At 63.1% G+C, this 56,839-nt stretch carries 55 protein-coding genes (1 of these 55 cut by a window edge); 22 read left to right on the plus strand and 33 right to left on the minus strand.

Going from position 1 to position 56,839, the window contains the following annotated elements; translation table 11 throughout:
- From A2I95_RS14350 to A2I95_RS14430, 17 genes are all read right to left on the minus strand, one after another.
- Nucleotides 1–511 (minus strand): extracellular solute-binding protein (locus A2I95_RS14350; protein ID WP_291730537.1); only part of this gene is annotated, 511 nt, incomplete at its 3' end.
- Between the two features lie 20 nt (nt 512–531).
- Nucleotides 532–1,341: an ABC transporter permease gene (locus tag A2I95_RS14355; RefSeq protein ID WP_291730539.1), complete on the minus strand. Its 810-nt coding sequence runs from the start codon at nt 1,339–1,341 to the stop codon at nt 532–534.
- 3 nt (nt 1,342–1,344) lie between these two features.
- On the minus strand, nt 1,345–2,274 hold the full coding sequence (locus tag A2I95_RS14360) for an ABC transporter permease (RefSeq protein ID WP_291730540.1): 930 nt from the start codon (nt 2,272–2,274) through the stop codon (nt 1,345–1,347).
- Entirely contained in the window at nt 2,274–3,365 is a 1,092-nt protein-coding gene (locus tag A2I95_RS14365; RefSeq protein WP_291730542.1) for an ABC transporter ATP-binding protein, read from the minus strand. Before A2I95_RS14365 ends, A2I95_RS14360 begins: the two co-directional genes overlap by 1 nt.
- Nucleotides 3,366–3,532: 167 nt before the next feature.
- Nucleotides 3,533–4,681: an acetylornithine deacetylase gene (argE, locus tag A2I95_RS14370; RefSeq protein WP_291730543.1), complete on the minus strand. Its 1,149-nt coding sequence runs from the start codon at nt 4,679–4,681 to the stop codon at nt 3,533–3,535.
- Nucleotides 4,674–4,880, minus strand: a complete 207-nt coding sequence (locus A2I95_RS14375; RefSeq protein ID WP_291730545.1) for a dodecin — start codon at nt 4,878–4,880, stop codon at nt 4,674–4,676. The genes argE and A2I95_RS14375 overlap by 8 nt, the downstream gene beginning before the upstream one ends.
- Nucleotides 4,881–4,891: 11 nt before the next feature.
- Complete coding sequence (locus A2I95_RS14380) at nt 4,892–6,961, minus strand: FAD-dependent oxidoreductase (RefSeq protein ID WP_291730547.1); 2,070 nt, start codon at nt 6,959–6,961, stop codon at nt 4,892–4,894.
- Nucleotides 6,962–7,065: 104 nt separating this feature from the next.
- Entirely contained in the window at nt 7,066–8,004 is a 939-nt protein-coding gene (locus A2I95_RS14385; protein ID WP_291730549.1) for a LysR substrate-binding domain-containing protein, read from the minus strand.
- A 25-nt stretch (nt 8,005–8,029) separates the two neighbouring features.
- Nucleotides 8,030–9,526: an aldehyde dehydrogenase gene (locus tag A2I95_RS14390; RefSeq protein WP_291730550.1), complete on the minus strand. Its 1,497-nt coding sequence runs from the start codon at nt 9,524–9,526 to the stop codon at nt 8,030–8,032.
- Between the two features lie 26 nt (nt 9,527–9,552).
- Complete coding sequence (locus A2I95_RS14395) at nt 9,553–10,227, minus strand: DUF1028 domain-containing protein (RefSeq protein ID WP_291730551.1); 675 nt, start codon at nt 10,225–10,227, stop codon at nt 9,553–9,555.
- Between the two features lie 84 nt (nt 10,228–10,311).
- The gene (locus tag A2I95_RS14400; RefSeq protein ID WP_291730552.1) at nt 10,312–10,728 is read right to left on the minus strand and encodes a RidA family protein; all 417 of its coding nucleotides are present in this window, start codon (nt 10,726–10,728) and stop codon (nt 10,312–10,314) included.
- Between the two features lie 59 nt (nt 10,729–10,787).
- Nucleotides 10,788–12,062, minus strand: a complete 1,275-nt coding sequence (locus A2I95_RS14405; RefSeq protein WP_291730553.1) for an NAD(P)/FAD-dependent oxidoreductase — start codon at nt 12,060–12,062, stop codon at nt 10,788–10,790.
- A 248-nt stretch (nt 12,063–12,310) separates the two neighbouring features.
- The gene (locus tag A2I95_RS14410) at nt 12,311–13,774 is read right to left on the minus strand and encodes an aldehyde dehydrogenase (protein WP_291730554.1); all 1,464 of its coding nucleotides are present in this window, start codon (nt 13,772–13,774) and stop codon (nt 12,311–12,313) included.
- A 151-nt stretch (nt 13,775–13,925) separates the two neighbouring features.
- On the minus strand, nt 13,926–14,963 hold the full coding sequence (locus A2I95_RS14415; protein ID WP_291730556.1) for an LLM class flavin-dependent oxidoreductase: 1,038 nt from the start codon (nt 14,961–14,963) through the stop codon (nt 13,926–13,928).
- Entirely contained in the window at nt 14,960–15,886 is a 927-nt protein-coding gene (locus tag A2I95_RS14420) for a flavin reductase (protein WP_291730557.1), read from the minus strand. The genes A2I95_RS14415 and A2I95_RS14420 overlap by 4 nt, the downstream gene beginning before the upstream one ends.
- Nucleotides 15,883–16,692 (minus strand): alpha/beta fold hydrolase, encoded by an 810-nt coding sequence (locus tag A2I95_RS14425; RefSeq protein WP_291730559.1) that lies wholly within the window; start codon nt 16,690–16,692, stop codon nt 15,883–15,885. Before A2I95_RS14425 ends, A2I95_RS14420 begins: the two co-directional genes overlap by 4 nt.
- Nucleotides 16,664–17,266 carry an amino acid synthesis family protein gene (locus A2I95_RS14430; protein ID WP_291730560.1) on the minus strand — a complete coding sequence of 201 codons (603 nt, stop codon included), beginning with the start codon at nt 17,264–17,266 and terminating at the stop codon, nt 16,664–16,666. The genes A2I95_RS14425 and A2I95_RS14430 overlap by 29 nt, the downstream gene beginning before the upstream one ends.
- 108 nt (nt 17,267–17,374) lie before the next feature.
- Here A2I95_RS14430 and A2I95_RS14435 point away from each other — a divergent pair, with 108 nt between their 5' ends.
- Nucleotides 17,375–18,061: a GntR family transcriptional regulator gene (locus A2I95_RS14435; RefSeq protein WP_291730561.1), complete on the plus strand. Its 687-nt coding sequence runs from the start codon at nt 17,375–17,377 to the stop codon at nt 18,059–18,061.
- On the opposite strand, the gene A2I95_RS14440 is transcribed toward A2I95_RS14435, so the two are convergent.
- On the minus strand, nt 18,058–18,810 hold the full coding sequence (locus A2I95_RS14440; protein ID WP_291730562.1) for a creatininase family protein: 753 nt from the start codon (nt 18,808–18,810) through the stop codon (nt 18,058–18,060). The two genes, A2I95_RS14435 and A2I95_RS14440, sit on opposite strands and share 4 nt — an antisense overlap.
- A 66-nt stretch (nt 18,811–18,876) precedes the next feature.
- Between A2I95_RS14440 and A2I95_RS14445 the strand changes: the two genes are divergently transcribed.
- Nucleotides 18,877–19,485 carry an XRE family transcriptional regulator gene (locus A2I95_RS14445; protein ID WP_291730563.1) on the plus strand — a complete coding sequence of 203 codons (609 nt, stop codon included), beginning with the start codon at nt 18,877–18,879 and terminating at the stop codon, nt 19,483–19,485.
- Nucleotides 19,486–19,521: 36 nt separating this feature from the next.
- Here A2I95_RS14445 and A2I95_RS14450 read toward each other — a convergent pair whose 3' ends face one another.
- Entirely contained in the window at nt 19,522–20,304 is a 783-nt protein-coding gene (locus A2I95_RS14450) for a transporter substrate-binding domain-containing protein (protein WP_291730564.1), read from the minus strand.
- Nucleotides 20,305–20,420: 116 nt separating this feature from the next.
- Between A2I95_RS14450 and A2I95_RS14455 the strand changes: the two genes are divergently transcribed.
- The 4 genes from A2I95_RS14455 to A2I95_RS14470 are packed head-to-tail and all read left to right on the plus strand — an operon-like array spanning nt 20,421 to nt 23,367.
- Entirely contained in the window at nt 20,421–21,182 is a 762-nt protein-coding gene (locus A2I95_RS14455; RefSeq protein ID WP_291730565.1) for an amino acid ABC transporter ATP-binding protein, read from the plus strand.
- A 16-nt stretch (nt 21,183–21,198) separates the two neighbouring features.
- Nucleotides 21,199–21,960 (plus strand): amino acid ABC transporter permease, encoded by a 762-nt coding sequence (locus tag A2I95_RS14460; protein ID WP_291730567.1) that lies wholly within the window; start codon nt 21,199–21,201, stop codon nt 21,958–21,960.
- A gap of 12 nt (nt 21,961–21,972) precedes the next feature.
- Nucleotides 21,973–22,308 carry a carboxymuconolactone decarboxylase family protein gene (locus A2I95_RS14465; RefSeq protein WP_291730569.1) on the plus strand — a complete coding sequence of 112 codons (336 nt, stop codon included), beginning with the start codon at nt 21,973–21,975 and terminating at the stop codon, nt 22,306–22,308.
- Nucleotides 22,309–22,317: 9 nt separating this feature from the next.
- On the plus strand, nt 22,318–23,367 hold the full coding sequence (locus tag A2I95_RS14470; protein WP_291730570.1) for an aromatic ring-hydroxylating dioxygenase subunit alpha: 1,050 nt from the start codon (nt 22,318–22,320) through the stop codon (nt 23,365–23,367).
- A 74-nt stretch (nt 23,368–23,441) separates the two neighbouring features.
- Here A2I95_RS14470 and A2I95_RS14475 read toward each other — a convergent pair whose 3' ends face one another.
- Nucleotides 23,442–24,545, minus strand: a complete 1,104-nt coding sequence (locus tag A2I95_RS14475; RefSeq protein ID WP_291730571.1) for a hypothetical protein — start codon at nt 24,543–24,545, stop codon at nt 23,442–23,444.
- 147 nt (nt 24,546–24,692) lie between these two features.
- Here A2I95_RS14475 and A2I95_RS14480 point away from each other — a divergent pair, with 147 nt between their 5' ends.
- Nucleotides 24,693–25,274, plus strand: a complete 582-nt coding sequence (locus A2I95_RS14480; protein WP_291730572.1) for a carboxymuconolactone decarboxylase family protein — start codon at nt 24,693–24,695, stop codon at nt 25,272–25,274.
- A gap of 3 nt (nt 25,275–25,277) precedes the next feature.
- Here the strand turns inward: A2I95_RS14480 and A2I95_RS14485 are convergent, their stop codons facing one another.
- On the minus strand, nt 25,278–26,192 hold the full coding sequence (locus A2I95_RS14485) for a LysR substrate-binding domain-containing protein (protein ID WP_291730573.1): 915 nt from the start codon (nt 26,190–26,192) through the stop codon (nt 25,278–25,280).
- A 139-nt stretch (nt 26,193–26,331) separates the two neighbouring features.
- Between A2I95_RS14485 and ugpB the strand changes: the two genes are divergently transcribed.
- The 5 genes from ugpB to A2I95_RS14510 all read left to right on the plus strand — a co-directional run bounded on the left by ugpB (nt 26,332) and on the right by A2I95_RS14510 (nt 31,459).
- Nucleotides 26,332–27,639: a sn-glycerol-3-phosphate ABC transporter substrate-binding protein UgpB gene (gene ugpB, locus A2I95_RS14490; RefSeq protein ID WP_291730574.1), complete on the plus strand. Its 1,308-nt coding sequence runs from the start codon at nt 26,332–26,334 to the stop codon at nt 27,637–27,639.
- A 72-nt stretch (nt 27,640–27,711) separates the two neighbouring features.
- A complete protein-coding gene (gene ugpA, locus A2I95_RS14495; protein ID WP_291730575.1) occupies nt 27,712–28,593 on the plus strand; it encodes a sn-glycerol-3-phosphate ABC transporter permease UgpA in 882 nt (293 codons plus the stop codon).
- Nucleotides 28,593–29,444 (plus strand): sn-glycerol-3-phosphate ABC transporter permease UgpE, encoded by an 852-nt coding sequence (gene ugpE, locus A2I95_RS14500; RefSeq protein ID WP_291730576.1) that lies wholly within the window; start codon nt 28,593–28,595, stop codon nt 29,442–29,444. Before ugpA ends, ugpE begins: the two co-directional genes overlap by 1 nt.
- 12 nt (nt 29,445–29,456) lie before the next feature.
- On the plus strand, nt 29,457–30,512 hold the full coding sequence (locus A2I95_RS14505) for a sn-glycerol-3-phosphate import ATP-binding protein UgpC (RefSeq protein ID WP_291730577.1): 1,056 nt from the start codon (nt 29,457–29,459) through the stop codon (nt 30,510–30,512).
- Nucleotides 30,512–31,459: a glycerophosphodiester phosphodiesterase family protein gene (locus A2I95_RS14510; protein ID WP_291730578.1), complete on the plus strand. Its 948-nt coding sequence runs from the start codon at nt 30,512–30,514 to the stop codon at nt 31,457–31,459. Before A2I95_RS14505 ends, A2I95_RS14510 begins: the two co-directional genes overlap by 1 nt.
- Nucleotides 31,460–31,546: 87 nt before the next feature.
- Here the strand turns inward: A2I95_RS14510 and hutU are convergent, their stop codons facing one another.
- The 8 genes from hutU to repA form a co-directional block, all read right to left on the minus strand.
- Nucleotides 31,547–33,229 (minus strand): urocanate hydratase, encoded by a 1,683-nt coding sequence (gene hutU / locus A2I95_RS14515; RefSeq protein WP_291730579.1) that lies wholly within the window; start codon nt 33,227–33,229, stop codon nt 31,547–31,549.
- Entirely contained in the window at nt 33,226–34,011 is a 786-nt protein-coding gene (gene hutG, locus A2I95_RS14520; protein WP_291730580.1) for an N-formylglutamate deformylase, read from the minus strand. The genes hutU and hutG overlap by 4 nt, the downstream gene beginning before the upstream one ends.
- Complete coding sequence (gene hutH / locus A2I95_RS14525; RefSeq protein WP_291730631.1) at nt 34,008–35,531, minus strand: histidine ammonia-lyase; 1,524 nt, start codon at nt 35,529–35,531, stop codon at nt 34,008–34,010. The genes hutG and hutH overlap by 4 nt, the downstream gene beginning before the upstream one ends.
- A 5-nt stretch (nt 35,532–35,536) precedes the next feature.
- A complete protein-coding gene (gene hutI / locus A2I95_RS14530; protein ID WP_291730581.1) occupies nt 35,537–36,745 on the minus strand; it encodes an imidazolonepropionase in 1,209 nt (402 codons plus the stop codon).
- A gap of 91 nt (nt 36,746–36,836) precedes the next feature.
- Nucleotides 36,837–38,162 carry an MFS transporter gene (locus A2I95_RS14535; RefSeq protein ID WP_291730582.1) on the minus strand — a complete coding sequence of 442 codons (1,326 nt, stop codon included), beginning with the start codon at nt 38,160–38,162 and terminating at the stop codon, nt 36,837–36,839.
- 381 nt (nt 38,163–38,543) lie between these two features.
- Nucleotides 38,544–39,686, minus strand: a complete 1,143-nt coding sequence (repC, locus tag A2I95_RS14540) for a plasmid replication protein RepC (RefSeq protein WP_291730583.1) — start codon at nt 39,684–39,686, stop codon at nt 38,544–38,546.
- Between the two features lie 182 nt (nt 39,687–39,868).
- Complete coding sequence (repB, locus tag A2I95_RS14545; protein ID WP_291730584.1) at nt 39,869–40,843, minus strand: plasmid partitioning protein RepB; 975 nt, start codon at nt 40,841–40,843, stop codon at nt 39,869–39,871.
- A complete protein-coding gene (gene repA / locus A2I95_RS14550) occupies nt 40,843–42,018 on the minus strand; it encodes a plasmid partitioning protein RepA (protein WP_129373086.1) in 1,176 nt (391 codons plus the stop codon). The genes repB and repA overlap by 1 nt, the downstream gene beginning before the upstream one ends.
- 510 nt (nt 42,019–42,528) lie before the next feature.
- Here repA and A2I95_RS14555 point away from each other — a divergent pair.
- The 4 genes from A2I95_RS14555 (at nt 42,529) to A2I95_RS14570 (ending at nt 46,735) form a co-directional block, all read left to right on the plus strand.
- Nucleotides 42,529–44,085, plus strand: coding sequence for a trimethylamine methyltransferase family protein (locus A2I95_RS14555; RefSeq protein ID WP_291730585.1), 1,557 nt, complete (start codon nt 42,529–42,531; stop codon nt 44,083–44,085).
- 66 nt (nt 44,086–44,151) lie between these two features.
- Nucleotides 44,152–45,255, plus strand: coding sequence for a mandelate racemase/muconate lactonizing enzyme family protein (locus A2I95_RS14560; RefSeq protein ID WP_291730586.1), 1,104 nt, complete (start codon nt 44,152–44,154; stop codon nt 45,253–45,255).
- Nucleotides 45,256–45,269: 14 nt separating this feature from the next.
- Nucleotides 45,270–46,004, plus strand: coding sequence for an SDR family oxidoreductase (locus A2I95_RS14565; RefSeq protein ID WP_291730587.1), 735 nt, complete (start codon nt 45,270–45,272; stop codon nt 46,002–46,004).
- Entirely contained in the window at nt 46,001–46,735 is a 735-nt protein-coding gene (locus A2I95_RS14570) for an SDR family oxidoreductase (protein ID WP_291730589.1), read from the plus strand. The genes A2I95_RS14565 and A2I95_RS14570 overlap by 4 nt, the downstream gene beginning before the upstream one ends.
- A gap of 83 nt (nt 46,736–46,818) precedes the next feature.
- Here A2I95_RS14570 and A2I95_RS14575 read toward each other — a convergent pair whose 3' ends face one another.
- From A2I95_RS14575 to A2I95_RS14590, 4 genes are read right to left on the minus strand one after another with little or no spacing between them, the layout of a single operon-like run.
- Nucleotides 46,819–48,159, minus strand: coding sequence for an FAD-binding oxidoreductase (locus A2I95_RS14575; protein WP_291730590.1), 1,341 nt, complete (start codon nt 48,157–48,159; stop codon nt 46,819–46,821).
- Nucleotides 48,156–49,655, minus strand: a complete 1,500-nt coding sequence (locus A2I95_RS14580; protein WP_291730591.1) for an aldehyde dehydrogenase — start codon at nt 49,653–49,655, stop codon at nt 48,156–48,158. Before A2I95_RS14580 ends, A2I95_RS14575 begins: the two co-directional genes overlap by 4 nt.
- 3 nt (nt 49,656–49,658) lie before the next feature.
- A complete protein-coding gene (locus A2I95_RS14585) occupies nt 49,659–50,576 on the minus strand; it encodes a dihydrodipicolinate synthase family protein (RefSeq protein WP_291730593.1) in 918 nt (305 codons plus the stop codon).
- A gap of 10 nt (nt 50,577–50,586) precedes the next feature.
- Nucleotides 50,587–51,297 carry a GntR family transcriptional regulator gene (locus A2I95_RS14590; RefSeq protein WP_291730594.1) on the minus strand — a complete coding sequence of 237 codons (711 nt, stop codon included), beginning with the start codon at nt 51,295–51,297 and terminating at the stop codon, nt 50,587–50,589.
- Between the two features lie 247 nt (nt 51,298–51,544).
- Here A2I95_RS14590 and A2I95_RS14595 point away from each other — a divergent pair, with 247 nt between their 5' ends.
- From A2I95_RS14595 to A2I95_RS14620, 6 genes are all read left to right on the plus strand, one after another.
- On the plus strand, nt 51,545–52,495 hold the full coding sequence (locus A2I95_RS14595; protein WP_291730595.1) for a GlxA family transcriptional regulator: 951 nt from the start codon (nt 51,545–51,547) through the stop codon (nt 52,493–52,495).
- 108 nt (nt 52,496–52,603) lie between these two features.
- Nucleotides 52,604–53,518, plus strand: coding sequence for a LysR substrate-binding domain-containing protein (locus tag A2I95_RS14600; RefSeq protein ID WP_291730597.1), 915 nt, complete (start codon nt 52,604–52,606; stop codon nt 53,516–53,518).
- Between the two features lie 95 nt (nt 53,519–53,613).
- Entirely contained in the window at nt 53,614–54,768 is a 1,155-nt protein-coding gene (locus A2I95_RS14605) for an aromatic ring-hydroxylating dioxygenase subunit alpha (protein ID WP_291730598.1), read from the plus strand.
- On the plus strand, nt 54,765–56,216 hold the full coding sequence (locus A2I95_RS14610) for an aldehyde dehydrogenase family protein (RefSeq protein ID WP_291730599.1): 1,452 nt from the start codon (nt 54,765–54,767) through the stop codon (nt 56,214–56,216). The genes A2I95_RS14605 and A2I95_RS14610 overlap by 4 nt, the downstream gene beginning before the upstream one ends.
- A gap of 3 nt (nt 56,217–56,219) precedes the next feature.
- The gene (locus tag A2I95_RS14615; protein ID WP_291730600.1) at nt 56,220–56,459 is read left to right on the plus strand and encodes a hypothetical protein; all 240 of its coding nucleotides are present in this window, start codon (nt 56,220–56,222) and stop codon (nt 56,457–56,459) included.
- 92 nt (nt 56,460–56,551) lie between these two features.
- On the plus strand, nt 56,552–56,839 hold the start of the coding sequence (locus A2I95_RS14620) for an alcohol dehydrogenase family protein (protein WP_291730601.1). It continues 807 nt past the right edge of the window; 288 of the gene's 1,095 nt are visible here — the first part of the coding sequence; it begins with the start codon at nt 56,552–56,554; its stop codon lies off the right edge, out of view.

Consider the following 56,839-nt stretch of genomic DNA (forward strand, 5'->3'; position numbering starts at 1 on the left):
CCTCGCCCTGGCTGTCCAGCATGTTGATCTTGCCCGACAATTCCGCCGGGGGCTCAAACAGGATACTAGTGGTCTGGATGTCACCGCCATAGGCATCGCGGTTCACCGCAAAGGAAGTCGAGCCCCACTGATACGGGATCGAGGACGCCCGGCCCGGGTCAAAACTGGGATCGGCCCATTCCGGCGCGATGTTGCCTTTGTTGGCCAGCTCGCCGTCGGCGATGGTGTCCAGCAGCCCCTCGCCCGCCATGATGCTGACCATGTAATCGCCCGGCACCGCCAGGTCATAGGTGCCCATGCCGCCGGCCTTCAGGGTGGCCAGCATGGATTCATTGGAATCGTAGGTGTCCATCGTCACCTCGATGCCGGTCTCGGCGGCGAATTTCTCCAGCAGCTCCTGCGGCATGTATTCGAACCAATGATACAGGACGAGCTTGCCCTCGGCTGGGGCGGCATTGGCTGCAACGCTCAGCGCAAGCGCGGCGGCGCTGGATTTCAGAAGTCTTTTCATGTGGTTTCTCCCGGGTTGGATTATTTTGTGTTGTCGGATTTGCTGACGAAGTAGCTGATGGTGACCATCACGACCGACACGCTCAGCAGCATGGTCGAGATCGCCATGATGTTGGGTTTGATGCCCTGTTTGACGGAGCCGAAGATGGCCGTCGGCAGGGTCTCGACCCCCGCGCCCTTGACGAAATTGGTGATGATGAAGTCATCCAGAGAGACGATGAACGCCAGCAGGAAGCCCGAGATGATGCCTGGCGCCATCAGCGGCATCAGGATCCGGGCAAAGGCCTGCCGCCGGGTGGCGTATAGATCCATCGCCGCCTGCTCGAAACTGTCCTCGATCCCCTGCATCCGGGCCGAGATCGGCAGGTAGGCAAAGGGGATGCAAAAGGCGATGTGGGCGACCAGAATGGTCAGGTAGCCACGGGTGAATCCGATGGCGTTGAAGAAGATCAGCGTCGCCACCGCGGTGACGATTTCCGGCACCATCAGCGGCAGGCTGATCAGGCCAAAGGAAACGGTGCGCAGTTTGAAATTGCCCCCGCGCACCATCGCCGTCGCTGCCAGCGTGGCAATTGCGGTGCTGGCGGTGGCCGCCATGATGGCGATGGTGAAGCTGTTGAAGGCCGCGGTCTTGAACTTGGCGCTTTCCGGGCCGGTGAACACATCGGCGTACCAGCGGAAACTGACCCCCTCCCAGTTGGTGATCGATTGGGAGGCGTTGAAGCTGTAAATGGTAACGATCACCAAGGGGGCATAGAGCACCACCAGGCACAACAGAGTGATGGCGCGAAAACCCTTGTAGGTTTTGATATCGTTATTCACATGCGCCATGGCTCAGCCCCCTGCCTTGTCTGCTTTGGCCTGCTGGCGGGCCGAGAACATCAGGATGATCAGCACCATGGTCAGCAGCACCATTGATGCGGCAGCGCCGAACGGCCAGTTGCCGGCGTTGCCCTTGAACTGTTCCTCGATCAGCGAGCCAATCATGAAATTCTTGGCTCCGCCCAGAAGGTCCGGCGCCAGGAACGACCCCATCGAGGGCACAAACACCAGGATGCAGCCCGCCACCACGCCCGGCTTCACCGCGGGCAGCACAATGCGGCGCAGGGTGGTCCATTTGCTGGCGTAAAGATCCGCCGCTGCCTCAGACAGCGAAAAGTTGTAGCGCTCCACCGCGGCATAGACCGGCAGCACCATGAACGGCAGGTAGGAGTAGAACAGCCCCAGCTGCACCGCAAAGTTGGTGTTGACGATATGGATCGGCGTATCGATCAGCCCGGTGCCGATCAGGAAATCATTCAGCGGGCCTTGGTCCCGCAGCAGGAACTTCATCGAAACGGTGCGGATCAGCAGATTCACCCAATAGGGGATGGTGATCAGGAACACCCAGACGGGGCGCACGTGCTCAGGCCGGGTGGCAATGAAATAGGCGGTGGGAAAGCCAATCACCAGGCTGAGGAGCGTCGCCGCCCCGGCCTGCCAGATCGAACGCCAGAAGATGGTGATGTAGGTCCATTCCAGCTTGGGTGGCTCATCCCCGAACAACCCGCGGTCAAAGAAGAACTGGTCATAAGCCGAAAGGCTGAACTCCCAGATCACCCCGCCGCGGAATTCCTTGGTGAGGAAGGAATAGATCAGCATCATGCAGACGGGACCCAGCACAAAGATGCCAAGCACCGCCCAGGACGGCAGCAGCAGCCAGCCGCGGGCGTCCTTATATGTGTCTGCGCGGGCTGAGCCGCCGCTTGCTGCGCCTGCTGCCATCAGTCCATCAGGAGGCGCCCGGCCCCCAGCTCCATGTTGACGAATATCTCGCTGCCCGGCTCAAAGATCCGCTTGTTGCCGCGCTCGGAATTGGAGGTGCGCACGATGAACTGCGGCCCCTCGGCCAGATCGACCAGCGTGCTGATGTCGGTGCCCACGAATATGTTCTCGGCCACCCGGCCCTTGAGGCTTTCGGCCTCCACCGGCGTGTCGGACATGAACAGGCGTTCGGGGCGCACCGACATATGCACTTTGGCGCCGGTCCCGATGCCTTCGACCGAATTGCAGGTCAGCGCCTGGCCGCCGCCCAGATGGCAGGTCGCGCGGCCGTTCATGACCTGATCCACCGAAACCTCCAGCAGGTTGGTTTCGCCGATGAAATCCGCCACGAACATATTGCGCGGCTGTTCATAGATCTCGGTCGGACTGCCAAGCTGCTGCATCTCGCCCGCCGACATCACCGCGATGCGGTCGGACATGGTCAGCGCTTCCTCCTGATCGTGGGTGACAAAGATAAAGGTGATCCCGGTTTCCCTCTGCAGATGCTTCAGTTCCAGCTGCATCTGCTTCCTGAGCTTCAGGTCCAGCGCCGACAGCGGCTCGTCCAGCAGCAGGACTTTGGGTTGCGGCGCCAGCGCACGCGCCAGCGCCACACGCTGCTGCTGGCCGCCTGAGAGCTGAGACGGCTTGCGGGCAGCGAACTGCGACAGTTGCACCAGTTCCAGCATTTCGCCGGCGCGGGTGCGGGCCTCGGCCTTGGACTTGCCGCGCATTTCCAGGCCAAAGGCGACGTTTTCCAGGATCGTCATATGCGGAAACAAGGCATAATTCTGGAACACCGTGTTCACCGGCCGCTGATGCGGCGGCAGCTTTGCAATCGCTTCGCCAAACAGCAGGATCTCGCCTTCGGTCACATCCTCGAACCCGGCGATCATCCGCAACAGCGTGGTCTTGCCGCAGCCCGACGGCCCCAGAAGGGTGAAGAACTCATTGTCCTCGATGGTCAGCGAGATGCGCTTGAGGGCGGTGAAGTCCCCGTAACGCTTGACCGCACTGCGCACATCAATCGCATTTGTCGTGTTACCGGGCACTTGCGCCTCCCCCTCTGCCGCGTGTCGTTTAATCCAGCATAGGCAGCGGCGGGGGCTTGCTTAAGAATTGACTCCCTCAGCAAATGTTAGTCTTTGCCTAACCTTTGAAATTCATTTGTTTTCAGATAGTTGCAGAAGATCTTTCCTGATCTGTCAGGATCTGATCCTTAAGCGGTCAGATCGTCCAGCAAGCGGTCCATCATCGCGTCGCATTGGCTAAGCTGACGCAGCTCCAGGTATTCGTCGGGCTTGTGCCCCTGCCCCGCCATCGAGCCGGGACCGCAGACCACTGTTGGAATGCCCAGCTGATGGAAAAACCCGGCCTCGGTGCCAAAGGCGACCTTGGCGGTGCCAGTGCTGCGGGCGAGCGCCCGGGCGAAGGGGACAACTGCGCTGTCCGGTGGCACGTCGAGGCCGGGATACGCGTTGTACTGCTCCACCTCGATGCGGGCCTCCGCAGGGTAGCGGTTGCTGACACGATCCGCGGCGGCCTGAATGCGGGCCAGGATGTCTTCGCCCCGGTCAGCGGCCAGATGGCGGTACTCAAAGGTCATCTCAGCCCGGTCCGGCACGATGTTGAGCGCGGTGCCACCCGAAAGTTTGCCAACATGCACGGTGGAATACGGCACATCATAGGCATCGTCCCGCGCGCCGTTGGCGGCGAAGTCTTCCTGCAGCCTGCGCAGTTCGGACAGGAAATCCCCCGCCAGATGCAGGGCGTTGGTGAAATCCGGCGCCAGCGCCGAGTGGCCGCTTTGGCCAAAACAGACCGCCCGCAGCGCGGCCTTGCCCTTGTGGCCGATGGCAACCTCCATTTCGGTCGGCTCACCCACGAAACAAGCGCGCGGGCTTCCGATCAGCGGAGCGAGGCGCTCCAGCATCTCCTGAATGCCGACGCAGCCGATTTCCTCGTCATATGAGAGGACAATCTTCAGCGGCTCTTTCAGGTCAACCCCTGCCGCCCGGCCGGCCAGCGCCAGAACACTGGCCACGTAACCCTTCATGTCGGTGGTGCCGCGGCCATAGACGCGCTCGCCTTCGCGGGTCAGACGGAAGGGGTCCCGGGTCCACTCCTGGCCGTCCACCGGCACCACATCGGTATGCGCCGACAGCAGCACCCCCGGCCCCGCCGGGCCTTTTTCGGCATACAGCCCCGTTTTGGAGCCGTCCGGCGACGGCAGCCGCGTCACCGCAAAGCCGCGGTCCGCCAGGAAGGCCTCCGCATAGGCGGCCAGCTCCAGATTGGAGTTGCGGCTGACCGTGTCAAAACCGGTCAGCCGCTCCAGGATCTCCAACGTCCTGGCAAGGTCAGTCAAGCCGGAACCCGATCTTGAGCCCGACCTGATAGTGGGCGACCTTGCCGTCTTCGACATGGCCGCGGATCTCGCCGACCTCGAACCAGCTGATGTGGTCGATGGTCTTGGACGCGCGGGCAATCGCCCCGCTCACCGCATCCTCGATGCTGCTGGCGGAGCTGCCCACCACGTCGACCGTCTTGTAAACTGCGTCACTCATCACTCTTCTCCTCACTCTGCGGCCAGCTCGGTGATCTCGCGGCGGAACGGCAGCGCATCGCCGATATCCGGCCCATCCAGCTCCCGCGCATAGCGGTGGCCTGCGTAAGTAGCCCACGCAATTGGCCCCGGCGCGTTCGCATCACCAATCAGTTTGACCGATTTAATGCCTGCGTCCAGCCATTCCGCCTGGCGGGTGAGGAGGTTTTCATAAAGGGTGTCGTTACCAATGCGTGAGGCAACCATCACCACCGCGTCCGCCTCGATAGCCCAGGTGCGGTCCGTATAGGTGCAGTTGGAGACCACGTGACCGGCGTGAATTCCGGTAATCCCGCGGTTCAGCACGATCTCCACCCCGGCCTCGACCAGGCGCGGATGGATAGCGACCTGCTCCAGCGTGTTGTTGGTCCAGTCGCTGACATAGGCCGACGGCGTGACCAGCGTCACCTGCGCGCCCTTGGAGGCCAGCAGCTCTGCCAGAACCCCGCCCATGTAGTAGTGGTCGTCGTCATAGACCACCACACGGCCCTCGGGGATGGTGCCGTCCATCAGGTCGTCCGGCGTGTAAACCCTGGCGCCGTCCGCAATTGGCATCGGCACCACATGCTGGCGGGAGACCCCGTCGCGGCGCCAAGTGGCACCGGTGGCGATGCAGATGTTCTCGAACCCGAATTCCAGAATGCTGTCCGCATCCAGCGGGCTTTCGCGGTAGATCTCCACATTCGGGCGCTGGCTCAGCTGGTAGTCGCGGTAATCCACCACCCGGCCCCAGGCGTTGAGGCCGGGCAGCTGGCGCTCGCGGGTCACACGCCCGCCGATCACATCCTTGGCCTCGGCCACCGCCACGTCATAGCCGCGGCGGCACAGCGCCCAGGCGGCTTCCAGACCGGCGGGGCCGGAGCCGATAACCAGCACGTTCTCGCTGCCGCCCTTGGTGTTCATCGTCTCTGGATGCCAGCCCTTGCGCCATTCCTCCATAAAGGTCGGGTTCTGGGTGCAGCGGCTGATCGACATGGTCATGTCGCCCGTGATGCAAATATTACAGCCGATGCATTCGCGGATGTCCTCGATGCGGCCTTCCTCAATCTTCCTGGGCAGGAAGGGGTCGGCAATCGACGGCCGCGCGCAGCCGATGAAGTCCAGCGTGCCGGATTTCACCATCTTCGCCATCACGTCGGGACTGGTGAAACGCCCCACACCCACAATCGGCTTCTCCGTCAGCTCATGAATGCCGCGCACCAGCTGTTCCTGGGCCGCTTCCTCTTTGAACCGGCTGGGGCCGGAGCAATCCTCCCACGTCCCCTGCGCCAAGTCCCAAAGGTCCGGCAGGTCCTTGTTCATCTCGATGTAATCACGCACCTCGGCGTTGGAGAACCCCAGTTCGCCGATGGTTTCGTCCAGCGAGACCCGCAGGGTGATCGCCATGGTGTCGCCCACCGCATCGCGCATGTCCGCGATCACTTCCTGGCTGAACCGCGCGCGGTTCTCCAAACTGCCGCCGTACTCATCCGAACGCTGGTTGGTGGCGCGGCTCAGAAAGTGCTGGAAGATGCCGAACCCATGCGCGCCATAAAGGCAGATCAGATCAAACCCGGCCTCTTTGGACCGTTTCGCCGCATTCACAAACCAGCGGCGCAGGTCCTTGATGTCCTGCTTGTCCAGCGCGCGCGCCTGCACCGGGTCATTGGTGAAGGTGCGGATCGGCAAGGCGGAGGGCGCCAGCGGCACTTCCTTGGAATAGAGGTTCGGCCCGTTGATCCCGGAATAGGCTAGCTGGATGCCGGCCAGCGCGCCGTGTGTCTTCATCTTCTCCGACATCCGGCGCAGCTGCGGGATGTCCTTGTCCTCCCACAGGCGCAGTTCGATGAACGGCGTGATTTCCGAGGTGTGATGCATCTCGCATTGTTCGGTGAAGATCACACCCCAGCCGCCCTCGGCCTTGATGCCCCGCATCGCCGCCGCGGCAGAAGGGTCGCGATAACCGCCGCCGTTGCAATGGGGCACCTGATAAAAGCGGTTCTTGGCTGTGAGCGGGCCGATCTTCATCGGCTCGAACAGAATGTCATAGCGGGGATCGCGCAATTTCCATCTCCTTTGGTGCAAGAGCACTCAAAGGGTACAGGACTGGCCAGGGCGCTAAAGGTCAGCTTGCGAAAGCATTGATTAGCCTGCCGCTAAGCCGCGGCTCAGCCCTGCGGCGCGGCGTTCAGTCCCGGCAGCGCGCCGTCCTTCACCAGCTCCGCACAATGCTCGACAAAGGAGCGGATAGTGATCGAGTTTTCCGAATCCGGCGCCATCAGCAGCCCCATCCGCATCGGCCGCAAATCCCCCTTCAGCGGGATGAACCTCAGCGTCTTGCCATCCGGGGACTGATCGTTGACGGGGCGGATATTGGCAATCGAATAGCCGTACCCATTGGCCACCAGGCTGCGCATCACCGCCATGTCGCGGGTGCGCTCGGCCACATTGGGCTTGATGCCGGCCTCATGGAAGAACGACAGGAAGTATTCCGCGCTGAACGGCAGATCCAGCAGCACCATCGGATGCTCGCGCAGCTCTTGCACCGTAACCTCCGGCAGATCCGCCAGCGGATGCCCCTCCCCCACCAGCGCATAAGGCGGCAGCTCCGCCAAGGTGATGAAGCGCAGATCGGCCGGGATATCCAGGTTGTAGGTCAGCGCGATATCAATCTCCGCCCGCCGGATGCCGCTGAAGAGCGCGGCCTGATCCAGCTCGATCTGGCGCACATGCACGTCCTTGTAGCGGTCTTCGAACCCGCGCCGCACGGCAGGCAGCACCACCTGGGCAAAGGTCAAGAGGCAGCCGATTGCCAGCGGCCCCCGCACCTGGCCGGAGATGTCGCCGGCAATATCCATCAGCCGGTCCGCTTCGCGCAGCACGGTGCGGGCCTGCTCCAGCATCACCCGCCCCGCCTGGGTCAGCGCCAGCCCCTGCGCATGCTGGCGCACAAAAAGCGGCAGCCCGAATTCCTGCTCCAGCTGCGCAATCGCCGCCGAGATCGACGGCGACGACACGTTCACCTTTTCCGAGGCCAGCGCGATCGACCCCGCCTCCCCCACGGCCACAAAATACTCCAGCTGGCGCAGCGTGTATCGGACTGGCAAGGGCAGGCTCTCCCGGTTCTTCGGATCAGGTCTTATACTTGATCCAGGTGGTTTTCAGGGCAGTGTACTTCTCCAGCGAGTGCAAGGACAGATCCCGCCCGAACCCGGACTGCTTCATGCCGCCAAAGGGCGTCTGCGCCGACAGCGCATCGACCGTGTTGACCGAGACCGTGCCGACCTGCAGCCGCTCCGCCACCCGGCAGGCCCGGCTGAGGTTACCGGTCCAGACCGACGCGGCCAGCCCGTAGATCGAGTCATTGGCCATCGCCACCGCTTCCTCCTCGCTGTCAAAGGGGATCACCGACAGCACCGGGCCAAAGATCTCATCCCGAGCCAGCGGGTCGCTGTGGCTCACATCGTCAAAAATCGTCGGCTGCACGAAACATCCCTTGCCGTCCACGGTGACACGTTCGCCGCCCGCGACCAGATTGGCCGACGCCTTGCCCGCCTCGACAAACCGCATGATACCCTCGGTCTGCTTCTCATCCACGATGGCGCCCATTTTCGAGGCCGGGTCCAGCGGATCGCCCGGCTGGGTCGCCGCCGCGCGGGTCATCAGCTTCTCGACAAATTCCTGCTGGATGGAGCGTTCGACGTAAAGCCGCGAGTTGGCGGAGCAGACCTCCCCCTGATTGAAGAAGATGCCGAAGGCGGCCATATCCGCCGCCGCATCCAGATCCTCGCAGTCCGCAAACACCAGGTTCGGGCTCTTGCCGCCGGTCTCGGGCCAGACCTGTTTCAGGTTCGACTGGCCGGAATACTGCATGAACATCTTGCCAATGGCGGTGGAGCCGGTGAAGGCGAGGCAGTCCACATCCATATGCAGCCCCAACGCCTTGCCTGCGGTGGCGCCAAAGCCCGGCACCACGTTGAAGACCCCGTCCGGCACCCCGGCCTCTGCCGCCAGTTCCGCCAGCCGCAGCGCGCTCAGCGGCGATTGCTCCGCCGGTTTCAGCACCACGGAGTTACCCGCGGCCAGCGCCGCCGCCGCTTTCCAGGTCGCCATGTCGAGCGGGAAGTTCCAGGGCGTCACCGCCCCCACAACGCCCAGGGGCACGCGGCTGACCAGCGCCAGATCGCCCGGCCCGGTCGGAGCCACCTCGTCATAGACCTTGTCGATGGCCTCGGCATACCACTGGAAGAAATGCGCCGATCCGGGCGCATCAACCGTCGCCGCATCCGTCACCAGTTTGCCCATATCAAGCGAATCCAGCAGCGCCATCTCCTCCAGATTGGCGCGGATCAGGTCCGCGAGCCGCAGCAGCACCGCCTTGCGGTCCCCCGGCGCCATCCGCGACCAGCGCCCGTCCTCAAAGGCCCGACGCCCGGCGGCCACCGCGCGGTTCACATCCTCTTCGCCGCATTCGGCCACCTGCGCCAGCACATCGCCCGTCGCCGGGTTCACGCTGGCAAAACTTTTGCCCGACACCGCATCCACGAATTTGCCGTCAATGAACGCCCGGCTGCGGAACGTCAGCCCCGCGGCGCGGCTTTTCCAGTCGTCATAGCTGTAATCCAGCATCTCTTTCCCTCCCTGTTCCGCCGCGCTCATTCGTCGCCGGGCACGCCGTAGGACGGCGCCTCGCGCGGGTCGAGCGCGCGCTGCACATAGGCGTCCAGCTGCGGTTTGTAGATCTCCCAGGCGGCAGAGATGCTCTCAATCGGGCAGTCCCTGGTCCAGTCGCAGCGCAGATCCGCCACCGGCCAGCTCACCTTGTCGACGAGCTTCATGCCTGCCGAATGCACCGGCCCGGCCTCGCCGCCCGCCGCCAGCCCGGCCCGCATCGCAGCAATCAGCCGGTCGCCAAGATGGCCTTCAGCCGCCTGAAACCCATCCACAATCGCCTGGCACACCCCGTCATCGGCCAAAAGGTTGCCGCCCGAGGCCACGTCCTTGCCTTCGGCCTGGGTCCAGATCCCCAAGCTGTTCGGCCCCGAATGAATCGCGGTGCCGCCAATGCTGTCCACCGCCAGCACCTGCCGGTACTCGATGAACCGCCCGATTTCGCGCACCTTGGCCACCGCCGCGACGGCGGTCATGCCCTGCTCCATCAGATCCAGCGCCAACGGCCCCAGGCTAGGGTCGGTCACATTCTGGCTCGCCACCGCGCCAACGCCCGCGCGGGCAAAGGAACAGCGCGCCGCCACCGCCGGCGAGGAGGACGAGATCGCCACCCCGAACATGCCGGTCTCCGCGCAGCGCGCCACAAGCGAAAAGGTCATTGCAGAACTCCCTGCTGCTTCTTTCTGGTCACAAATACTCCCCGGGGGAGCGCGAGGGGGCAGGCAGCCCCCTCGTTTCCGCCCTCAATCCGGGATCACAGCGGTGCCGTCGATCTCCACCAGCCATTCCGGCCGCGCCAGCGCCTGCACCACCAGCCCGGTGGACACCGGATGCACCCCTTTGATGTATTCGCCCATGGTGCGGTAGACCGCCTCGCGGTGGCGCACATCGGTGATATAGACCACCACCTTGACCAGATGCTCCATCGAGCCGCCGGCCTCCTCGATCAGCTGCTGGATGTTCTGCATCACCTTATGGGTTTGCTCGACCGGGTCATGGCTCTCGATGTTCTTCGCATCGTCCAGGTTCTGCGGGCACTGGCCGCGCAAATAAACGGTCTTGCCGCCGGTGGTCACCACCGCCTGGCACAGGTCGTTGTCGAGGTTCTGTTCGGGATAGGTATCGGACGTGTTGAATTTACGGATACGGGTGTGGGCCATGATGTCCTCCTGGCATGACGGAATGGCAGCGCCGCCGGGTCAGCGCCCGGCGGCCGAGTTCAAACAACGTCCGCGCGGTCCTCACCGGGGCCGCGGTAACCCTCATAATGGCGCTGGATGGCAATCTGATCGGCCACATGCTTGGCATCATGCCAGACCCCCCAGATGAAGGTCGAGCCGCGCCGTGACTGCCAGGGCAGGCCCAGAAAGTAGATCCCCGGCGCGGCCGACACCCCGCGCTGATGCTGCGGGCGGCCCTGCGCGTCAAAGGCATCCACCGTCATCCAGCTGAAATCCTGCCGGAAACCCGTGGCCCATAGGATCGTGGTGATGCCCTCCTCCGCCAGATCCAGCGCCCGGATCGGATTGGCCAGACTTGCCGGATCGGGGAAGACCTTGCGGGCTTCCGGCTCCTGCGGCAGGTCAATGCCGGTGCGCGCGGCATAGGCGTCCGCCAGGTCGAGCATCTTCAGGTAGTCGGCATCGCCCGCCGCGATATTGTCCTGCAGGTCGCCTGCAAACTTCATGATACCGCCGTCATAGGATCCGGTCATTCCCAGCAGCGTCACGCCTTCGCCGCCCAAGCGGCGGAAATCCATGGTCTGGCCGCCATAGGCGCCGCTGACCGAGATCGTTACATGCTCCTTGCCCGGCTCCAGCGCGGCCTGATCCCAAAGGCCCAGCACCCCCAGCCACCAGACAAAATCTCGGCCCCGGTACATCCGCGGCGGCCGGTCATGCGGGCCTACCGACAGATAGACCTTGCGGCCTGCCCGGTTCAGCTCATCGGCGATCTGCGCGCCGGAAGATCCGGCCCCCACCACAAGCACCGCGCCGTCCGGCAACTGATCGGGATTGCGGTAGTGGAAGGAATGCAACTGGTTCACATCCGCCCCTTCCGGCACCAGCGGCGGGATCACCGGGTGCTGAAAGGCGCCGGTGGCGGCCACAATCCGCTGCGCCTCAATCTCGCCGCCCGAAGTTTCGACCCGGAAACCGCCGGAGCCATTGATGCGCTCAGCCTTAAGAACCTCAACCCCGGTGCGGATGGGGGCCTTGATCCGTTCGGCATACTCGGCAAAGTAATCCGCCACCCGGTCCTTGCCGGCAAAGGCCTCGGGATCGGTGCCGGTGAATTCGAGATTGGGAAAGCGGTCATGCCAGGCCGGGCCGTTGGCCACCAGCGAATCCCAGCGCCCCGTGCGCCAGGCCTCAGCGATGCGGTTCTTTTCCAGCACCAGATGCGGCACGCCATGGCTGGTCAGATGCTCGCTCATGGCCACACCCGCCTGGCCCGCTCCGACAACCAGCGTGTCTGTCTTTTCAATCGCCATCCCGAAACCCTCTCCTGACACGGCGGCACGGGCTCGCCCCTGCCTGTCTTCCTCAATAGGAATTCCACATCCCCGGAGCGCGAAAAAGAAATCTATGGCTTACCTCTGCTTCGCTTGGGGCTAAGCAGGGGATTCCCAATTTTGCGCAACGGCTTGCCAGGCCAGCGCAGCAAAAGGAAAGCCGCCCTGCCACGTGAATGGCAGAACGGCTGAGTGCGCGCCTTGCATAGGAACCGGCGCGAGGAGGGTCAGCGCATCACAAAGGGATCCGGGATCGCCTCGTCGCTGGTGCGCAACCAGACCGCCTTCACCTTGGTGTAATCCAGCGCCGCCTGCAGCCCGCCCTCACGCCCGTGACCGGACAGGCCATGGCCGCCAAAGGGCGCAATCGGGCTGACTGCGCGGTAAGTGTTGACCCAGACGATGCCCGCCCGGATGCCCCGGATCATCCGGTGCGCACGGGTCAGGTTCTGGGTGAACACACCAGACGCCAGGCCAAAGGCGGTGCTGTTGGCAATTTCCATCGCCTCTGCCTCGGTCTCGAAAGTGACCACCGACAGGACCGGGCCAAAGAATTCAGTCGACAGACAGGGCGCCTCCGGCGCATCCGAGCAATCGAGCACCGTGGGCGGGAAATAGAAGCCCTCCCCCTCCGGCACAGTGCCGCCGGTGACCAGTTTGGCGCCCGCCTGCAGCGACGCCCCGATCAGCCGCAACGCATGGTCGCGCTGTTTCAGGGTGCAAAGCGGCCCGACTTCGGTTGCCAAGTCATCCGGCACGCCAATCACCACCGCTTCGGCCTTTTCCTTTAGCCTTTTCAGGAAGGCGTCCTTGATGCCCTTCTGGATCACCAGCCGGGACCCCGCGACGCAGCTTTGCCCGGTGGCGGCGAAAATCCCCGAGACCTGCGCGTTCACAGCGCTTTCCAGATCGGCGTCATCAAACACGATGAAGGGCGACTTGCCGCCCAGCTCCAGCGAGGTGGAGGCGAGGTTTTCCGCCGAGTTGCGCACGATATGCCGCGCCGTCTCCGGCCCGCCGGTGAAGGCCACATGGGCCACTTTTGCGTGGCTGGTCAATGCAGCCCCGGCCTCCGGCCCGCCGGTGATGACGTTGAAAACACCCGGCGGGAAACCCGCCTGATCAAAGATGCGGGCAAACTCCAGCATCGGCGCCGGGCCTTCCTCGGACGCCTTCAGCACCACCGTGCAGCCCGCTGCCAGCGCCGGGCCGATTTTCACCGCGGACAGGAACAGCTGCGAATTCCACGGCACGATGGCGGCCACCACGCCCACCGGCTCGCGCCGCAGCCAGACCTCCATGTCGGGCTTGTCGATCGGCAGATGCGCGCCCTCGATCTTGTCGGCAAGGCCTGCGTAATAGCGGTAGTATTCCGCCACATAGGCGATCTGGGCCGAGGTCTCTCGAATGATCTTGCCGGTATCGCGGGTTTCCAGCTCCGCCAGCCGCGGCGCATTTTCCGCTACCAGATCCGCCAGCCGCATCAAGAGCTTGCCGCGCTGGGTGGCGCTCATCCCGGTCCATTCAGGGGAGAAGAACGCAGCCTCCGCCGCCGTGACCGCCCGGTCCACGTCCGCTGCAGACGCGGCAGGCATCAGCGCCCAGGGCGTGCCTGTTGCCGGATCAAGACTGTCAAACGTGGCATCTGCGTCCTCAAACGCGCCGCCGATGTATTGCTGGAAGGACAGCATTTTTCAGCTCCTTTGATGGACCTTTAATGATACTTGAACACATTCTTCATCAGTTAACCGCAAAGTGGCCTTCAGAGCATTTAGCTCTTTTACCACCCTTAGGCCTATCAGACCCGGCGAGCCCCCACCTTGCCCGCCGGGTTGCCTTTCTTCACTGAAACGCGGGCATGACTTCGGTGATGAACCGTTCAAGCGAGGCTTTTTTGCGATCAAAGCTCATGCTGCTGTCGATCCAGAACGAGTATTCATCATAGCCCAAGGCTTCATATTTTTTCAGCCGCTCGATCACCGCAGCCGGTTCGCCGATCACCAGATCGCGCTCCATCGCTTCGGGGCTATAGAACGGATGCGCGGCGATATCCGCGTCAGTCAGGGGATCAATCAAACCCTGCGACACGTCCCGCTTGTTCATGAACCAGGCGCCGAAGTAGTTGTAGAACCGGTTCAGTTCCTCCGCCCCGCGTTTCACATCCGCCGCACTGTCGGCCACATAGGTATGCTGAAGCAGCATTATCCTGGGCCGCGGCACCTCACTGTGCTTGGCGCAAGCGGCGTTGAACTTGCCCATCAGCTCTTCAATCTCGCCGTCGCCCTGCCACAGTGGCGTCACCTGCACGTTGCAGCCATTTGCCACGGCGAATTCATGGCTGTTGGGATCGCGCGCCGCAACCCAGATCGGCGGGCCGTTTTCCTGCACCGGCTTGGGGGAAGATGTGGTTTTCGGGAAGGAATGAAACTCCCCGTCCTGCGCATAGTCGCCCTGCCACAGACCTTGGACAGCCGGGATCAGTTCCCGCATCCGCTGGCCTGCCTCCCAGGCATCCATGCCAGGCAGCATCCGTTCGTATTCATAGGAATAGGCGCCACGCGCGATGCCCAGATCCAGGCGGCCCTCGGTGATGATATCGGTCATCGCCGCCTCGCCCGCCAGCCGGATCGGATGCCAGAACGGTGCAATCACCGTTCCGGTGCCCAGACGCACATTCTTGGTATGGCGCGCCACGTCCACCAGATTCAGAAACGGGTTCGGCGCGATGGTGAAATTCATCCCGTGATGCTCACCCGTCCAGACCGCATGCATGCCGCCGTCATCGGCGATTTTGCACAGCTGGATGAACTCATCATAAAGCTGCTTCTGATCCTGATCGTTCGAAATCCGCTCCATATGCGCAAAAAGCGAAAACTTCATGAGCCCTTGCCCCCTGTCCTCACCGCGCGGACCTGCCCGCGGGTCTGGTTTCCATAATACACCCCGAAATTGCCCATCCGGCTTTCACTGGCGAAGCGTTCCAGCATGGTGCAGACCGCCGCATCGGCGATATCCATCAGCGTGGTCTGGCTAAGCTGGGTGAAAGCGCCCTTGGCCGGCGTGCCTCCGGCGGATTGGCACAGAAACGAGATGTGCTGATGTTCGCGCGCGTCGTCTTCAAACACCGAATAGATGAACCCCGGCTCCGCCTCGACCCCGGTCTCGGCAATCAGCCGGGCCAGCGCGGCGGAGGCGCCCTCCTTGCCCACCCTTGTTTCCGGCAGCGTCAGCTTGCCCTGATCATTGCCCATCAAGAGCACTTTGCCCTCATGCTCGATCAAGGCCGAGACGATCAGCTTGGCGCCCTGGCTCAGCGCCTCGGCCTCGGCGGCGGCAGTCACATAGGCACCGCGGGCGTATCCCAGCCCTGGCGCGGGCGAGGTCTCAAAGGCTTCGACCCTGCCGATCAGGATCAGGTGGTCGCCGGCCTCAACCCGTTTGTGCATGGAGCAGTCGAACCAGGCAGAGACACCCGCAAACACCGGGCTGCCCTCTGGCCCCGGGTGCCACTCAACATCAGCAAAGCGGTCCTCGACCGGCCGGGCAAAGGTGTTGGAGACGTCTTTCTGGTCCTCAGCCAGCACGTTGATGGCAAAGCCGTCCGCCTGTTCAAATGCGGCGTAATTGCTGGAGGAGTTGGCAAGGCATACCAATACCAAAGGCGGATCCAAGGAGACCGAGGTAAAGGAGTTGGCAGTAAAACCGATTGGATTGCCGTCCTGATCCTGCGCCGTCACCACGGTGACGCCGGTCATGAAGGTGCCAAAGGCGTTGCGCAGCGCGCGCGGGTCGATGTCGCTCATGACGGCTCCTGTTCCGCTGAAGTGTCCAGCCAGTCCTGCAGGGCGGCGTTGACCGCCGCCGGGGCGGTCAGGTTGACCATATGCCGGTGGCCCTCAATGACAACCGCCCTGCCCAGCGGCGCGGCACCGGCCATCGCCTGCGCCATGTCCGGGGTTGAGTTCGGATCGCCATCGCCGGTCAGCGCCAGCAGCGGGCAAGCAATGCCGCCAAAGCCATCCGCGTAAGTACTGTCGCCGCGGGCAAAGGCGGTATAGGCGGCGGCGTAGCCCTGATGGTTCACGCTCGATAGCCAGTCGGCCACCTGCGCCCGCGCAGTCTCGTCCGCCGCAGTATCCCCGAACCAGCGGATCAGGGGTGTTTCCAGATCAAAGCTGCCGGCGCGGATTTCGGCGGCGCGGGCTTCAACCGCTTGCCGGGCCTCTGCCGTGCGCCGGAACACCCCGTTCAGCAGCGCCACGCGTAAGACGTTCTCAGCATGGCAGACCGCATAGCCGCCCGCAATAAGCGCGCCCATGGAGTGGCCCCCCAGCGATACAGGCCCCAGGTCCATGGCCAGCAGAACTGCATGCAGCCAAGCCACATAGTCCGGCAGCTCCGCGCCTTCAGGCAAGGGGACGCTGCCGCCGTGGCCGGGCATGTCCAGTGCAATCACCTGATGCGTCAAGGACAACGCCTCGATCTGCGGTGCCCAGGCCGCCGACTGCATGCCGACCCCGTGGATCAGCACCACCGGCGCGCCTGTTCCCGCGCGCTGGCAGGTGACAGGCCCGTAAGGTTCAGACAGCTGCAGGGTTGTCGACGTCATGGCCCAGGTCCTTCAGATCCTGATAACGGTCACCGATACGGTGATGCGGGCGGCCGCCGATGGAGGCGCCGAGCGCGATCACAATCTCATCCGGCCCCGGTGCATCGGCCACCGACAGCTGGATAGTCAGGTAATGGCTGCGCCGCCCGCCGTCGTTCTTGTCCATCAGCGGGATCTGCAAGGGCGCATTGGCCGGCCCGCGGGTGTTGGTGAAGGCCAGATAGGATTTCGCTCCCACCGCCTCGCGGAAATGATTGCCGAAACGCAGGGTGTGGATCAGGGCGGAGGCATGCTCGACCTCGCCGTTCACCCCGACGATGGCGGATTTGCCGTAGCCCTCAACCTTATCGCCGCCGCCAGCGGCCTCCAGGATCATCGCCGTCAGCTTCTCGCCCAGTCCCGGCGCGCAGTCGTGGATCGCCGGGCGCAGGTCCTCGACAAAGCCCTGCCCCGCCCAGGGGTTTTTGATCACCGCTACCGCAGCAATCATCTTCAACGGCATTTCCGCTGCCTTGCCGCCCTCGATCAGGGTCTCTTCGACATGCAGCAGCGTTTTGCGGATTTCAGCAGGCATGGGCAGTGTCTTTCGTCAGTGATTCCAGTCAATGTAATATGGTATACCATCAGACAGTATGTCAATGCAGACTTGTTCAGCTCCGCCGGGGCTGGTATCGGAGGAAACATGACCAGCCCCGTAATGCGCAAAATTGAACAGCCGCCGCAAACCCTGCGCGACATCGTGCAAGAGCGGATGCGCGAGGCGATCATCGCAGGCCAGTTCGCCCCCGGCGAACGGCTGGTGGAACGCCCCCTGTGCGATCAGCTGGGCGTCAGCCGCACCGTGGTGCGCGAAACCATCCGCTATCTGGAGGCAGAGGGGCTGGTCGAAATCCTGCCCGGCAAAGGCCCCATCGTGGCGAAACTCACGTGGGACGACGCGCGGCAGATCTATGATATCCGCCAAATGCTGGAGACAGCCGCCGCCACCGCCTGCGCCCGGAACATGACACCGGAGCTGGCAGAGCAGCTTCAAGCCGCGCAACACGCCCTGCAGGACGCTGTGGCGGCGGGCGTCCCCGGTCCCATGCTGCGTGCCACGACAGAATTCTACCGGATCATTTTCGAGGGTGCCGGCCACAGCGTTGCCTGGGAGATCGCCCAGCGTCTGAACGGCCGCATCAGCCGCCTGCGGGCGGTGACCCTGTCGACCGAAGACCGCCTGAAACCGGGACCTGCCCATATGCAGGATATCTGCCAGGCCATTGTATCAGCCAATGCAGAGGCCGCGCGGACGGCCATCGAACAGCACCTCGGCGACGCCAAGCGCACTGCACAACGGCTGCTGCTGGAAGAAAAGCCGCTGGGTTAAGCCCCTTTACCAGCAGCCAGCGCCGAAAATGCCAGAAACGTCTCGCAAATCCCCTGCGCCGCCGCCTCCAGCAGCCGGGCGCCATCCTGTGGATTGGCCAAGGCGGAGTGCGAGCCGACCCGCCCGTCCGGGAACTCCGCCCGGTGCTCATCCGGCGGGCCGTGGCGGTCGCCGGCATGGGCCATGATGAACTCCGGGCTCAGTTTCCGCGGCGGCTTTGCCGCCTCGCCCGCGGGCAATTCGCCCAGCAGGGTCTGGGTGATGGCAACCTCCGACGGGGTCGCGTGCATCCCTTCCCAATCGCCATAGAGGTCCCTGCGCAAAGCGTTGACCTCCCCCGGCTCCCACCAGCTGCGGATGGCGACGCGCTCCGGATCCAGCGCCTGTGCCGCCCGCTGCAGAGGCGCCAAATTCGCACCGTGGCCGTTGACGATAAACACTCCCGAAAACCCCTGCGCCAACACCCCGCGGAACACCGCGGTGGCGTGGGCCTGGAACAGATCCTCCGGCATTGAAACAGTGCCGGGAAAAGCAGTGTTGAAGGGCGCCGGCGTATAGGCCAGCGCCGGCGCCACAATTGCATCGCACAGTTCCGCCGCCCGCAGCGCCACCGCCTCGGCGCAGATCGTATCGGTGCCGATCCGCCCCATCGGCCCGTGCTGCTCGGTTGAGCCGACCGGCACCATCACCGCCGCGCCCGCCTTCAGGCGGGTCTCCACCTGCTGCCAGGTCATATGGGCAAGCTGCATCGTCTTCTCCTGTCATTTCGCCACGCATCGCTTTTCCTTTGCCTGCGGGCGGCATAGTCTGTGGCAATGGAAGATTCATCGCCCGCAGACATCAAAAAACCCGCGCTGGACCAGCTGGTCGGCGCCGCGGTCAAGACCCACCGGATGCTGGCCGGGCTGACGCTGGCCGGGCTGTCGGACCGCGCAGGCGTGTCCACCGCGATGATTTCCAAGATCGAGCGCGGCCAGGTCTCCGCCTCGCTCACCACGCTGGAAGCGCTGGCCAATGCCATCGGCGCGCCGCTGATCAACTTCTTTGCCGGCACGGTGGAGCATTCGGACGTGTCCTTTGTTGCCGCCGGTGAAGGCATGACGGTGCAGCGGCTGGGCAGCGGCTTTGGCCATACCTACAAGATGATCGGCCGCGCCGAAGCCAGCCATGTGAGCTTTGAAAGCTTCGCCGTCACCCTGGAACAGCCGCTGAAGCCGCGCCCGCTGTACCGCCACAGGGGGCTGGAGTTCATGCATATCACCAGCGGCGAGATGGTGTTTCAATGCGGCGATGCCTCGTATCATATGAAGCCCGGCGACAGCATCAGCTTTGATTCCAGCAACGCCCACGGCCCGGTAGAACTGAAGACGGACAAGGTGAGTTTTATCACCATGGTCACCAAAGCCGAATCCAGCGAAGCCTAACCGGAACGCAGCCGCCGGAGCGGCTGCGCAAGGGACCTAAAGCCCCCATTTCTCACGGTTGGTTTCAAAGAACCCGGTGGCTTTCTTCACCTTGACCCAGTTGTTCACGTAGTTGATCCAGACCTGATCGTCCTGCGGCAGCAGCATCGCAATCGGCGAGGGCGCGCGCGGGCCGGTGTCCGGGACCCTTGTCACCGGGAACTTCTCTTCCAGGGTGGAGCCTTCGATGTTGGAAGTGATGAACACATCCGCCCGGCCTGCCAGCACCTCTTGGAAGCCGCGTGCCGGAGCCTCAACCACCTTGATATCGGCCTCTGGGAACCACTCCCGCGCCAGTTTCTCAAACGTGGTGCCCAGCGTCGTCGCCACCTTCACCCCCGGCTGATTGATCGACGCGTAGCCCGAGAAATTCCCGGCTTTGTCCTTGAGTGTGAATGGAAAAATCTCCACCGCGATGTAGCTTTCGGAGAACCCCGCAACCTTCATCCGCGGCGGCGAGATCGAGGCTGAGCCGGTCAGATGGTACTTGCCCGCAACCACGCCATTGACCAGCGTTTTCCAATCGGTCGGTACAAATTCCACCTCGACGCCCAGATCCTTGGCCAGCTCGGCCATGATATCAATGTCATACCCTTTGTAGCTGTTGGTCGCCGGATCGCGCAGCGACATCGGGTTCCAGTCGCCCGTCGTGCCGACCTTCAGCACACCGCTGTCCAGAATGTCATGCAGCGCCGATTGCGCCTGCGCGGCCCCCGCCAGCGCCCCCGTCAGTGCAACTGTCACAGCCGCGGCTGCCACCGCCTTGATAAAGCGTTTCATTGGTATCTCCCCGTTGGTGCGTTTTTGGTTGCCTAGGAAAAGTAGCAGATTTGATGCTTGATTTAACGGCAACCGGGCAGTTAACCTCAAGAAAAATTTCTCTTGGGAAGAAAAATATGCCTGGGAACCCGCAGCCAGACCCCGCACTTGCCATCGAACTTGCCGGTGTCAACAAATGGTATGGCACGTTTCATGTGCTGAAGGACATCAGCCTGACAGTGCGTGCCGGTGAAAAGGTTGTGATCTGCGGGCCGTCCGGTTCCGGCAAGTCCACCGTGGTGCGCTGCATCAACCGGCTGGAGGAGCATCAGAAGGGCATCATCCGGGTCGACGGGATCGAGCTGACCAACGATCCGCAGTCCGTGGCCGCGATCCGGTCCGAGGTCGGCATGGTGTTCCAGCAATTCAACCTGTTCCCGCATCTGACGGTGCTGGAAAACCTGACACTGGGGCCCATCAAGGCCCGCGGCATGTCCAAGGCCGAGGCCGAAGCCAAGGCGATGCACTACCTGGAGCGCGTCCACATCCCCGACCAGGCCAGAAAACGCCCCGGCCAGCTGTCGGGCGGCCAGCAGCAGCGGGTGGCGATTGCCCGCTCCTTGTGCATGGAACCCAAGGTTCTGTTGTTTGACGAGCCGACCTCGGCGCTGGACCCGGAGATGATCTCTGAAGTCTTGGACGTGATGGCGGAACTGGCGGTGGACGGCATGACCATGGTGGTTGTCACCCACGAGATGGGCTTTGCCCGCAAGGTGGCCGACCAGATGGTGTTCATGGATGCCGGCGAGATTGTCGAGCAAGGCCCGCCGGAGGAGTTCTTCGGTGCGCCCCGCTCGCCGCGCTGCCAGAAATTCCTGTCGCAGATCCTGCAGCACTGACCAAAGGGGCCGAACCATGAAAAAGACCCTGATCCTAATGCTGCCCTTGCTGGCGCTTGCGGGCTGTTCCAGCTCCTCGACCTGGGGCTGGTATGTGATCAACCCGATGACCGCCAGCGGCTGGGTGAATGTGAAATTCCTGATCTCCGGCATGGGCGACACCATCCTGATCTCGGTGATCGCCGCCGCGATCTCCATCGCGCTGGGGCTGGTGGTCGCCCTGCCCGGTCTCGCCAAAAACCGCGGCTGGCGGATGGTGAACCGGGTCTATGTGGAGCTGGTCCGCTCGATCCCGCTGCTGCCGATGCTGTTCTGGGTGTTCTACGGCCTGCCGATCATCTTCCGCGAAATGGGAATGAACGTGCCGATCGACCCGTTCTGGGGCGCGATCATCACCCTGGCGCTGTCCGACAGTGCCTTTACCGCTGAAATCTACCGCGCAGGCATCCAATCGATTGCCAAGGGCCAGACCGAAGCGGCCCAGACCATCGGCCTCAACTACCTGCAGACGATGCGCTATGTGATCCTGCCGCAGGCGATCCGCCGCATCCTGCCGCCGCTGGCAAACCAGTTCATCTACATCGTCAAGATGAGCGCCTTTGCCTCTGTCATCGGCATGCAGGAACTGACCCGGCGCGCCAATGAGCTGGTGGTCAGCGAATACCGCCCGCTGGAAATCTACACCCTGCTGATCCTGGAATACCTGGTGCTGGTGCTGATCATCAGCGCCGGTGTGCGCTGGCTGGAACGCCGGATGGGATCGGACGAAAGAGGCTGAGGAGAGACAAATATGGACTGGAAAACCTTCATGGCCGAAACCGAGGCCAATATCGGCACCTTTTCGAAAGAAGTCCCCGACACCGTGCGCGGTTTCGGCACCATGGGCCAGGCCGCCAAGAAAGACGGCGCGCTGAGCGAAAAGACCAAGGAATTCATCGCCCTCGGCATCGCCATCGCCACCCGCTGCGACAGCTGCATCGGCTTTCACGTGCGGTCCTTGGTGCGCCTCGGCGCCACCCGCGCGGAGCTGTGCGAGGCTTTGGCGATGGCCACCTATATGGGCGGCGGCCCGTCTTATGCCTACAGCGCCAAGGCGCTGAAAGCTTTTGATGAGTTCTCGGAGTAAGGGGCAGTCATGAGACCGGATCTGATCGGCGGCGAGGGGTATGTGCAGAACTGCTGGTATGTGGCAGGGCGCAGCGAAGATTTCGGGCGCGAACTGACCGCGCTGACCATGCTGGAAGAGCAGATCGTGATCTACCGCGACACCAAGGGCGCACCCATCGCGCTGGAGGATGCCTGCCCGCACCGCAAGCTGCCGCTGTCGCGCGGTACCATCGAGGGCGACCATGTGGTCTGCGGCTATCACGGGCTGACCTTCGACTGCAGCGGCGAATGCGTGATTGCACCGACCCAGCTCGACAACCCGCCGCGCCGCGCCGCGGTGCATTCTTACCCGGCAGAGGACCGCTGGGGGTTTCTGTGGCTGTGGATGGGCGATCCGGAACAGGCCGACCGGGGCCGGATCATCGACATTCCGAACTTCGATAATCCCAACTGGGGTAAGACGCAAAAAGGCGCGATGGAGATGGCCTGCCACTATCTCTACATCACCGATAACCTTTTGGATCCCAGCCACGTCGCCTGGGTTCACCTGACTTCCTTTGCCGGTGCCGGAACCGACAACCGCCCGCTGGATCTGGAGGAAACCGAGGACGGCGTCATCGTCTCCCGCTGGGTGCTGGATGAGGCACCCCCGCCCTATTACAAGGATATGCTGCCCTTTGGCCCGACCTGCGACCGCAAGCAGCATTACGAATGCCGCCTGCCTGCCACTGCGATCAACATGTCGGTCTACACACCCAAAGGCGAAGGCGGCAAGGATGTGCCCCTGTCGCCCGATGCCTTCGTCAACATCTCCTACAATTTCATCACCCCGGTGGACGCCGGGCGCTCGCGCTATTTCTGGTTCCAGCACCGCAACATGCATGCTGGCGACGAGGCGATGTCCCAGCGCATGTTTGAGGGCGCCGTCATGGCCTTTACCGAGGACAAGGACGTGCTGGAATACGTCCAGACCGGCATGGCAAAACGCAAAACGCCCTATATCAACCTTGGCCTGGATGCAGGCGCAATGCGGTTCCGCACAAGGGTCGCGCGCCAGATCAAGTCCGAAGCCGGCTGAAAGCGAAGCCGTTTCCCTGCAAGGGGAACGGCCATGAAAAGTCGATTTTTCATGGCTGAAATCCGCGCCGGATTTCAGCTGGCAAGCCGCCCGCCCGGTCCCTGCCCCACCGCTTGCGCAGGTGCGTCGAACACCGCCCGGATACAGGGGTGCTGCGCCAGAATCTCTGCCCCGCCGGGCACCAGATGCGGGTTGAACACACCATCCTTCCAGACCACCGCGCCGTCCACTTCGATTGTCGGATCCAGCACGTTCAGCGAAATCTCTCCGGGCGCATAGTGGCCGCAAGTGTGGAAATGCATCAGCCGCGGGTTGCCAAAGGCGCCGCCGCTCCAGCGCTCGTAATTCTCAGCCGCCGCCATGCCATAGGCACAGCCCGGATGGATACCAGCATGCCAGGAATGCATGGTCATCGGATCCAGCCCGAATTGCTGCCCTACTTTGGCGTAGTGCACCCGGGCGCAATGCACGTCCATCTCGTGGCCCTCGAACCTCTGCAGCACGCTGCCGCGGAAATGCACCGCCAGCGGTTCGCGCAGATCGCAGCCGTAGGGCTCATAAAACCTCGACCCGGTGCCGACCAGGAACCCGTCCTGCATCACCACCCCGGAAACCCCCTGCGCCGGCACCGGCGCAAAGACCGACATCGGGAACCGCGTCACGGACACATCCGCAGCACCGGATTTGGGATAAGCCGCCCCCGGCCCGCTGAAATCGGTCCCCAGCGGGCAGGTCACGCGGATATGCTCCGCCGCCGCCATCAGCGTATTGACCGCGTCTTTCAGCGCCACAAACCCCTGATAGTTGGCGCGCCCGAACCCGGATGCCAGCATCCCTGCATCCAGCGCATAAGACATGATCGGGCGGATCCCCTGCATGTCCTTGCTGAACCGGATCTGATCACCGCTGCGCGACAGGAACAGCACCCGGTCCACAGCTTTCATCCGCGCAACCAGCGCTGGCGGCAGCGCCGCGCCCATCGGATCAAACGGCAAGGTCTCAGCCGCCGCCTCAATCCCCAGCGCACGGGCGCTGTCCAGCACCGCCCCGGTAATCGCCGCGTCGTAATAGCCGTTCGCGGGGTCTTCCCGCAGGATCAGCAGATGGTCCCCGGCGCGCAAACCGCCGCAGGTCACCAGCAGGTTTTCGGCGCCAGCGCGCAGATCCGCATCCTGCATCCCGCAATTCTCCCTCTTGATCCTCACGCGGATGTTACCCGCAGCCGCGCTCTCCGATCCAGAAAAATTTCACAACAGTAGAATTTTCTACTGTAATTTAGGACAGCCCTTCCCCTATCCTGCCCCCGGAAACCGCGGAGAGAACAGATGAGCGCATGGATTGAGATGATCCCGGACGAAAAGGCCGAGGGCCGGCTCAAGGAATTGCTGGACAAGGCGCGCACGCCGCATGGCACCGTCGACACCGTGATGCGGGTGCATTCGCTGCGGCCCGAAACCATGAACGGCCATGTGACGCTGTACCGCTCGGTGCTGCATTCCAAGGACAACAAGCTGCCATTCTGGTTTCTAGAGGTCATCGCCAGCTACACCTCAATCCTGAACGACTGCACCTATTCACTGACCCATCACTTCATGAACGTGCGCAACCTGCTGAAGGACCAGCCGCGCAGCGACCGGATTTTCACAGCACTGAAGGCCCACCGCCCCGAGGATGAGTTTCAGGGCAAGGACCTGGCGCTGCTGCGTTATGCCGGCAAGCTGACCACCGATGCGGGCAAGATGGTGAAATCCGACTTTGAGGCGCTGAAAATCGCGGGCTGCGACGATGGCGAGATCCTGGAGGTGAACCAGGTCTGCGCCTATTTCAACTACTCCAACCGCTTGCTGAACGGGCTGGGTGCCACCACCGAGAACGACGTGATCGGCTATTACAAGGGCGACGACTAAGCCTTAGCGCCGCGAAGGCTCCAGATCGGCGCGGAATGGCGCCAGACTGTCGGTAAAGGCGTCCAGGAAATCCAGCGCCAGCAGCGACCGGCTGCCCGACACCGGCCGCAGGATCGACAGCCGGTGGGGCAGCTCCGGCGCGAAGGGCACGATGGCGATGTTCTGGCCGCGGAACTGCTCGGCATCCAGGGCGCTGACGACTGAGGCGCCCTGCCCCTGGCTGATGATGATGCAAGCGGTGGAGAACTGGCGCACCTCGATCCAGCTGTTCAATTCCACCCCGGCTTCGGAAAACGCCTTGTGCAGCCGGCGGAAAAACGGGCTGTCGCGGCGGGTGTGGATGATCTTGCGGTCCCGCAGATCGCGCGGCGTGATAACATCCTGTTCTGCCAGCGGATCATCCTGCGGCAAAACACAGACCGTGCGGATGGCGATGTCGATGTTTTCCACCGCCGGATGGGCGGCGAACCCATCTGTGATGCCGCAGTCATACTGCTCGCCGATGATCCACTCCAAAATCCGCTCAGGCCGGTCCGGCTCCAGCGTCAGCCGCACGCCGGGGCGGTGCTCCAGAAATCCGGCCAGCAGCTTGGGCAGCAGCGCTGTTGCAAATCCCGGCAGGCAGGCGATGCGCAGGTGGCCTGCGGTGCGCTCGGTCAAGTCCCGGTTGAGTTCCTCAAGATGGTTCAGACTGTCGAACACCCGCCCCACTTCGGACAGCAGATAACGCGCCTCAGAGGTGGGAATCAGCAGCCCGTCCTTGCGGGTAAACAGCTCCACCGCCACCGATTTCGAGAAATCAGACAGCAGCCGGCTGGCGGCGGGCTGGGAAATCCCCAGCGTCTCGGCGGCGCGGGTGACAGAACCTGTGCGGGCAACAGCCTGAAAGGCCTCAAGCTGGCGGAGTTTGAATTTCAAGGGGTTAGCCGCTTTCAAAGGAAGAATGACACGTCACCGCATAACATCATGTTATGAAATTTGTCAAAAAACTTTTGCTTGAATTATCTTTCCCGCCGGACAAAAGCTATCGGCAGAGCCAACTTTGGGAGAGAAGCTCATGTCCGTTAAATCCTTGCTCTGCGCTTCGGCTGTTCTGGCCGTTGCTGGCAGCACCGCATTTGCAGAAACCGAAATTCAGTGGTGGCACGCCATGGGCGGCACCAATGGCGAGCGCGTCAACAAGATCGCCGCAGACTTCAACGCCACTCAGGACGAGTACAAGGTCGTGCCCGTCTACAAGGGCAATTACACCGAAACCATGACCGCAGCGATTGCCGCTTTCCGCGCCAAGGAACACCCGCAGATTGTGCAGGTCTTCGAGGTCGGCACCGCCACCATGATGGCCGCCAAAGGCGCCATCTATCCGGTTGAAAAGCTGATGAACGACGCAGGCGAACCGTTTGACGGCGATGCCTTCCTGCCCGCGGTGGTGTCCTACTACGAAACCCCCGAGGGCGAGCTGCTGTCGATGCCCTTCAACAGCTCCACCCCGGTGCTGTGGTACAACAAGGACGCGCTGGAGGCCGCAGGCGCCGACGTCCCGACAACTTGGGATGAGGTCAAGACCGCCTCGCAGAAGCTGGTCGGCAACGGCATGAAATGCGGTGTCTCCTTTGGCTGGCAGTCCTGGGTGATGATCGAGAACTTCTCGGCCTGGCACAACCTGCCCACCGGCACCAAGGAAAACGGCTTTGCCGGTTTCGACACCGAGCTGACCTTCAACAACGCCAGCGTGGCGGCGCGCCTGGATGATGTCGCCTCGATGGGCAAGGACGGGTTGTTTGTCTACGGCGGCCGCCGCGGCGACAGCCTGCCGATGTTCACCAACGGCGAATGCGGCATGTGGATGAACTCCTCGGCCTATTACGGCTCAATCTCTTCGCAGGCCCAGTTCGAGTTCGGCCAGTCCATGCTGCCGCTGGACACCAAGGTCGCCGACGCGCCGCAGAACTCGATCATCGGCGGCGCCACCCTGTGGGTGCTGGAGGGCCACGACGAGGCGGAATACAAGGGCACCGCCAAGTTCCTGACCTACCTGTCCTCGCCCGAGGTGCAGTCCTGGTGGCATCAGGAAACCGGCTATGTGCCGATCACCACCGCTGCCTATGAGCTGTCCAAGGAACAGGGGTTCTATGACAGCAACCCCGGCACCGACACCGCGATCAAGCAGCTGAGCCTGAACACCCCCACCGCCAACAGCCGCGGGCTGCGCTATGGCAACTTTGTTCAGGTCCGCGACGTGATCAACGAAGAGCTGGAGGCCCTGTGGGGCGGCGAGAAGACCGCCCAGGAAGCGCTGGATGCCGCGGTTGAGCGTGGCAACGACCTGCTGCGCCGGTTTGAGCGCACCGCCAACCCGTCCTAACCCATCCTGACGACCCGGCCCAGCCGCCCCTTCCCCGGGGCGGCTGGGCCACTTTCCTGACTGGGGCCTTTCATGCTCAAACGGGTGCATTTCCCAACCTCGGCGCTGCCTTACCTGCTGGTCGCGCCGCAAATCCTCATCACGCTGGTGTTCTTCATCTGGCCCGCCAGCCAGGCGATGTATCAGTCCTTTCTGATCGAAGACGCCTTTGGCCTTGGCACCGAATTTGTCTGGTTCGAAAACTTCGAGATCCTTGCCACCGACCACCACTACCTGGCCAGTTTCCAGCGCACCGCGGTGTTCTCCCTGCTGGTGGCGGGGCTGTCGATGGGCGTGGCGCTTCTGCTGGCAGGTTTTGCCCAGCGGGTGGTGCGCGGCGCCATGTTCTACCGCACCCTGCTGATCTGGCCCTATGCGGTCGCGCCCGTTCTGGCAGGCGCCCTGTGGGTGTTCATGTTCAACCCGACCCTTGGCATCTTCCCCTATTTCCTGGAATTCGCGGGCATCACCTGGAACCACTACCTGAACGGCACCCAGGCGATGGCGCTGGTGATCCTGGCCGCGGCGTGGAAGCAGGTCGCCTATAATTTCCTGTTCTACCTCGCCGCCATGCAGTCGATCCCCAATTCCGTGATCGAGGCCGCCGCCATCGACGGGGCAGGCCCGGCACGCCGGTTCTGGACCATCATCTTCCCGCTGATCTCGCCCACCACCTTCTTCCTGCTGGTGATCAACATGGTCTACGCCTTTTTCGAGACCTTCGGTATCATCCACGCCGTCACCCAGGGCGGCCCCGGCACCTCGACCACCATTCTGGTCTACAAGGTGTTCAACGACGGCTTTGTCGGCCTCGACCTCGGCGGCTCGGCCGCGCAGTCGGTGGTGCTGATGGTGCTGGTGATCGCCATGACCGTGGTCCAGTTCCGCTTTGTTGAAAGAAAGGTGGCATACTGATGGTCGAAAACCGCCCCCTCACCGCTTTTCTCACCCATCTGGTGCTGGTCCTCGGCGTCTTGGCCATTGCGCTGCCGGTCTGGATCACCTTTGTCGCCTCCACCCATGACCAGCTGCGGATGAACCAGGCGCCGCTGCCCCTGTGGCCGGGGGAGTACTTCCTGGAGAACATGAAGCAGACCCTGTTCGGCTCCGGCCTCAGCGGGACTGAGACCGCGCCGGTCTGGCTGATGCTGCTGAACTCCCTGGCGATGGCGCTGATGATTTCCACCGGCAAGATCGCAATTTCACTGCTGTCGGCCTTTGCCATCGTCTATTTCAAATTCCCGTTCCGCATGGGGTTCTTCTGGATGATCTTCATCACCCTGATGCTGCCGGTCGAGGTGCGGATCCTGCCCACGTTCGAGGTGGTCGCCAATCTCGGAATGCTGAACAGCTACTGGGGATTGTCGATCCCGCTGATCGCCTCCGCCACCGCCACATTCATGTTCCGGCAGGTGTTCCTGACGGTGCCGGATGAACTCTTGGAGAGCGCGCGCATCGACGGCGCCGGGCCGCTCAGGTTCTTCTTTGACATCCTGCTGCCCTTGTCGCGCACCAATATCGCGGCGCTGTTTGTGATCCTGTTTATCTTCGGCTGGAACCAGTACCTCTGGCCGCTGTTGATCACCACCGACACCTCGATGACCACCATCGTGATGTCGATCAAGCAGATGCTGGAAGCGGCCGAGCAAAGCCCGCAATGGAACATCATCATGACCACGGCCCTTTTGGCGATGATCCCGCCGGTGTTTGTGGTCATCGCAATGCAAAAGCTCTTTGTGCAGGGCTTGACGGAAACCGATAAGTAAGGCGCCTGACAGATGGCTGATATTCAACTCACAGACCTGGTGAAATCCTACGGGCCGACCCAAGTGCTCCACCATGTCGAAGGCGGCATCAAGGATGGCGAATTTATCGTCATCGTCGGTCCCTCCGGCTGCGGCAAATCCACGTTGCTGCGGATGGTGGCGGGGCTGGAAAGCGTCACCTCCGGCGAAATCCGCATCGGCGGCAACCGGGTGAATGAACTGGAACCCTCTGCGCGCGACATCGCCATGGTGTTCCAGAACTACGCGCTTTATCCGCATATGTCGGTGCGCCAGAACATGGCTTACGGCCTGAAGATCCGCAAACTGCCCAAGGATGAGATCAACCGCCGCGTCGAAGAGGCCGCCGAGATCCTGGAGATCAAGCAATACCTTGACCGCAAGCCGCGCCAGCTGTCCGGCGGCCAGCGCCAGCGGGTGGCCATGGGCCGCGCCATTGTGCGCGATCCGCAGGTGTTCCTGTTTGACGAGCCGCTGTCGAACCTCGACGCCAAGCTGCGGGTGCAGATGCGCCTGGAAATCCGCAAGCTGCAGCAGCGGCTGGGGGTGACCTCGATCTACGTGACCCACGATCAGGTCGAGGCAATGACGCTGGGCGACCGGCTGATGGTGCTGAACGGCGGCTATGTCGAACAGTTCGGCACCCCGATCGAGCTGTATGACCGCCCGGCTTCGGTGTTTGTGGCGGGTTTCATCGGCAGTCCGGCAATGAACTTCTTCCCGGCGGAACTTGGCAACGGCCAGGCCGCCCTGCCCGGCGGCGCCGTGCTGCCGGTGGCCTCGGCCCATTCCGGCGCTGCAACCCTGGGCCTGCGCCCTGAACACCTGACCGCGGATGTAAACGGCCCGATTGCGCTTGAGGTGGACCTGTTGGAGCAGCTGGGTGCCAACACCCTGATCCACGGACGCCTGCAGGGCACCGAACACGCCCTCACCGCCAGCGTTCCGGGCCACGCCCGCGACAGCATCGGCAGCATCCGCCGTTTTTCCGCCACGCCAGCGCTGACACATCTGTTCGACACCGCCTCCGGCAAGCGTCTGGCAGGCTGATGGGCTACCCGCAGATCCCTGCCTTTGCAGGCGCGCCCGGCGTGATCCGGCTGATCGGCCACCGCGGCGCCCGCGGCGTGCTGCCGGAAAACACAATGGAAGGCTTTGAGTTCACCCTGAAAACCGGGGTGGAGCTGCTGGAGCTGGATGTCACCACCACAGCCGACGGGGTGGCGGTGATCACCCACAATCACCGCCTCACCCCCTCGATGGTGCGCGATGCGGAAGGGCAATGGCTGCAAGCCACGCCACCCAAAGTCTCAGCCCTCAGCTTTGCCGAACTGCAGCAATACGACGTGGGCGGGCTGGACAGCAGCAGCGCCTATGGTCGGCGTTTCCCGGATCAGGCTTTCCTCAGCAACATCCGCATTCCCCGTCTCGCAGACCTGCTGGCGCTGCTGCAACAGCCCGCACACCAGGGCGTGCATCTGCTGCTGGAGATCAAGTCCGACCCGGACCTCCTGTCCGACACCGCCGCCCGCCGGGCGCTGGTCGGGGCAGTTGTTTCAGAGGTCCGCAAGGCCAATCTGCAGCCCCGGACCGTGCTGCACAGTTTCGACTGGGATCTGCTGGCCGACTGTCAGCGCCTCGCCCCGGAAATGCCCGCATCTTTCCTCACCCAACTGCCGGAGAACGCCGCAGATGTGGGCGAGGATTCCTCCAAGGCGGTCAACCCCGTTGCAGGCTGCACTGCGCTCGACCTGCCAGCCCGCGTCGCCGCCGCCGGGGGCCAGTTCTGGTGCCCCTATTACCTGGACATCACCGCGGACTCCCTCTCCCTCTCCCTCGCCCGCGACCTGGGCCTGACAACCGTGGTCTGGACGGTGAACGAGCCCGAGGACATCGAACGCATGATCGACCTCGGTGTTGATGCGATCTGTTCCGACTATCCGGGCCGGGTGCAGCGCCTGCTGCTGAAGCGCGGGCTGCACTGGCGCGCCAACTGATAAAGGCCGTTCTTCTTACAGAAGAACGGCCTTTAAAAATCGATTCTTCATGGCTGAAATCCGCGCCGGATTTCAGCCTTTTTCATGTCACCGCAAGATACCGGGCAAGTTAAGCCCATGCTCGCGCGCGCAGTCCTTGGCGATGCCGTACCCCGCATCTGCATGGCGCATCACGCCGGTCGCCGGATCATTCCACAGAACACGGCCGATGCGGCGGTCCGCGTCCTCGCTGCCGTCGCAGCAGATCACCACGCCGGAATGCTGCGAAAAGCCCATGCCGACGCCGCCGCCATGGTGCAGCGACACCCAGGTCGCGCCGGAGGCCGTGTTCAGGAGCGCGTTCAGCAGCGGCCAGTCGGACACCGCGTCCGAACCGTCCATCATCGATTCCGTTTCGCGGTTGGGCGAGGCGACCGAGCCGCTGTCCAGATGGTCGCGGCCAATGACGACCGGCGCCGACAATTCGCCAGTGCGGACCATCTCGTTGAACGCGAGACCGGCCTTGTGGCGGTCGCCCAAGCCGATCCAGCAGATCCGCGCGGGCAGACCCTGGAAGGCGATGCGTTCCTGCGCCATGTCCAGCCAGCGGTGCAGGCCTTCGTTCTCGGGGAACAGCTCCTTCATCTTGGCGTCGGTCTTCTTGATATCCTCCGGGTCGCCTGACAGTGCGCACCAGCGGAACGGGCCGATACCCTTACAGAACAACGGGCGGATATAGGCGGGCACAAAGCCGGGGAAGTCGAATGCGTTCTCCAGCCCCTCCTCCAGCGCCATCTGGCGGATGTTGTTGCCGTAATCGACGGTCGGAACACCCATCGCATGGAAGTCGCACATCGCCTTCACCTGCACCTTCATCGAGGCGCGGGCGGCTTTCTCAACCGCTTTCTTGTCGCTCTCGCGGCGTTCCTTCCACTCACCCATGGTCCAGCCCAGCGGCAGGTAGCCGTTCACCGGGTCATGCGCCGAGGTCTGGTCGGTCACGATGTCGGGGCGGATGCCGCCTGCTTCCGCGCGCTTCACCAGTTCCGGGAAGATCTCTGCCGCATTGCCCAGAAGGCCCACGGATTTCGCCTCGCCCGCGGCGGTCCAGCGCGCGATCATCTCCAGCGCCTCGTCCAGGGTTTCAGCCTTTTCGTCCAGGTATTTGGTGCGCAGGCGGAAGTCGATGCTGTCCGGGTTGCACTCCACCGCCAGGCAGGATGCCCCGGCAAAAACAGCTGCCAAAGGCTGCGCGCCGCCCATGCCGCCAAGGCCGCCGGTCAGGATCCACTTGCCGGTCAGATCGCCGCCGAAATGCTGGCGGCCGGCCTCGGCAAAGGTTTCATAGGTGCCCTGCACGATGCCCTGGGTGCCGATGTAAATCCACGAGCCCGCGGTCATCTGGCCGTACATCATCAGGCCCTTTTTATCGAGCTCGTTGAAGTGGTCCCAGTTGGCCCAATGCGGCACCAGGTTGGAGTTGGCAATCAGCACGCGGGGCGCGTCCTTGTGGGTCTGAAAGACGCCAACCGGCTTGCCGGACTGCACCATCAGGGTCTGGTCTTCTTCCAGGTTTTTCAGGGTCTCGACGATCAGGTCGAAATCCTGCCAGGTGCGCGCGGCACGGCCGATGCCGCCGTAGACCACCAGCTCATGCGGGTTTTCCGCCACATCGGGATGCAGGTTGTTCATCATCATCCGCATCGGCGCCTCGGTCATCCAGGACTTGGCGGTGATTTCCGAACCGGTGGGCGGGAAGATGTCGCGGGTGTTCTTGCGGGGATCGCTCATGCCGAGGGCCTCCAGTTTTTGAGATCAGTCAGGATTTTGGTGAGATGCGCGCGCAGCTGTTCCGCGCGCTCCGGCAGATAGGTCCAGGGGGGGCTTTCCTGGCAGTAGGTGGCCTGCGCCAGTTCCATCTGGATCGCGTGCAGGCCGTCCGCAGGGCGTCCGTAATGGCGGGTGGTCCAGCCGCCTTTGAAACGCCCGTTGAGGGTGGAGGTATAACCCTCCGCCGCTTCGCAATTGGCGACGGTCAGCGCCTCAATGGCCGGATCGCAGGTCGCGCCCATGTTGGTGCCCACGTTGAAATCCGGCAGGCGGCCTTCGAACAGGAACGGAATATCGCCGCGGATCGAGTGGCAGTCATAAAGGATGGCAAAGCCGTGGATCGCCTTCACCCGCTCCAGCTCCGCCGCCAGCGCGGCGTGATAAGGTGCGTGATAGGCGTCGCGGCGGCGGGCGGTTTCCGCCTCGTCCGGCTCCTTGCCGTCATGCCAGATCGGCAGCCCGTCAAAATCTGTAAGCGGCACCAGCGTGGTAGTGTTTTGCCCTGGATAGAGACTGATACCGGCGGGATCGCGGTTCACGTCGATCACATAGCGATGGATGGGGGTGCGAACGGTTGTCACCTCCTCCACCAGCCCCGCGTAGAGGTCGTGGATATGCCAGTCGGTATCAGCCAATGCCCTGCCCGTCTCGTTCAGGCGCTCCCAGATTTCCAGCGGCACATCGGTGCCGGTGTGGGGCAGCCCCAGCACCAGCGGCGAGGCGCCTTGGGTGACCTCAATCATGCCGCCACCTTCACGCCAGCGGCATCCGCAACCCGGCCCGCGCGGACCATGGCGCTGGCAGCCTCGATATCCGGTGCCAGATAGCGGTCTTCCGCCAGCGCGGGGATATCGGTGCGCAGCATTGCCAGAACGTCCTGCAGGCGCGCGGAGGTTTGCAGCGGCGCCCGTGCCTCCACCCCTTGCGCGGCACAGAGCATCTCAACACCCAGGATCACCGACAGGTTCGCATTCATCCGTCCCAGCCGCAGCGCACCGTGGGCGGCCATTGACACGTGGTCCTCCTGGTTGGCCGATGTCGGCGTCGAGTCCGTCACGCAAGGATTAGCTAAGTGTTTGTTTTCGCTCATCAATGCGGCGGTAGTCACTTCAGCAATCATGAAGCCGGAATTGAGGCCCGGATCAGGCGTCAGGAACGGCGGCAGGTCGTGGCTGAGGGTCGGGTCCACCATCAGCGCCACCCGGCGCTGCGCAATGGCGCCGATTTCGGCCACGGCCAGCGCAATCTGATCAGCAGCAAAGCCCACATATTCGGCGTGGAAGTTGCCGCCCGAAACGATGCGCCCCTCATTCACCAGCACCAGAGGGTTGTCGGTGACGGCGTTGGCCTCGATCTCCAGCGTCTTCGCAGCCATCCGCAGCACGTCCAGCGCTGCGCCCACCACCTGCGGCTGGCAGCGGATGCAGTACGGGTCTTGCACGCGGGTGTCGCCTTCGCGGTGGCTTTCGCGGATTTCGGAGCCGTCCATGATGCCGCGCATCTGTTGCGCAACGTCGATCTGCCCGGCATGGCCGCGCAGTGTGTGGATATCGGCGATCAGCGGCGCGGTGGAGCCCATGATGGCGTCGGTGGACAGCGACGCAATCGCCATCGACGCCTCGGCCATGCGCCAAGCATCAAACAGCCCTGCCAGCGCGCAGGCGGTTGAAAACTGGGTGCCGTTGATCAACCCCAAGCCTTCCTTGGGACCCAGCACAATCGGCTCTAACCCGGCCTTTTTCAGTGCTTCCGCGCTGGACATGCGGGTGCCTTGGTACGTGGCTTCCCCTGCCCCGATCATCGCCGCCGCCATATGCGCCAGCGGCGCCAGGTCGCCGGAGGCGCCCACGGACCCCTGCGACGGGATCACCGGCACCACGCCGCGTTCCAGCATCTGCTCGATCTGCTCAATCACCAGCCAGCGCACGCCAGAGGCGCCGCGGCCCATCGACAGCAGTTTCAGCGTCATCATCAGCCGGGTCTTGTCCTCCGGCAGCGCCTCCCCTACCCCGCAGCAATGCGACAGGATCAGATTGCGCTGCAGGGTGGCGGTATCGGCGGGTGCGATCTTGGTCGAGGCCAGCTTGCCGAAGCCGGTGTTGATGCCATAGACAGCGTCCTCGCCTGCAGCGGCATCCGCCACCATCTGCGCGGCGGCCTCCACCGGCCCACGGGCGGAGGCGTCCAGCTTGGCCGGAGTCAGGTTGCGGTAGATAGCTTCCAGCGTGGACAGGGTCACTGTGCCCGGAACCATCTGAATCATCTCGATCATTGTTTGCCCTCATGAATACGGGTGTAAAGCGGGTTGAAGCCGATGCGGTAGGCAAGCTCGCCGGGCGTTTCCACGTCCCAGACCGCCAGATCGGCGCGCATGCCGGCGGCGATCTGGCCCCGGTCACTCAGCCCCAGCGCGCGGGCTGCATTGCGTGTGACGCCTGCCAGCGCCTCCTCCGGGGTCATGCGGAACAGAGTGCAGCCCATGTTCATGGCCAGCAGAAGCGAGGTCAGCGGCGAGGAGCCGGGGTTGCAATCCGTCGCCAGCGCCATCGGCACGCCGTGGCTGCGGAAGTGCTCGATCGGCGGTGCCTGGGTTTCGCGGATGGTGTAAAACGCGCCCGGCAGGATCACCGCCACCGAACCGGAGTCCGCCATCGCCTTGGCATCGTCCTCGGTCGCGTATTCCACGTGATCAACTGACAATGCGCTGTACTGCGCCGCCAGTCCAGTGCCACCCTGATGGCTCAGCTGCTCGGCGTGCAGCTTGACCGGCAGGCCCAGCTCCTGCGCAACTTTGAACACGCGTTCGATCTGCGCAGGCGCAAAGGCGATGTTCTCGCAGAAACCGTCGACCGCATCGACCAGCCCTTCGGCATGGGCGGCGCGCAGGGCGGGAATGCAGACCTCGTCAATGTAGGCGTCATCCCGGCCCTTGTATTCACCAGGCGTGGCATGAGCGCCAAGGAAGGTAGTTTTCACCGTCACCGGGCGCAGTTCGCCCAGACGGCGGGCGGCGCGCAGCATGTTGAGTTCGGTTTCCCGGTCCAGCCCATAGCCGGATTTCACCTCCACCACGGAGGCCCCCTCGGCGATCAGCGCATCCAGCCGCGGCAGCGCGCCCTGCACCAGATCCTCCAGCGATGCGGTGCGGGTCGCGGACACGGTGGAGACGATACCGCCCCCTGCCCTTGCAACCTCTTCATACGAGGCGCCGTTCAGGCGCATCTCGAATTCCATCGCCCGGTTGCCGCCAAAGACGATATGGGTGTGGCAGTCGATCAGCCCCGGCGTCAGCAGCCGGCCGCCCAGATCACGCTGCTCCCAGGAAAAATTGTCAGCTGACAATTTTTCCCGCGGACCGGCCCAAACAATCCTGCCGCCGGAAACCGCAACCGCGCCGTCCTCAATCAACCCATAAGGCGCTTCCGTCCCGGCCATGGTGGCCAGACGCGCGCCAGTCAGAACAAATTCCCCAGTCACAGAATCCCTAAGTCCCTTTACTGCCGTTTCGGCAATAAACTACGGATTTAGGCGATTATGTCTAGTCATAAAACACGGCAGCTCTCCTGCCCTATCTACCCTCACTATGCGGGACCCGCGGGTGCAGATCATCAATGATGATCGGATGAGCATGCGGGGAGCCGCCTTGCAGATGCGGATGGTCCGGCGGCAGATCGGAGTGGCTATGCGCAACAGGGGATGCGCTGTCCGCGGGCCACAGGCGGTGCGCGGCGATCAGCCCGGCGGTTGCCAGCAGAGCCAAGGCCAGCATCGCCGCTCCCCCGCCCCAGGCGGCCATCAGCCAGGCTGACAGCGGATAGAATACCAGCCAGCAGGCATGCGACAGGGTGAACTGTGCCGCAAAGATTGCGGGCCGGTCCTCTGCATGGGCTGAGCGCGCCAGCAACCGCCCCGACGGTGTCAGAATGGCAGAATAGCCGACGCCGATCACGGCCCAGGCAATTGCCAGCCGTGCATATGTCAGCGGCGCCGCAAAGGCAGCCAGCGACAAACCCGCCAGCGCAGCAATACCCAAACCCGCCCCCGCCAGCATAACATTCCGGTCGCTGATCCGTTCCAGCAGGCGCGGCAGCAGCATGGCCGACAGCATCGAGCCGCCGCCAAACGCAGCCAGCGTCAGCGCAACCGAGGTTTCCGGCAGCTCGAGTTCCGCGCGCACCAGCACCACCGTGTTCACGATCACCATCGACCCGATTGCGGAAACCACCCAGTTCAGCGCCAGCAGCCCGCGCAGCCGCGGCGTTTTCAGGCAATTCCGGATCCCCCGGGTGGTCCGCTCGTACACCGGGCGCAGCACGGATGGCTTAGGCGACGGCAGCGCAATGGAAAACAGCAGCAGCGCTGATCCCGCGAACCCAGCGGCAGTGCCCCAGAACAGCGTCGAGGAGCTCACCAGCAGCAGCAGTGCTGCGGCCAGCATTGGACTGGCCAGGCTCTCCAGCTCAAAAGCCAGCCGCGACAGGGACAGTGCCTGGGTGTAATCCTTCTCCTGCGTCAGCACATCGGGGATCGACGCCTGGAAGGCAGGCGTAAACCCGGCGGAGGCCGATTGCAGCACAAAGATCAGCACATAGACCTGCCAGATCTCATTGACGAACGGCAGGCAAACGGCGACCGCCATCCGCACCAGATCCAGCAGGATCAGCATCCTTTGCCGGTTCACCTGCTGGGCCCAGGCAGCGGCAATCGGGGCGACGGTGACATAGGCCACCATCTTGATCGTCAGCGCGGTGCCCAGAACCAGCCCGGCGCGCTCACCTGCCAGGTCAAAGGCCAGAAGGCCAAGCGCCACGGTCGCCAGCCCGGTGCCGGTCAGGGCCACGATCTGGGCCAGGAATAAATGCCGGTAAGTCCGGTTGCGCAGGATAGTGAGCATGGAGCGGCGTGTTCCTTTTGCTGTAAAGACCCCGTCACTGTGGTCATCGTGCGGTGGCGAAAGCAATGGATTGATTTGCCGTAGCAGTGCGGAAAGTTAGAAATTGTCAGCTGACAATTTCTGCAGCCGCGTCCGGACCGGCACCGGAAAGACAGGGGCCGGATTGCCCTGCGCACCGTTTATGCCTGGACACCCCTCGCTTTCGGCCCCCTGTTTTGCCGTGAATTCCAGCGGCGGGCAAAAGTTGTCAGCTGACAACTTTGCTCCGAGGCATCGATGCAAGCCGTTCCCTAGCGAACTGTTTGGCGGAGTTTCCACAGCGGACGGAGAACCGGTCCGGGCCTGAGCAGCCAAAGCCCCCCCCTATGCTCCAAAAAATTGTCAGCTGACAATTTCCGCCCGGTGGCCTGCCTGCAGCAGCGCATTCAGCATTGGCGCGGTAGAAAACTGACCTGTACGCGCCTTCTGCGCCAGCCGCCGCAGATAAGCGCCGGGGCTGCGGATGGTACTGAGTTTCTCCAGGATGCACATAACCGCTGTTGCGGCCTCCTTGCGGCCCATCGCTGCGCGGGCGTCGCTGAGCACAGGCATCTCGATACCGATCATTGGTGAAATCTTCTCGGCTATACGGTCGGCATCCTGCCAGCTGCGCAACCCGTCAGGATAGTAAGATTGCACTTCCGGGCAGGCACGCAGGACGGTGGCCAGTTCACTGTTTTTCTCTGCCTTGCTGTCCCCAGCGGCTGAACGCGCAGGCTGTTTGGAGGGCTGATCGGGCGGCGCCCCTTCAGAGTCAGAATCTTTTTTTATTGAATCCTGTATGTGCCGCTCATTCCGGCTGCCGGGGCCGCTCAAAACGCGTGCAGGCAGCTTAGAGGCCCGCGGGGTTTCTTCGGGTGTACGGCTGGCAATTTCACTGCGCAGCGTTTCAGCCGCCTGGGTCAATTCGGCTTCGCAGGGTTTACGGCGCAGCAGTTTGCGCACAGTCTCCAGCAGCACCTCTGCCGTGCCATCTGCCAGCTCCAGAAGCTCTTGCCGCAACACGGCAACCCTGTCGCGCAGCACCGCCAAATGCTCGGCTCGGGCTTTGGCATCCAGCGCCGCATCAAAGATCTGGCAGGCATGGCAGGCGAGGGGGGACAGATCAAAGCCGAATGCCAGCGGCATGTCATCGCCGGTGCGCCGGGCATAGCGTTTGCGGTTGGGGCTGTTCTTCCGGCTGACAATACCCAGCTTGGTGAGGGCGGCCAGATGGCGGCGCAGGGTGCTTTCGGGCATCCCGTTCAACCGTTCCATCAGCTTGCGGTTCGACGGGAACACAATGGCGCTGCCCGGTTCCGCAGGCAGCGCCCGGTCCGGGAAAAAGGTCAGCAACGCCTTCAGCACGCCAAGGGTGCGGTGGCTCAGTTCAAATTCCGCGGCGGCGTGCGTCAGCGCAGCCAGAAGGTCCCACTTGTCGTGAGTACCTGCCAGCCGGCCGCACGGATCCTGCCGCCCAAATGCGATTTGGGACGCCTGTTCCATGTTATTTTCACGAAAGACAAAGAATTCCCGTCCCCATGCGGCGCATGGAGTTGACAGTGACGAGTCTGAAGGGCTATTCCAAAGGTGCTAAATCTGAGAACGGCCTTCTGGGATGTAATGTCCTGGGGGGCTTTTCTTTTGCCTGTTCACGTGCCTCCTGTTCTTAGTGTTTCTGCTCTTGCTCAGTCTTCCGGCTGCTCGGGCTGGTCTTGCTGCCAGCGGCCGTGAAGCTCTTCCATGATCTCTTCTGCATGGGCGTCGAACCAGGCGTCAAAGCCAGGCGTGTCCTTGGCAGAGATCGTCAGGGTAATGCCTTTGGCGGTGGACTTGATGCCTGCAACCTCAGCGCCGCCGCTGCCGGGCAGGCCACGGGTCTTCGGCGGGGCAGGGGCCGGTTTCGGGTCCTGCGGCACGCTCCGGGCATGTTTCAGAACGGCCTCGAACCGCCCGTCGGAGTCATAGGTCGTAAAGTCGGGCCGGTTTGTTCTGGTGATCGCCCGGGCCCGTGCTGCGGAATCGTCGAACAGCTTGACCAGCATCATCCAGCGGTCGCGGCCAATGCCGGGGGCTGAGCCGATCGTCCGCAGGAAGGGCAAATCAAAGGCTGTGCCAACCTTGAGCATCCGCGACACCATCGGCAGGTCGATCGACAGCGCCGCGGCAATTGTCTGCCGTCCATAGCCATCCGCCTGCAGCTGCGCCGCAAAGGCGGCCTTTTCAATGAAGCTGAGGTCCTGCCGCGAGGTGTTTTCCTGGCCCTGGGCCATCACCAGCGCATGATCATCCAGCTGCCGCACCATCGCCTTCACGGGCAGGCCCAGCTCGCGCAGCGCCTTCAGGCGGCGGCGGCCATAGACGATTTCGAACCGTCCCTGCGTCTTGGGATGCGGGCGCAGCAGCACCGGCACCTGCTGGCCATAGGTCTGCAGGCTGTCCTTTAACTGGTTGAAAGCCGCCCCGTCCATGCCCAAGCGGTCCTCATAGCCCGCATCGTCGATCAACGCGGTGTCGATCTCCTGCACGGCGCTTTCCTGCAGCTTGCTGAGCGAGGATTGCAGCGCCCCGACCGCGCCGCGCGGCATCATTTTGGGTTTCGGCCCGCCAGCGGATGCTGCGGGGCTGTTCAGGGCCGTGCTGAGAATGCCTTTGCGTGCCATCAACGCCTCCATGCGTGTTGAAGGAGCGATTCTATTTCATCGTTAACTTGATTCAGTGAATCCACCGCACGGTCATAGGTTGACCTGTGAAACTGGGATCTTTCGACCTCGTAAACCGTCTGCTGGGTCAGGCCCGCATCGGAAATCGCGGTGGATTTCAGCATCGGGGCGACCATGACCTCCTCACCGAACAGCTGCCGCATGAATGCAACCACCTGTTGCTGCGGTCCGTCATTCGGCTCGTACCGGTTGATCAGGAAGCGCAGGAAATCAAATTCCAGCGCGGCGCCGGCATTGGACACGACATCCAGCAGTTCGGCTGACATTTGCAGGAATTGCGACATCGACGCGATGTCGAGCATGTTCGGCACCACGGTGATGATGACACCAGTAGAGGCGCAGAGCGCCGACATCGTCAAATAGCCCAGCTGCGGCGGGCAGTCGAAGATGATCACATCGTAATCCTTCTCGACCTCCTGCAATGCTGCGGCCATGCGCGAGAAAAACGCAGGCTGAACGTTGTTCAAAAGTGCCTGCGGGGTTTCGTGCTCAAATTCCTGCAGGATCAACCCGCCGGGGGCCAGATCCAGGCCGCTGAAATAGGTCTGCTGGATGATCTGGCGCAGGGGCAGGGGGTCTTCATAGCGGATTGCGTCATAAATCGTCCCTGTTTCAAGGAAATCGACCTCGGGCCGATAGCCGAAAAGCGTCGTCAGCGACGCCTGCGGGTCGATATCCACCGCCAGCACCCGATAGCCCTTCAGGGCCAGCCGCTGGGCTGTGTGAATGGACGAGGTGGTTTTGCCCGATCCGCCCTTGAAGTTCAGGAACGACAGCACCTGCACCTTGTCGCCGTCGCGGCGGCCGCGCAGGTAGGTGCCGGGCGTTTTGGCCGCGGCATCCAGGATCTTGCGCATTTCCAACAGATCGGCGGCAGAATAGTGGCGCCGCCCGCCCGGTGTGGTGTGCACCTCGGGCAGTTTGCCGTCAAAATGCAGCTTGCGCAGGAAACTGGAGGAAATGCCCAGCATCTCTGCCGCCTCGCCTGCGCTGAACAGGCGCAATTCCTTCCTTGCATCCGGTGCGAAACTCGCCAGCATGTGGCTTTCGAGGGCCGCACTGAGGCTTTCCGCGTTCTCGCGGATTCGCTGATTGATGTGGAGTGCTACTGCCAACTGCTGCCCTCTCGATAGTAACGCTGTTTTGCGTCAGCGCCTTATTTATCGTTTCTATACGCAATGCGAACAGTGTTTTGCAATAGATTCCTTCGTTTACAGGTTGCAGGCGGGTTTCCGGAGTTGCAGCCGGACGGCCCGGCCTGTCCGAAAAATTATTTTAAGCCATTGAAGTAAAACAATTATAATTGATGGGCGAGAGCAGTCCAGGGAGAAGCGTGTTACCCCGCCCTCAGTGCACATGATCCGCAGTCGGGCGCAGCGGGTGAGTCGCTGCAGATCAGCGATTCCTCCGGAAATAGACCGCAACAGGCTCTACTTAGGGTCTATTATGCTGCTGCGCGGCCTGAGTACCGATGCGGGAACGCTCCGAAGCCGTGCTTTGGAACTGGAACATGGTACAAGCCGGTTCCATTGGATGGAATGTCGGTTTCTGCAACCGCATTTCGCAATCCTGCAGGTGAAACCGCATCTCTTGGGTGAAACTCTCCGTCAAAGGAGACCCCTGCTATGACTGAGCAAGCCATTGCCCCCCGCGCCCGCTCCGGCGGCCGCAACGCCCGCCGTGCCCTGCGCACCGCCCCGAAATTCGACATGCTGCCGGGCCTGACCCGCAACATCCCGCTCTGCGAGGTGATGGACGGCGCCCAGGTCGAGATGATCGACAATGCCTCGATGGACATTCTTGAGAACGTCGGCGTCCAGTTCCGCGACCCCATCGCGCTGGAGGACTGGAAACGCGCCGGCGCCAAGGTCGAGGGAGAGCTGGTCTATCTGGACCGCGGCCTGGTGCGGGAGCTGATCAAGACCATCCCCAGCGATTTCACCTATCATGCGCGCGATCCGCAAAAAAATGTGCGCCTGGGCGGCAAGCATTCGATCTTTGTGCCGATGACCGGCGCGCCGTTCCTGCGCGACTTGGACGACGTGCGCCGCAACCCGATGCTGGACGACCTGGCGATGTTCCACAAGCTGGCGCATATGATGCCCAGCTTGCATTCTTCGGCGCATCACATCGTAGAACCCTATGATCACCCGATCAGCCAGCGCCACCTGCGCATCACTTATTCGTCGATGAAATACTCGGACAAGACGTTCATGGGCATGACCACCAGCCCCAAGAACGCCGAGGATGTGCTGGACATGTGCGCGATCCTGTTCGGCGAGGATTTCATCGACCAGAACCCGGTCACCACCGGCAATTGCAACGGCAACTCGCCGCTGGTCTGGGACGAAACCATGCTGGGCGCCATGCGTGCCTTCTGCCGCCGCAACCAGCCGGTGCTGTGCTCGCCGTTTGTGCTGGGCGGCGCCAACACTCCGGCGTCGGTTCCCGCCACCGTGGCGCAGCTGAACGCCGAGGCGCTGAGCGCGCTGGCCTATACCCAGGTGATCCGCAAGGGCGCGCCTGCAATCTATGGCCACTACCTGTCCACCGTCAGCATGAAATCCGGCGCGCCGATGGCCGGCACGCCTGAAATCAGCCTGATGAACTTCATGATCGGCCAGATGGCGCGGTACTATGGCGTGCCGTGGCGGACCTCCAACACATTGGGCGGCGCCAAGACGTTTGACGCGCAAGCGGGGTATGAATCCGCGACCACCCTGCAGGCGGTGATGCATGCGGGCGCCAACTATGTCTGGCATTCGGCGGGCTGGAACGAGGCCGGGATGCATTGTTCCGTCGCCAAATTCATCGTCGATGCCGAGCAATGCGCGATGGCCTACCGGATGGCGGAAGGGCCGAAATGGCACGACTTCGACCAGGCGCTGTCAGCGGTGCCGGATGTCGGCCCCGGCGGCCACTACCTGGGCCATCCCCATACGCAGGAAAACTTTCAGGAGGCGTTTTTCATGCCGGAGCTGTTCGACAACAACTCGATCGAGCAATGGCAAGCCGAGGGCAGCGTCGAGATCACCGAACGCGCCCTGACCCGTGCCAAGAAGCTGCTGTCCGAATACCAGGAACCGAAACTGGACGAGGCGAAGAACGAAGAACTGCTCGACTACATCGCCCGGCGCGAGCGGGAAATCCCCGCGGCGGACGAGCTGAACCAGAGTTACTGATTTCCTCCCCCCGACTGGCCCGCCCCCGCAACAGAGGGCGGGCCTTTTTTCCAACAGGGCAAGCATATGAAAATTGCGGAAATCCATATATATCAGCATGATCTGCCGGTGAAGAACGGCCCCTATACGATGGCCGCATCAACGATCCGGGCGCTGGACACCACACTGGTGAAACTGGTGACGGACAACGGGCTGACTGGCTGGGGCGAGACCTGCCCGCTGGGTCCGGTCTATGACAAGGCGCATGGCAAGGGCGCGCGCGCGGCGCTGATGGAAATAGCGCCGGGGCTGATCGGAACGGACTGCCAGCCGCTGACGCTGCAGCGGCAGATGAATGCGCTCTTGATGGGGCATTCCTATGCAAAGGCTGCAGTTGATATCGCGCTGCATGACGCGTTGGGCAAGCATCTGGGTCTGCGGGTTGCGGATCTATTGGGCGGCGCTGTCACGGACCGTGTGCCGTCGTATTACGCCATCGGGATCGAGACGCCGGAGGAGGCCGCCCGCATTGCCCGTGAAAAGCGCGCTGAGGGTTTCGGCCGCCTTCAGGTCAAGGCGGGCGGGCGCGATCCGGAGATTGACATAGCCGTGGCGCACAAGGTCTGGGAGCAGATCCAGGGCAGCGGCATGCGGCTGGCGCTGGATGCCAACCGCGGCTGGACACTGCGCGATGCGCAGTTCGTAAGCCGCGGCTGCGCGGCAATCCCGCTGATCATCGAGCAGCCCTGCCAGACCCTTCAGGAGTTCCGCAAACTGCGGCCCTTGCTGTGCCACCCGCTGTATATGGATGAATCCTCCGAAGACCTGGCCATCGTGACCGAGGCAATCGGGGGCGGGCAGGCGGATGGCTTCGGTATGAAGGCGACCCGCATCGGCGGTCTGCAGAACATGCGCGCGTTCCGCGATATCTGCGAGGCAAACCAGATACCGCATACCTGCGATGACGCCTGGGGCGGCGACATTCTGGCCGCCGCCTGCACCCATATCGGGGCAACGGTGCGTCCGGACCTGCTGGAAGGCGTCTGGATTGCAGCCCCCTACATCGACGGCCATTACGACACTGAAAACGGTATCCGGCTGGACGGCGGCCATATTGCCCTGCCGCAGGGGCCGGGCCTGGGCGTCACCCCGGACGAAAGCCTGTTCGGCGCGCCGGTGGCTTCCTTCTGATTGGAGACAGGATCATGGAATTTCAGGGAAAATGCGCGTTGGCCACCGGTGCAGCCGGCGGTATCGGTGCGGCAATCGTCCAGCGCCTGCGGGCCGCGGGCGCCAAAGTGGCCGTGGCCGACCGCGATACCAGCAGCGTTGAGGCGGATGCGCATCTGCCGGGCGATCTGCTGGAGGCCGGATACGCGAACACGTTACCGCTGGCCGCTGCCGAAGCTCTTGGCGGATTGGACATCGTCATCAACAACGCAGGCGTCATCACCCGCGGCCCGGTGACGGACACGTCGGATGCCGACTGGGACCTGTCGATGGGCGTCAATGTCCAGGCACCCTTCCGCATCTGCCGCGCCGCAATCCCGCTGATGGCTGAAACCGGCGGCGGCGCCATCGTCAACACCGCGTCCTGCTGGGGCGGCAAGGCGCCGGGGCCGAACCACGCGCTCTACTGCATGACCAAGGCGGCGATTGCCTCGCTGACCCAATGCATGGGGATGGACCACGCCCATCAGGGCATCCGCATCAACGCGGTCTGCCCGAACGAGGTGAACACCCCGATGCTGCGCTCAGGCTTTGCCAAACGCGGCTTTGATCCAGATTCCGCGGTGGCGGAGCTGGGCAAATCCGTGCCGCTGGGCCGGATCGCCGAAGCCGGGGATATCGCAGATGTGGTGATGTTCCTTGCCTCAGACGCCGCCCGCTACATGTGCGGCGCGCTGGTTGAGGTCAACGGCGGGAAACCAGTGTCATGAGCCGGTTTGACGGCAAAACCGCCCTGGTCACCGGCGGACGCAGCGGCATCGGCCAGGCCATTGCCCGCCGTCTGCGCGACGAAGGCGCCCGCGTCTTCACCGCGCAGCGCGGTGAGGATGCCGAATTTGAGGCCATCCCGGCGGATTTCACCGACCCGGACAGCCCGGCACAGGTAGTGGCAGAGGCCGTCAGCAGGGCAGGGGGGCTGGATATTCTGGTCAACAACGCCGGCATGATGCAGGAGGCCCGGGTTGAGGAAATGACCCTTGCCGACTGGCGGCGCAATCTGACAGTGAACCTGACGGCACCCTTCCTGATGATCCAGGCGGCCCTGCCGCACTTGCGGAAGACCAAGGGAAACATCGTCAATACAGGATCGATCGAAGGCCTGGCCAGCAACCCCGGCCACGCCGCCTATTGCGCCTCCAAGGCAGGTTTGCACGGCCTGACCCGCGCGGTGGCAGTGGATCACGGGCCTGAGGGCATCCGCTGCAACGCGGTGGCGCCGGGATGGATCGACACGGACCTTAATCTGGATTTCATCGAAGGCATGCCCGACCCGGATGCCTTCCGCCGCGGCATATCCCGCATCCACCCGGTCGCCCGCACCGGCAGGCCCGGGGAAGTCGCCGCACTTGTGGCTTTCCTGGCGTCAGAGGATGCCGGTTTCATCACTGGCCAAATCTACACCGTCGATGGCGGCCGCATGGCCAAGCTGAGCCTGCCTTGAACTGAGAAGAGCCCGGCCCTCGCTTCATCTTTGCAAAAATACTCCGGGGGAGGCCGCAGGCCGGGGGCAGAGCCCCCAACCCTCTATTCCTTTCCGGACCGCCATTCCTTCCACATCAGATAAGTATTGGCCCCAAGCGAGGCAAAGGGCTCCGGCGGCAGTTTCGGCAGCTCCGGCTGGGCCAGGAAATGGCTGGCGATGTCCGATCCCCCCTGCAGCAGCAGCTCGGCCGCGCCCATGCCCTGCAAGGTGCCGCGGGCAATGCCGAGGCCGTTCTGGCAGCAGGCGGAATAGACACCCTGGTCCAGCTCGCCAAAGGCTGCAGACCCGTTGCGGCTAAGGCACAGCATCCCGGCCCAGCGGTGCTCCATCCGCACGTCCCCCAGATGCGGAAAGCGCTCGCGGAACTTGCGGTCATGCACCCAGCCGGCGTTGCGCAGGCGCATCCGGCTGGTCTCGATCGTGGGGTGAAAACTGGCGCAGGTGCGGATCAGGATGCGGTCGCCGTAAGAGCCGGATATCCGCCGCACCGAGGTGCCCACCGGATCGGACGGAGTGACCGACCAGCGGGGAACGCCGCCCAAGCGCTTGATCTGCTCCGGCGTCAGGCGTTCTGTCATCGAGGCATAAAGACAGATATGCATCAGGCGGCGCTGGTAAAAGCCGAAGCTTTCCAGATGACCGTTGTTGGCCAGGATGATCCTGCCGGTGCTGATGCGGCCCTTGGGGGTTGCGACAACCCAGCCATTACCCTGTTTCTCAAACCCCGTGGCAGGGGTGTTTTCAAACACGCTGATTTGCCCGGCCAGATGCGCCGACAAGGCCCGGATGTAGCCCGCGGGCTGGATCATCACCGTGCCCGGCGCATAAAGGCCGGATGTGTAATGCGGGCTGCCTGTCAGCGCCTGCATTTCCGCCTGCGAGTAAAGCGCATGCGGCTCGCCCAGCCGGTCCAGATGGGCGGCGAAATCGCGGTTGTGCCGGTCGCCCGCGCGGGTGGCCGCAGCGTTTATTTTACCTGCAGGATCAAAGAGTTCCTGCGGCAGGGCGCAGTCTTCGGCGATGCCCTTGGCAAAACTGATGGCCTGGCGGTTCATGGCAATGGCAGCGCGGTCTGCCTCCAATGCGTCGCCGGCGTAATTGTCGGAGGCCAGATCATGCGGCAGATCGATCATGAAGCCGGAATTGCGCCCGGCTGAGCCTTCGGCGAATTGCCCTGCTTCCAGTACCGCCACCTTCAGGGCCGGGTCCAACTGATGCAGGCGGCGGGCGGCGGACAGGCCGGCGAACCCGCCGCCGATGATGGTGACATCGGCGGTCAGATCCTTGTCCAGCACCGGCAGCGGATCTTGCGGCGGCAGGATGGCATTCCACCCTGCCGCCGCAGTCTGCCGGGGCAGGCGTTTGGCGGTGTATGTGCTCAATCCACGGCCTCATCTGCGTCGTCGGCCAGGTCGATCCAGATGGTTTTCAGCTGGGTGTACTGGTCGTGGGCATGGACCGAGTTGTCGCGGCCGCCGAAGCCCGACTGCTTGTAGCCGCCAAAGGGTGTGGAGATGTCGCCCTCGCCAAAGCTGTTCACTGTCACCGTGCCGGCCCGGATCATCCGCGCACCGCGGATTGCCCGCTTGGCGTTGGCGGTGAAGATCGAGGCACACAGGCCATAGTCCGTGTCATTGGCGATGCGGATGGCCTCGTCAAAGCCGGTGACCTCGATCACCGACAGGACGGGGCCGAAAATTTCCTCGCGCGCCAACACCGCGTCGTTGCCCGGCACCTCAACCACGGTGGCCTCGACAAAGGCGCCGTCATGCGCCTTGCCGCCCAGAACCACGGTGTCCGCCTGTTCCAGATAGCTGCAGACCTTGTCGAAATGCGCCGATGACACCAGCGCGCCCATGCGGACCTCCGGGTCCAGCGGATCGCCGATGTTCCATTGCTTGGCGTGATGGGCAATGCGTTCCAGCAGTTCCCCCTTCACATCCCTATGCACGATCAGGCGGGAGGAAGCCGAGCAATTCTCGCCCATGTTCCAAAAGGCGCCGTTCACGATGTGCGCCGCCACGCGGTCCAGGTTTTCGGCGTCGTCCATCACGATGGCGGGGTTCTTGCCGCCCATTTCCAGCACCACTTCCTTGGCGTTGCTTTCCGCCGAGTAGGACAGGAAGCGCTTGCCGGTCACAGTGGAGCCGGTGAAAGAGACCATGTCGATATCCATGTGGCGCCCGATGGGTTCGCCCACCTCGGCGCCGCCGCCGGGCACGATGTTCAAGACACCGCGCGGCAGGCCGGCTTCCATCGCCAATTCTGCCACACGCAGCGCGGTCAGGGTGGTCTCCGCCGCAGGCTTCACCACCACCGAGCAGCCCGCCGCCAGCGCCGGGCCAATCTTCCACGCGAGCATCAGAAGCGGGAAATTCCAGGGCAGCACCAGGCCGACAACACCAATGGGTTCACGCACCACCATGGCGATGTGATCATCCGAGGCGGGTGCGACCTGATCATAGATCTTGTCGATCGCCTCGGCGTGCCATTTGATGCAGTGGATGGTCTCCGGCACATCGACGGTTTCGCAGTCATAGATGGTCTTGCCGCTGTCGATGCTTTCCATAACCGCCAGTTCGCGGGCGTTGCGGGTCATCAGCTTGGCGAGCCGGATCAGCACGTCCTTGCGCTCTGACGGATGCAGGCGGGACCAGCGGCCATCGTCAAAGGCTTCGCGTGCCTTTTCAACCGCGAAATCAACGTCCTCGGCACCGCAAGCGGCGATATCGGCCAGCTTCTCGCCTGTTGCCGGGTTCACGGTCGCAAAGGTCTTACCCGAGGCCGCGGGGCAGAACTTGCCGTCGATGAACGCAGCCGTCGGCAGGTCGAGATTGGCGGCGATGGATTTGTATTCGTCCTGAGTGAGCAAAGTCATGGATCAGCCCTCCGCCTGAATGTCGGCAATTTTCTGTTTCAGCACGCGCACGACCTGTTCCAGCGCGCGTTTGTCGTCCTTGTTCAGCCCCTTCAGCGGTGCCCGCATGGCGCCTGCTGCGATACCGTTCAGGGTGACGCCGTGTTTAATGGTCTGGATGAACTTGCCGCCCTGTTCGAGGACCCGCATCAAGGGCATCATCGCCGACATGATCCGGCGGCCCTTGGCAAAGTTGCCCTCGATCACGCAGGCATTATAGAGCGCCACATGTTCCGCAGGCAGGAAGTTGGAGCCGCCACAGACCCAGAAGGGCGCGCCCCAGGCAAAGAATTCCAGCGCTTGATCATCCATGCCGCAGCCCAGCTGGATATGCGGATAGTCCCGCGCCAGCAGATGCACCCGGTTGATATCGCCCGAGCTTTCCTTGATGCCGCAGAAATTGCGGCTGCGGCCGACGCGGTCCAGGAACTCCTCGCCCATCATGGTGCCGGTGCGGTGCGGGTAGTTGTACAGCATCACCGGCAGATCAGCCGCCTTGTCGATAGCCAGCGCATTCAGCGCGTTCTCGCGGTCGGTCGGGACCGAATACGGGGGGGAGGCGAGCAGGATGCAGTCGGCGCCGACCTCCTTGGCGCCTTGCGCCAGCGCAATGGAATCGCCGGTCAGCATCGCGCCGGTGCCGACCACCAAGGGCAGGCGGCCTTTGAGCCGTTCATGGGTGAACCGCGCCAGTGCGATGCGTTCTTCGACGGTCTGGGCATAGTTTTCACCGGTCGAGCCGCCGGAGATCAGGCCATGCACGCCGTTTTCAACCAGATATTCGATCACCTCGGCCAGCGCGTCCCAATTGACGCTGCCATCCTCGAAATGGGGGGTCACCACCGGGGTGTAGATCCCATTGAAACTAAACAGGGGGGTCATTTGGGGTCCTCTATGCAGGGGTTTTGCGGGTTACCGTGCCAAGCGGCACATCAAGCCCCGCAGGCATGACAAACAGTTCGATCCGGTCGCGTGACAGGTTCCAGTGATCAATCGCCAGCTGCGCCGCCGCGGCCTCGTCGCCAGTCTCGATGGCGGCGATGATGGCATCGTGCTGGGCGCTGGCCTCTGAGACGTTTTCGGCCATCTCGGTGCTTTGCGGCCGGTAGAAGGTCATCGAGATGCGGGCATGGTCGATCAGCAGCCGCTGAAAGGAGGGCAGCAGGTAGATGTTGTCCGCCATTTCGCCGGTGATGTCGTGAAAGCGGTTGTTGGCCATCGCCCGCTCAGCGCTGGAACCGCTGCGCAGGGCGGCTTTGAAGTCCTCTTGCGCCGCTTTCAGCACCGCGATCTGTGCGGGTGTTGCGTGTTTCGCCGCCAGCTGCAGCACCGCGCCGTAGATCATCGGCGCCGCCAGGAAGAAATCGCGCAGGGTCATATGCGACATCTCGCTGACCCGCGCACCGCGGTTTTCGCGCAGATCCACATATCCTTCGCCTGCCAGCTGGCGCAGCACTTCGCGCAAGGGGGTGCGCGACAGGCCGGTGTCCTCGGACAGTTTCGCCTCGTCCAGATCGGCGCCGGGGCGCAGCTCCAGCGTCATGATGGCCGCCTTGAGGCGGCTGTACAGCTCTGCCTTACGGGTCTTGGAGGCGTCTTTCATGGGTCTTTCTCCTGCCGCTGATGCGGATGGGATTCTTCGGGTCGCGGTCTCTATGGCATGGCTATACGTGATCTGTACAGAAAAAATACATATTGTGTACAAAGAAAAAATATGATGTGTGCAGTTTGCGGGCGTTTTGCGCTGTGCAGCGGCTTGCGGCAAAGGGGGCAGGGGGCGTAGCCTGCCCGGACCGCAGGGCTGTGCTCCACGGGGCCGCCCCATGCGTTTCTTGTCAGGCGGTCTCACCATGTCCAAAACTCAGCATTTTGCCTTTCTTCTGGTCGAGGAATTCTCGCATCTCGCTTTTTCCTGCGCGGTGGAACCCCTGCGCATCGCCAATCTGGTCAGCGGTCAGGACTTGTATGACTGGTCGTTCGGTTCGGAAAACGGCGAGACCGCGACCTGCTCCAACGGCTCGGTGACGCTGGTGCATTACGGGTTTGACGCGATCCCGAAATGCGATCAGCTGTTTGCCCTGTCCGGGATCCACATGCGCAACCATGTGACCCGGCCGCTGCTGGCGGCGCTGCGGCGCGAACGGGCGCGGGGCACGCGGATCGGCGCCTTGTGTTCAGGCGCCTGGGTGCTGGCCGAGGCCGGGTTCCTGAATGGCATGCAGGCGGCGATCCATTGGGAATACCATGACAGCTTTATGGAGGGTTTCCCGGAGGTGAACCTGGTGCGCAGCGTCTTTGTGGCCGATGAAAAGCACATGACGGCCTCCGGCGGCACCGCCACAGCGGATCTGATGCTGCATCTGATTGAGCGCGATCACGGCTATGACCTGGCGGTCGCGGTGGCGGATCAGATGGTCTATAACGCGGTGCGCAACGCCACGGCTGAACAGAAAGTCTCGCTGCAATCGCGCAACGGGATGCGCAACCGGCATCTGGCGCGGGCGATCCAAATGATGCACGACCATATCAGCGATCCCATCTCGCCGGCGCTGATCGCCGAGGATATCGGGATCTCGACCCGTCAGCTGGAGCGGCTGTTCGGCAAATACCTGAACACCTCGCCCAAGAAATACTCGATGGAAATGCGGCTGGAGCGCGCCCGCAACCTGCTGATCCAGACCGAGGCCTCGGTGACCGAGGTTGCGCTGTCCTGCGGGTTTGACAGCCCGGGTCATTTCTCGCGGGTGTACAAGGCCGCCTTCAACGTGACGCCGATGCTGCAACGCGGCCGGATCGACTAGAGGTGCCGGAAACGGCGTGCGGTTGCAATTTCCTCTCTGGCCTTCAAAGCTGCATTTCCCGTACTGAAATGAAGACCACTCATCCCAGCCAGCTGCCAGGAGCCGCAGATGTCCCGTCGCCATTACAGCCTGCCGCCACTCACCACCCTGGCCGCGTTTGAGGCCGCCGCCCGGCACCTTAGCTTCAAGAATGCCGCGCAGGAGCTGTCCGTTACCCCCGGTGCCGTCAGCCATCAGGTAAAGGCGCTGGAGGCCGAGCTGCAGGTGCCGCTGTTCCAGCGCAAACACCGCGGTGTGGAGCTGACCGAGGAGGGCGAGGCGCTGTTTGATACGCTGGCGACGTCTTTTTCCAAAATCTCGCTGAGCCTGAAAACCATCCGCGACCGTCATACCGGCGACACCGTGACCATCGGCTCCACCTCTGCTGTGGCCTCGCTGTGGCTGTCGCCCTCAGTGGTGCGGTTCTGGCGCCGGCATCCGGATGTGAACGTCAATCAGATCGTCAACGACCGGCCGTTGCGCAGCATGCCCGACGTGGATTTCTACATTCGCTACGGGCGCGAGCGCGATACCCGGCTGCAGCAGACCGAACTGTACCGTGACCATCTGGTGCCGGTCGGCAATGCGGAACTCGCCGCAAAGCTCACCGGCTGCCCATTGGAGGAGCTGGCGCAGCAGCGGCTGCTGCATCTGGAATCGGATGACAAAAGCTGGACCACCTGGGCCGACTGGTTCCAGCAGCAGGGCTATGACGGTCCCATCGCGCCGGGCGTGCGGGTCAACAATTATTCCGTCGCGTTGCAGGCAGCACAGGACGGGGCCGGGCTGGCGCTGGGGTGGCAGCGGCTGCTGAACCCCTTGCTGACCGCGGGCCAGCTGGTGCCGATCGGGCCGCATGTGCTGGCAGCGCCTCACGGGTTCCATCTGGTGGGCAGGCCGGACGCAGACCTGTCGGAATCCGCCCGGTTGCTTCGCAATTGGGTGATCGGCGAGCTGGGTCAAGGCTCAGGTGAATCCAGCTAAGGCCAGCGCGAAGATTTCTGATATTGAGTGAATCCGCTCTCTCCGTTCAATGGCGCACAACGCGCACATCTTTACCCAGGTTTGGAGAGACCCAGATGAACAAGCATGACACGCTTGCCCCGGTGATGGCTCCGGTCAACGTGGCCAACGGCCTGCCGAACGCCCATTACATCGACCCCGCCGTCTTTGCCGAAGAGAAACGCTCGGTGCTGTTTGCCAACTGGTCGGGCATCGGCTTTGGCAAGGATGTGCCGGAACCGGGGTACGCGAAGCCGGTGGATTTCCTTGGGATGCCGCTGCTGATCGTGCGCGACACCGATGGCGCCGTCGGCGTCTTTCAGAACACCTGCCGCCACCGCGGCATGATCCTGGTCGAAAAACCCGGCAAGATCCGCGGCGCCATCCGCTGCCCCTATCACAGCTGGTGCTATGGCTTGAACGGGCGCCTGGTCTCGACCCCGCATGTGGGCGGCCCCGGCAACAACAAGCATGAAGACATCAAGCTGGACGAGCTGGGCCTGGTCCGCATCCGCTCCTATGTCTGGCGCGACGTGATCTTTGCCAATGTTGACGGCAACGCGCCCGCGTTTGAAGACGCCCACGCAGGGCTGCTGGAACGCTGGAAGGAATTCGAACAGCCGGTGCATCACGGCGGTGAAGGCTCGGGCTTTCAGCTGGAGGTCAAAACCAACTGGAAACTGGCGGTCGAGAATTACTGCGAAAGCTACCACCTGCCGTGGGTGCATCCGGGCCTGAACAGCTATTCCCGCCTGGAAGACCACTACAATATCGAGGTGCCGGGCCACTACTCGGGCCAGGGAACCCTGGTTTATCGCCAGATGAAGGGCGACGACGGCAAAATGTTCCCGGATTTCGAGGGTCTCAGCAGCAAGTGGGACGAGGGCGGCGAATACGTGGCTGTCTACCCGAACGTGCTGCTGGGTGTGCAGCGTGACCATGCCTTTGCGATCATCCTTGAGCCGGTCGACACCGGAAACACGGTTGAGCATATCGAGCTGTATTACGCCAAATCCGCCGACGACACGCCGGACCTGGAGCAACTGCGCGATGAGAACGCCAAGCTGTGGAAAACCGTGTTCGAGGAAGACGTCTTTGTCGTCGAGGGCATGCAGAAGGGCCGCCATGGCGAGCTGTTCGACGGCGGGCGCTTCTCTCCTGCAATGGACGGGCCGACCCATAACTTCCACGCCTGGGTGGCCGATCAGGTGACCAAGGGCCGCGCGGCATGAGTGCGTTCCTGAACGACGGGCTGGCCAGGAACTTCCTGGCCGGCAAATGGGTCGAAGGCGACGGCGGCAAACGCATGGCGGTCGAAGATCCTGGCAATGCGGAACACGTGGCGGATTGCGCGCTGGCCGGCGAGGAGAGCCTGGCCCGCGCGCTTGAATCGGCCCGCGCGAGTTTCGAACGCGGTGATCTGGCGGGTATGCAGCCCGCCAAACGCGGCCAGCTGATGCAGCGCATCGCAGTTGAAATCCGCACCATTGCGGACGAAGGCGCAGACCTGCTGTGCCGGGAAAGCGGCAAAAGCCTCAGCGCCGCCCATGATGAATTCGAAGAGGCTGCACAGTATTTCGAATACTACGGCGGCATGGCCGACAAGATCGAAGGCAAGTCGATCCCGCTTGGCCCCGATTATGCTGACTTTACGGTCTATGAGCCTTTCGGCGTCTCGGCCCAGATCGTGCCGTGGAACTTCCCGGTGTCGATTGCGGCACGCTCCTTGGCGCCTGCGATGGCGGCGGGCAACTCGGTGATCATCAAATCGCCGGAGCTGGACCCGATGGCGCTGGCGATGCTGGGCGTCGCCCTGGAACGCGCCGATGTCCCCGCGGGGACAGTCTCGATTTTGAACGGCATCGGTTCGGATCTCGGCGCGCGGCTGGTGGAAAGCTCCGCCGTGGATCAGATCGTCTTCACCGGCTCGGTCCCGACCGGCCAGGCGATCCTGCGCGCGGCGGCCAATCCGGTAACGCCCGCACTGATGGAGCTGGGCGGCAAATCCGCCGCGGTGGCATTTGAGGACACCAATCTCGACACGCTGATGTCTTCTTTGCAAAGCGGCATCTTCTATAACGCCGGTCAGGTTTGCTCCGCCATGTCGCGGGTGCTGGTGCATCGCTCGATCTACGAGGAAGCGGTTGAGCGCGCCGCGGCGCTGGCCAACGGCCTCAGCGTCGGCCACGGGCTGGAAAACCCAGGCCTCACCCCGGTGATCTCGGCGCGGCAGCTGGACGGTATCGAAACCCTGGTGGCAACCGCCCGCCAAAGCGGCGCGCGCGCGGCTTCGGGCGGGGCGCGGCTGGAGCGTGAGGGCTATTTCATGGCGCCCACCATTCTGGCCGACGTGGATCCCGCATCCCGTGTCGCGCAGGAGGAGATATTCGGCCCCGTCACCTGTTTCACCCCGTTTGACACCGAAGCCGAAGCCATCGCCATGGCCAACGGCACCGAGTTCGGGCTGGTGGCCGGCGTCTTCACCCGCGATCTGGCGCGGGCGCACCGGGTGGCGAACCGGCTGCGTGCCGGGCAGGTGTTTGTGAACGAATGGTTCGCGGGCGGCATCTCCACCCCCTTCGGCGGGGTCGGCAAATCGGGCTTTGGCCGCGAAAAGGGACTGGAGGCGCTCTATAATTATGTGCGCACCAAGAACATCGCGATCTCGCTGAAGGGCTGAGGGATGGAGCGCGCAGAACTCGACCGCGCCTTGCTGAAAGCGCATGAAGACAAGGACAACGCGGCGCTGGTTCAGCTGTATACGCTAGCCGGTGACAGGGCCGAGGCGGCGGGCAACATCGATGCGGCTTGCTTCTATCTGACCCATGCCTTTGTCTTTGCGCTGGAAGCGGGCCAGCCGGAGGCCAAGGAGCTGAACCGCCGTCTGGCGGAGCGGGGCCGGGCGCATCCGCTCGCGCTCTGACACAGTTTCAGGCTGCGGTCCCCGCGGGGACAGCGGCCTGTTTTGGCCGGCAGGGGAGGGCCGGCCAATTTATTCCAAAGGGAGAGACACTCATGATCCCCAGCAAAATGGCGGCAGTTCTGCTGACCGGTCACGGCGGTATCGACAAACTTGACTATCGCACCGACGTTGACGTGCCGCAGCCGGGACCTGGCGAAGTGCTGATCCGCGTTGCAGCCGCAGGCATCAACAACACCGACATCAATACCCGTATCGGCTGGTACTCCAAGGCGGTGGATGCGGACACCAATGCGGGCGGCGCAACCGGGTTTGACAGCGTCGATGACGACGACGCCAGCTGGTCCGGCAAGCCGCTGGAATTCCCGCGCATCCAGGGAGCT

The organism is Leisingera sp. F5 (assembly GCF_001593695.1).

Coding starts and splice junctions, on each gene's coding strand:
- A2I95_RS14355 (WP_291730539.1), bottom strand. CDS start 1,341: ATGGCGCATGTGAATAACGATATCAAAACCTACAAGGGTTTTCGCGCC.
- A2I95_RS14360 (WP_291730540.1), bottom strand. CDS start 2,274: ATGGCAGCAGGCGCAGCAAGCGGCGGCTCAGCCCGCGCAGACACATAT.
- A2I95_RS14375 (WP_291730545.1), bottom strand. CDS start 4,880: ATGAGTGACGCAGTTTACAAGACGGTCGACGTGGTGGGCAGCTCCGCC.
- A2I95_RS14390 (WP_291730550.1), bottom strand. CDS start 9,526: ATGCTGGATTACAGCTATGACGACTGGAAAAGCCGCGCCGCGGGGCTG.
- A2I95_RS14395 (WP_291730551.1), bottom strand. CDS start 10,227: ATGACCTTTTCGCTTGTGGCGCGCTGCGCGGAGACCGGCATGTTCGGG.
- A2I95_RS14400 (WP_291730552.1), bottom strand. CDS start 10,728: ATGGCCCACACCCGTATCCGTAAATTCAACACGTCCGATACCTATCCC.
- A2I95_RS14405 (WP_291730553.1), bottom strand. CDS start 12,062: ATGGCGATTGAAAAGACAGACACGCTGGTTGTCGGAGCGGGCCAGGCG.
- A2I95_RS14410 (WP_291730554.1), bottom strand. CDS start 13,774: ATGCTGTCCTTCCAGCAATACATCGGCGGCGCGTTTGAGGACGCAGAT.
- A2I95_RS14415 (WP_291730556.1), bottom strand. CDS start 14,963: ATGAAGTTTTCGCTTTTTGCGCATATGGAGCGGATTTCGAACGATCAG.
- A2I95_RS14420 (WP_291730557.1), bottom strand. CDS start 15,886: ATGAGCGACATCGACCCGCGCGCGCTGCGCAACGCCTTTGGCACCTTC.
- A2I95_RS14425 (WP_291730559.1), bottom strand. CDS start 16,692: ATGACGTCGACAACCCTGCAGCTGTCTGAACCTTACGGGCCTGTCACC.
- A2I95_RS14430 (WP_291730560.1), bottom strand. CDS start 17,266: ATGCCTGCTGAAATCCGCAAAACGCTGCTGCATGTCGAAGAGACCCTG.
- A2I95_RS14435 (WP_291730561.1), top strand. CDS start 17,375: ATGACCAGCCCCGTAATGCGCAAAATTGAACAGCCGCCGCAAACCCTG.
- A2I95_RS14440 (WP_291730562.1), bottom strand. CDS start 18,810: ATGCAGCTTGCCCATATGACCTGGCAGCAGGTGGAGACCCGCCTGAAG.
- A2I95_RS14445 (WP_291730563.1), top strand. CDS start 18,877: ATGGAAGATTCATCGCCCGCAGACATCAAAAAACCCGCGCTGGACCAG.
- A2I95_RS14450 (WP_291730564.1), bottom strand. CDS start 20,304: ATGAAACGCTTTATCAAGGCGGTGGCAGCCGCGGCTGTGACAGTTGCA.
- A2I95_RS14455 (WP_291730565.1), top strand. CDS start 20,421: ATGCCTGGGAACCCGCAGCCAGACCCCGCACTTGCCATCGAACTTGCC.
- A2I95_RS14460 (WP_291730567.1), top strand. CDS start 21,199: ATGAAAAAGACCCTGATCCTAATGCTGCCCTTGCTGGCGCTTGCGGGC.
- A2I95_RS14465 (WP_291730569.1), top strand. CDS start 21,973: ATGGACTGGAAAACCTTCATGGCCGAAACCGAGGCCAATATCGGCACC.
- A2I95_RS14470 (WP_291730570.1), top strand. CDS start 22,318: ATGAGACCGGATCTGATCGGCGGCGAGGGGTATGTGCAGAACTGCTGG.
- A2I95_RS14475 (WP_291730571.1), bottom strand. CDS start 24,545: ATGCAGGATGCGGATCTGCGCGCTGGCGCCGAAAACCTGCTGGTGACC.
- A2I95_RS14480 (WP_291730572.1), top strand. CDS start 24,693: ATGAGCGCATGGATTGAGATGATCCCGGACGAAAAGGCCGAGGGCCGG.
- ugpB (WP_291730574.1), top strand. CDS start 26,332: ATGTCCGTTAAATCCTTGCTCTGCGCTTCGGCTGTTCTGGCCGTTGCT.
- ugpA (WP_291730575.1), top strand. CDS start 27,712: ATGCTCAAACGGGTGCATTTCCCAACCTCGGCGCTGCCTTACCTGCTG.
- ugpE (WP_291730576.1), top strand. CDS start 28,593: ATGGTCGAAAACCGCCCCCTCACCGCTTTTCTCACCCATCTGGTGCTG.
- A2I95_RS14505 (WP_291730577.1), top strand. CDS start 29,457: ATGGCTGATATTCAACTCACAGACCTGGTGAAATCCTACGGGCCGACC.
- A2I95_RS14510 (WP_291730578.1), top strand. CDS start 30,512: ATGGGCTACCCGCAGATCCCTGCCTTTGCAGGCGCGCCCGGCGTGATC.
- hutU (WP_291730579.1), bottom strand. CDS start 33,229: ATGAGCGATCCCCGCAAGAACACCCGCGACATCTTCCCGCCCACCGGT.
- hutG (WP_291730580.1), bottom strand. CDS start 34,011: ATGATTGAGGTCACCCAAGGCGCCTCGCCGCTGGTGCTGGGGCTGCCC.
- hutH (WP_291730631.1), bottom strand. CDS start 35,531: ATGATTCAGATGGTTCCGGGCACAGTGACCCTGTCCACGCTGGAAGCT.
- A2I95_RS14535 (WP_291730582.1), bottom strand. CDS start 38,162: ATGCTCACTATCCTGCGCAACCGGACTTACCGGCATTTATTCCTGGCC.
- repC (WP_291730583.1), bottom strand. CDS start 39,686: ATGGAACAGGCGTCCCAAATCGCATTTGGGCGGCAGGATCCGTGCGGC.
- repB (WP_291730584.1), bottom strand. CDS start 40,843: ATGGCACGCAAAGGCATTCTCAGCACGGCCCTGAACAGCCCCGCAGCA.
- A2I95_RS14555 (WP_291730585.1), top strand. CDS start 42,529: ATGACTGAGCAAGCCATTGCCCCCCGCGCCCGCTCCGGCGGCCGCAAC.
- A2I95_RS14560 (WP_291730586.1), top strand. CDS start 44,152: ATGAAAATTGCGGAAATCCATATATATCAGCATGATCTGCCGGTGAAG.
- A2I95_RS14565 (WP_291730587.1), top strand. CDS start 45,270: ATGGAATTTCAGGGAAAATGCGCGTTGGCCACCGGTGCAGCCGGCGGT.
- A2I95_RS14570 (WP_291730589.1), top strand. CDS start 46,001: ATGAGCCGGTTTGACGGCAAAACCGCCCTGGTCACCGGCGGACGCAGC.
- A2I95_RS14580 (WP_291730591.1), bottom strand. CDS start 49,655: ATGACTTTGCTCACTCAGGACGAATACAAATCCATCGCCGCCAATCTC.
- A2I95_RS14585 (WP_291730593.1), bottom strand. CDS start 50,576: ATGACCCCCCTGTTTAGTTTCAATGGGATCTACACCCCGGTGGTGACC.
- A2I95_RS14590 (WP_291730594.1), bottom strand. CDS start 51,297: ATGAAAGACGCCTCCAAGACCCGTAAGGCAGAGCTGTACAGCCGCCTC.
- A2I95_RS14595 (WP_291730595.1), top strand. CDS start 51,545: ATGTCCAAAACTCAGCATTTTGCCTTTCTTCTGGTCGAGGAATTCTCG.
- A2I95_RS14600 (WP_291730597.1), top strand. CDS start 52,604: ATGTCCCGTCGCCATTACAGCCTGCCGCCACTCACCACCCTGGCCGCG.
- A2I95_RS14605 (WP_291730598.1), top strand. CDS start 53,614: ATGAACAAGCATGACACGCTTGCCCCGGTGATGGCTCCGGTCAACGTG.
- A2I95_RS14610 (WP_291730599.1), top strand. CDS start 54,765: ATGAGTGCGTTCCTGAACGACGGGCTGGCCAGGAACTTCCTGGCCGGC.
- A2I95_RS14615 (WP_291730600.1), top strand. CDS start 56,220: ATGGAGCGCGCAGAACTCGACCGCGCCTTGCTGAAAGCGCATGAAGAC.